General features: G+C 64.7%; 68 protein-coding genes and 3 tRNA genes (1 of these 71 running past the window's edge). 34 read left to right on the top strand and 37 right to left on the bottom strand.

Annotated features, from left to right (window positions below):
* Positions 1-36 precede the first annotated feature (36 nt).
* The 8 genes from GBA63_RS14600 (at position 37) to GBA63_RS14635 (ending at position 6,912) form a co-directional block, all read left to right on the top strand.
* A complete protein-coding gene (locus GBA63_RS14600; protein ID WP_166177194.1) occupies positions 37-1,137 on the top strand; it encodes a tyrosine-type recombinase/integrase in 1,101 nt (366 codons plus the stop codon).
* A gap of 617 nt (positions 1,138-1,754) precedes the next feature.
* The gene (locus tag GBA63_RS14605; protein WP_166177196.1) at positions 1,755-1,967 is read left to right on the top strand and encodes a MerR family transcriptional regulator; all 213 of its coding nucleotides are present in this window, start codon (positions 1,755-1,757) and stop codon (positions 1,965-1,967) included.
* Positions 1,968-1,989: 22 nt separating this feature from the next.
* Positions 1,990-3,636, top strand: a complete 1,647-nt coding sequence (locus tag GBA63_RS14610) for a YfjI family protein (protein WP_166177198.1) — start codon at positions 1,990-1,992, stop codon at positions 3,634-3,636.
* Positions 3,637-3,931: 295 nt separating this feature from the next.
* The gene (locus tag GBA63_RS14615; RefSeq protein WP_166177200.1) at positions 3,932-4,129 is read left to right on the top strand and encodes a hypothetical protein; all 198 of its coding nucleotides are present in this window, start codon (positions 3,932-3,934) and stop codon (positions 4,127-4,129) included.
* A gap of 5 nt (positions 4,130-4,134) precedes the next feature.
* Positions 4,135-4,959, top strand: a complete 825-nt coding sequence (locus GBA63_RS14620) for a hypothetical protein (protein ID WP_166177202.1) — start codon at positions 4,135-4,137, stop codon at positions 4,957-4,959.
* A 139-nt stretch (positions 4,960-5,098) separates the two neighbouring features.
* On the top strand, positions 5,099-5,674 hold the full coding sequence (locus GBA63_RS14625) for a hypothetical protein (RefSeq protein ID WP_166177204.1): 576 nt from the start codon (positions 5,099-5,101) through the stop codon (positions 5,672-5,674).
* A gap of 103 nt (positions 5,675-5,777) precedes the next feature.
* Positions 5,778-6,011 carry a hypothetical protein gene (locus tag GBA63_RS14630; protein WP_166177206.1) on the top strand — a complete coding sequence of 78 codons (234 nt, stop codon included), beginning with the start codon at positions 5,778-5,780 and terminating at the stop codon, positions 6,009-6,011.
* 712 nt (positions 6,012-6,723) lie between these two features.
* Complete coding sequence (locus GBA63_RS14635) at positions 6,724-6,912, top strand: hypothetical protein (RefSeq protein WP_166177208.1); 189 nt, start codon at positions 6,724-6,726, stop codon at positions 6,910-6,912.
* Between the two features lie 18 nt (positions 6,913-6,930).
* Here GBA63_RS14635 and GBA63_RS24445 read toward each other — a convergent pair whose 3' ends face one another.
* The gene (locus GBA63_RS24445; RefSeq protein ID WP_166177210.1) at positions 6,931-7,173 is read right to left on the bottom strand and encodes an SWIM zinc finger family protein; all 243 of its coding nucleotides are present in this window, start codon (positions 7,171-7,173) and stop codon (positions 6,931-6,933) included.
* A 477-nt stretch (positions 7,174-7,650) separates the two neighbouring features.
* Positions 7,651-7,724: transfer RNA gene (locus tag GBA63_RS14645), tRNA-Met, on the bottom strand.
* A 39-nt stretch (positions 7,725-7,763) separates the two neighbouring features.
* Here GBA63_RS14645 and GBA63_RS14650 point away from each other — a divergent pair.
* Together GBA63_RS14650 and GBA63_RS14655 are read left to right on the top strand one after the other, a co-directional pair.
* The gene (locus tag GBA63_RS14650) at positions 7,764-8,186 is read left to right on the top strand and encodes a hypothetical protein (RefSeq protein ID WP_166177211.1); all 423 of its coding nucleotides are present in this window, start codon (positions 7,764-7,766) and stop codon (positions 8,184-8,186) included.
* A complete protein-coding gene (locus GBA63_RS14655) occupies positions 8,183-8,362 on the top strand; it encodes a hypothetical protein (protein ID WP_166172274.1) in 180 nt (59 codons plus the stop codon). Before GBA63_RS14650 ends, GBA63_RS14655 begins: the two co-directional genes overlap by 4 nt.
* Before the next feature lie 94 nt (positions 8,363-8,456).
* Here GBA63_RS14655 and GBA63_RS14660 read toward each other — a convergent pair whose 3' ends face one another.
* A complete protein-coding gene (locus GBA63_RS14660; RefSeq protein ID WP_166177213.1) occupies positions 8,457-8,906 on the bottom strand; it encodes an NUDIX hydrolase in 450 nt (149 codons plus the stop codon).
* 108 nt (positions 8,907-9,014) lie between these two features.
* Here GBA63_RS14660 and GBA63_RS14665 point away from each other — a divergent pair, with 108 nt between their 5' ends.
* Positions 9,015-9,650 carry a class I SAM-dependent methyltransferase gene (locus GBA63_RS14665; protein ID WP_166177215.1) on the top strand — a complete coding sequence of 212 codons (636 nt, stop codon included), beginning with the start codon at positions 9,015-9,017 and terminating at the stop codon, positions 9,648-9,650.
* A 12-nt stretch (positions 9,651-9,662) separates the two neighbouring features.
* On the opposite strand, the gene betT is transcribed toward GBA63_RS14665, so the two are convergent.
* The gene (betT, locus tag GBA63_RS14670) at positions 9,663-11,705 is read right to left on the bottom strand and encodes a choline BCCT transporter BetT (RefSeq protein ID WP_166177217.1); all 2,043 of its coding nucleotides are present in this window, start codon (positions 11,703-11,705) and stop codon (positions 9,663-9,665) included.
* 181 nt (positions 11,706-11,886) lie between these two features.
* Here betT and GBA63_RS14675 point away from each other — a divergent pair, with 181 nt between their 5' ends.
* The 5 genes from GBA63_RS14675 to GBA63_RS14695 all read left to right on the top strand — a co-directional run bounded on the left by GBA63_RS14675 (position 11,887) and on the right by GBA63_RS14695 (position 15,414).
* Complete coding sequence (locus GBA63_RS14675; RefSeq protein ID WP_166177219.1) at positions 11,887-12,057, top strand: hypothetical protein; 171 nt, start codon at positions 11,887-11,889, stop codon at positions 12,055-12,057.
* A 121-nt stretch (positions 12,058-12,178) separates the two neighbouring features.
* Positions 12,179-12,742, top strand: a complete 564-nt coding sequence (locus GBA63_RS14680) for a hypothetical protein (protein WP_166177221.1) — start codon at positions 12,179-12,181, stop codon at positions 12,740-12,742.
* Positions 12,743-12,827: 85 nt separating this feature from the next.
* Complete coding sequence (locus tag GBA63_RS14685; RefSeq protein WP_166177223.1) at positions 12,828-13,832, top strand: YihY/virulence factor BrkB family protein; 1,005 nt, start codon at positions 12,828-12,830, stop codon at positions 13,830-13,832.
* A 25-nt stretch (positions 13,833-13,857) separates the two neighbouring features.
* Positions 13,858-14,685 carry a DUF429 domain-containing protein gene (locus GBA63_RS14690; protein WP_166177225.1) on the top strand — a complete coding sequence of 276 codons (828 nt, stop codon included), beginning with the start codon at positions 13,858-13,860 and terminating at the stop codon, positions 14,683-14,685.
* Positions 14,686-14,832: 147 nt separating this feature from the next.
* A complete protein-coding gene (locus GBA63_RS14695; RefSeq protein WP_166177227.1) occupies positions 14,833-15,414 on the top strand; it encodes an HD domain-containing protein in 582 nt (193 codons plus the stop codon).
* A 139-nt stretch (positions 15,415-15,553) separates the two neighbouring features.
* On the opposite strand, the gene GBA63_RS14700 is transcribed toward GBA63_RS14695, so the two are convergent.
* The 6 genes from GBA63_RS14700 to ychF form a co-directional block, all read right to left on the bottom strand.
* Positions 15,554-16,927 (bottom strand): mercuric reductase, encoded by a 1,374-nt coding sequence (locus tag GBA63_RS14700; protein WP_166177229.1) that lies wholly within the window; start codon positions 16,925-16,927, stop codon positions 15,554-15,556.
* A 39-nt stretch (positions 16,928-16,966) separates the two neighbouring features.
* Positions 16,967-17,419 carry a calcium-binding protein gene (locus GBA63_RS14705; RefSeq protein WP_207956811.1) on the bottom strand — a complete coding sequence of 151 codons (453 nt, stop codon included), beginning with the start codon at positions 17,417-17,419 and terminating at the stop codon, positions 16,967-16,969.
* 8 nt (positions 17,420-17,427) lie between these two features.
* Positions 17,428-18,120: a DUF6391 domain-containing protein gene (locus tag GBA63_RS23305; protein WP_207956812.1), complete on the bottom strand. Its 693-nt coding sequence runs from the start codon at positions 18,118-18,120 to the stop codon at positions 17,428-17,430.
* 171 nt (positions 18,121-18,291) lie between these two features.
* A complete protein-coding gene (locus GBA63_RS14710; RefSeq protein WP_166177233.1) occupies positions 18,292-18,444 on the bottom strand; it encodes a hypothetical protein in 153 nt (50 codons plus the stop codon).
* A 102-nt stretch (positions 18,445-18,546) separates the two neighbouring features.
* Positions 18,547-18,942 carry a glycine/sarcosine/betaine reductase selenoprotein B family protein gene (locus GBA63_RS14715; RefSeq protein ID WP_166177235.1) on the bottom strand — a complete coding sequence of 132 codons (396 nt, stop codon included), beginning with the start codon at positions 18,940-18,942 and terminating at the stop codon, positions 18,547-18,549.
* Positions 18,942-20,024, bottom strand: a complete 1,083-nt coding sequence (gene ychF, locus GBA63_RS14720; protein WP_166177237.1) for a redox-regulated ATPase YchF — start codon at positions 20,022-20,024, stop codon at positions 18,942-18,944. Before ychF ends, GBA63_RS14715 begins: the two co-directional genes overlap by 1 nt.
* Before the next feature lie 103 nt (positions 20,025-20,127).
* Here ychF and GBA63_RS14725 point away from each other — a divergent pair, with 103 nt between their 5' ends.
* Entirely contained in the window at positions 20,128-20,604 is a 477-nt protein-coding gene (locus GBA63_RS14725) for an iron-sulfur cluster assembly scaffold protein (protein ID WP_166177239.1), read from the top strand.
* 202 nt (positions 20,605-20,806) lie between these two features.
* On the opposite strand, the gene GBA63_RS14730 is transcribed toward GBA63_RS14725, so the two are convergent.
* The 9 genes from GBA63_RS14730 to GBA63_RS14770 all read right to left on the bottom strand — a co-directional run bounded on the left by GBA63_RS14730 (position 20,807) and on the right by GBA63_RS14770 (position 28,381).
* A complete protein-coding gene (locus GBA63_RS14730; RefSeq protein ID WP_166177241.1) occupies positions 20,807-21,244 on the bottom strand; it encodes a hypothetical protein in 438 nt (145 codons plus the stop codon).
* 37 nt (positions 21,245-21,281) lie between these two features.
* Positions 21,282-21,515 carry a hypothetical protein gene (locus GBA63_RS14735; protein ID WP_166177243.1) on the bottom strand — a complete coding sequence of 78 codons (234 nt, stop codon included), beginning with the start codon at positions 21,513-21,515 and terminating at the stop codon, positions 21,282-21,284.
* Positions 21,516-21,637: 122 nt separating this feature from the next.
* Positions 21,638-22,186 (bottom strand): hypothetical protein, encoded by a 549-nt coding sequence (locus tag GBA63_RS14740; RefSeq protein ID WP_166177245.1) that lies wholly within the window; start codon positions 22,184-22,186, stop codon positions 21,638-21,640.
* Positions 22,183-22,791, bottom strand: a complete 609-nt coding sequence (locus GBA63_RS14745; protein WP_166177247.1) for a PulJ/GspJ family protein — start codon at positions 22,789-22,791, stop codon at positions 22,183-22,185. Before GBA63_RS14745 ends, GBA63_RS14740 begins: the two co-directional genes overlap by 4 nt.
* The gene (locus GBA63_RS14750) at positions 22,788-23,225 is read right to left on the bottom strand and encodes a type IV pilus modification PilV family protein (RefSeq protein WP_166177249.1); all 438 of its coding nucleotides are present in this window, start codon (positions 23,223-23,225) and stop codon (positions 22,788-22,790) included. The genes GBA63_RS14745 and GBA63_RS14750 overlap by 4 nt, the downstream gene beginning before the upstream one ends.
* On the bottom strand, positions 23,206-23,820 hold the full coding sequence (locus tag GBA63_RS14755) for a pilus assembly FimT family protein (RefSeq protein WP_166177251.1): 615 nt from the start codon (positions 23,818-23,820) through the stop codon (positions 23,206-23,208). Before GBA63_RS14755 ends, GBA63_RS14750 begins: the two co-directional genes overlap by 20 nt.
* 418 nt (positions 23,821-24,238) lie before the next feature.
* A complete protein-coding gene (locus GBA63_RS14760; RefSeq protein WP_207956813.1) occupies positions 24,239-24,619 on the bottom strand; it encodes a VOC family protein in 381 nt (126 codons plus the stop codon).
* A 39-nt stretch (positions 24,620-24,658) separates the two neighbouring features.
* On the bottom strand, positions 24,659-26,419 hold the full coding sequence (locus GBA63_RS14765; RefSeq protein ID WP_166177253.1) for a DUF6077 domain-containing protein: 1,761 nt from the start codon (positions 26,417-26,419) through the stop codon (positions 24,659-24,661).
* A 438-nt stretch (positions 26,420-26,857) separates the two neighbouring features.
* Positions 26,858-28,381 carry an arylsulfotransferase family protein gene (locus tag GBA63_RS14770; RefSeq protein WP_166177255.1) on the bottom strand — a complete coding sequence of 508 codons (1,524 nt, stop codon included), beginning with the start codon at positions 28,379-28,381 and terminating at the stop codon, positions 26,858-26,860.
* 186 nt (positions 28,382-28,567) lie between these two features.
* Between GBA63_RS14770 and GBA63_RS14775 the strand changes: the two genes are divergently transcribed.
* Positions 28,568-30,139 (top strand): AarF/UbiB family protein, encoded by a 1,572-nt coding sequence (locus tag GBA63_RS14775; protein WP_166177257.1) that lies wholly within the window; start codon positions 28,568-28,570, stop codon positions 30,137-30,139.
* A gap of 45 nt (positions 30,140-30,184) precedes the next feature.
* Here the strand turns inward: GBA63_RS14775 and GBA63_RS14780 are convergent, their stop codons facing one another.
* Positions 30,185-31,420: a hypothetical protein gene (locus GBA63_RS14780; protein ID WP_166177259.1), complete on the bottom strand. Its 1,236-nt coding sequence runs from the start codon at positions 31,418-31,420 to the stop codon at positions 30,185-30,187.
* A gap of 401 nt (positions 31,421-31,821) precedes the next feature.
* Between GBA63_RS14780 and GBA63_RS14785 the strand changes: the two genes are divergently transcribed.
* Both GBA63_RS14785 and GBA63_RS24195 read left to right on the top strand, forming a co-directional pair.
* The gene (locus GBA63_RS14785) at positions 31,822-32,298 is read left to right on the top strand and encodes a flavin reductase family protein (RefSeq protein WP_166177261.1); all 477 of its coding nucleotides are present in this window, start codon (positions 31,822-31,824) and stop codon (positions 32,296-32,298) included.
* Between the two features lie 74 nt (positions 32,299-32,372).
* Entirely contained in the window at positions 32,373-32,771 is a 399-nt protein-coding gene (locus GBA63_RS24195; RefSeq protein WP_166177263.1) for a type IV pilin protein, read from the top strand.
* A 273-nt stretch (positions 32,772-33,044) separates the two neighbouring features.
* Here GBA63_RS24195 and GBA63_RS14795 read toward each other — a convergent pair whose 3' ends face one another.
* The 3 genes from GBA63_RS14795 to GBA63_RS14805 form a co-directional block, all read right to left on the bottom strand.
* A complete protein-coding gene (locus GBA63_RS14795) occupies positions 33,045-33,245 on the bottom strand; it encodes a hypothetical protein (RefSeq protein WP_166177265.1) in 201 nt (66 codons plus the stop codon).
* 258 nt (positions 33,246-33,503) lie between these two features.
* Positions 33,504-33,722, bottom strand: coding sequence for a hypothetical protein (locus tag GBA63_RS14800; protein WP_166177267.1), 219 nt, complete (start codon positions 33,720-33,722; stop codon positions 33,504-33,506).
* 164 nt (positions 33,723-33,886) lie between these two features.
* Positions 33,887-34,636 (bottom strand): carotenoid biosynthesis protein, encoded by a 750-nt coding sequence (locus GBA63_RS14805; RefSeq protein ID WP_166177269.1) that lies wholly within the window; start codon positions 34,634-34,636, stop codon positions 33,887-33,889.
* A 21-nt stretch (positions 34,637-34,657) separates the two neighbouring features.
* On the opposite strand from GBA63_RS14805, the gene GBA63_RS14810 reads away from it, so the two are divergent.
* From GBA63_RS14810 to GBA63_RS14820, 3 genes are read left to right on the top strand one after another with little or no spacing between them, the layout of a single operon-like run.
* Complete coding sequence (locus tag GBA63_RS14810; protein ID WP_228282129.1) at positions 34,658-35,527, top strand: UbiA family prenyltransferase; 870 nt, start codon at positions 34,658-34,660, stop codon at positions 35,525-35,527.
* On the top strand, positions 35,524-36,936 hold the full coding sequence (locus tag GBA63_RS14815) for a phytoene desaturase family protein (protein WP_166177270.1): 1,413 nt from the start codon (positions 35,524-35,526) through the stop codon (positions 36,934-36,936). Before GBA63_RS14810 ends, GBA63_RS14815 begins: the two co-directional genes overlap by 4 nt.
* A gap of 44 nt (positions 36,937-36,980) precedes the next feature.
* On the top strand, positions 36,981-38,117 hold the full coding sequence (locus GBA63_RS14820) for an aminotransferase class V-fold PLP-dependent enzyme (protein ID WP_166177272.1): 1,137 nt from the start codon (positions 36,981-36,983) through the stop codon (positions 38,115-38,117).
* Between the two features lie 215 nt (positions 38,118-38,332).
* On the opposite strand, the gene GBA63_RS14825 is transcribed toward GBA63_RS14820, so the two are convergent.
* A complete protein-coding gene (locus GBA63_RS14825) occupies positions 38,333-39,796 on the bottom strand; it encodes a sulfatase family protein (protein WP_166177274.1) in 1,464 nt (487 codons plus the stop codon).
* A 237-nt stretch (positions 39,797-40,033) separates the two neighbouring features.
* Between GBA63_RS14825 and GBA63_RS14830 the strand changes: the two genes are divergently transcribed.
* Complete coding sequence (locus GBA63_RS14830; protein ID WP_166177276.1) at positions 40,034-40,528, top strand: calcium-binding protein; 495 nt, start codon at positions 40,034-40,036, stop codon at positions 40,526-40,528.
* A gap of 94 nt (positions 40,529-40,622) precedes the next feature.
* Here GBA63_RS14830 and GBA63_RS14835 read toward each other — a convergent pair whose 3' ends face one another.
* The 4 genes from GBA63_RS14835 to GBA63_RS14850 form a co-directional block, all read right to left on the bottom strand.
* Entirely contained in the window at positions 40,623-41,282 is a 660-nt protein-coding gene (locus GBA63_RS14835) for a hypothetical protein (protein WP_166177278.1), read from the bottom strand.
* Entirely contained in the window at positions 41,275-42,795 is a 1,521-nt protein-coding gene (locus GBA63_RS14840) for an MDR family MFS transporter (protein WP_166177280.1), read from the bottom strand. Before GBA63_RS14840 ends, GBA63_RS14835 begins: the two co-directional genes overlap by 8 nt.
* A gap of 68 nt (positions 42,796-42,863) precedes the next feature.
* Positions 42,864-44,003 carry an FAD-dependent monooxygenase gene (locus GBA63_RS14845; protein WP_207956814.1) on the bottom strand — a complete coding sequence of 380 codons (1,140 nt, stop codon included), beginning with the start codon at positions 44,001-44,003 and terminating at the stop codon, positions 42,864-42,866.
* 109 nt (positions 44,004-44,112) lie between these two features.
* On the bottom strand, positions 44,113-44,508 hold the full coding sequence (locus tag GBA63_RS14850) for a response regulator (RefSeq protein WP_166177284.1): 396 nt from the start codon (positions 44,506-44,508) through the stop codon (positions 44,113-44,115).
* A gap of 224 nt (positions 44,509-44,732) precedes the next feature.
* On the opposite strand from GBA63_RS14850, the gene GBA63_RS14855 reads away from it, so the two are divergent.
* Positions 44,733-45,965, top strand: coding sequence for a 4-hydroxy-3-methylbut-2-enyl diphosphate reductase (locus GBA63_RS14855; protein ID WP_166177286.1), 1,233 nt, complete (start codon positions 44,733-44,735; stop codon positions 45,963-45,965).
* Positions 45,966-46,151: 186 nt separating this feature from the next.
* Here the strand turns inward: GBA63_RS14855 and GBA63_RS14860 are convergent, their stop codons facing one another.
* Positions 46,152-46,361, bottom strand: a complete 210-nt coding sequence (locus GBA63_RS14860; RefSeq protein WP_166177288.1) for a hypothetical protein — start codon at positions 46,359-46,361, stop codon at positions 46,152-46,154.
* On the bottom strand, positions 46,358-46,756 hold the full coding sequence (locus tag GBA63_RS14865) for a roadblock/LC7 domain-containing protein (RefSeq protein ID WP_166177290.1): 399 nt from the start codon (positions 46,754-46,756) through the stop codon (positions 46,358-46,360). Before GBA63_RS14865 ends, GBA63_RS14860 begins: the two co-directional genes overlap by 4 nt.
* A 113-nt stretch (positions 46,757-46,869) precedes the next feature.
* Between GBA63_RS14865 and GBA63_RS14870 the strand changes: the two genes are divergently transcribed.
* Positions 46,870-46,941: transfer RNA gene (locus tag GBA63_RS14870), tRNA-Val, on the top strand.
* A gap of 191 nt (positions 46,942-47,132) precedes the next feature.
* Positions 47,133-47,666, top strand: a complete 534-nt coding sequence (locus GBA63_RS14875) for a hypothetical protein (RefSeq protein ID WP_166177292.1) — start codon at positions 47,133-47,135, stop codon at positions 47,664-47,666.
* Here GBA63_RS14875 and GBA63_RS14880 read toward each other — a convergent pair.
* Entirely contained in the window at positions 47,663-48,118 is a 456-nt protein-coding gene (locus GBA63_RS14880) for a site-specific integrase (RefSeq protein ID WP_166177294.1), read from the bottom strand. The genes GBA63_RS14875 and GBA63_RS14880 overlap by 4 nt on opposite strands.
* On the opposite strand from GBA63_RS14880, the gene GBA63_RS14885 reads away from it, so the two are divergent.
* Both GBA63_RS14885 and GBA63_RS14890 read left to right on the top strand, forming a co-directional pair.
* On the top strand, positions 48,036-48,251 hold the full coding sequence (locus GBA63_RS14885; protein WP_166172276.1) for a hypothetical protein: 216 nt from the start codon (positions 48,036-48,038) through the stop codon (positions 48,249-48,251). The genes GBA63_RS14880 and GBA63_RS14885 overlap by 83 nt on opposite strands.
* A gap of 163 nt (positions 48,252-48,414) precedes the next feature.
* Positions 48,415-48,891 carry a calcium-binding protein gene (locus GBA63_RS14890; RefSeq protein ID WP_166177296.1) on the top strand — a complete coding sequence of 159 codons (477 nt, stop codon included), beginning with the start codon at positions 48,415-48,417 and terminating at the stop codon, positions 48,889-48,891.
* 42 nt (positions 48,892-48,933) lie between these two features.
* Here GBA63_RS14890 and GBA63_RS14895 read toward each other — a convergent pair whose 3' ends face one another.
* Genes GBA63_RS14895 through GBA63_RS14905 form a run of 3 tightly spaced genes read right to left on the bottom strand, consistent with a single transcriptional unit; the run spans position 48,934 to position 49,635 of the window.
* Entirely contained in the window at positions 48,934-49,275 is a 342-nt protein-coding gene (locus GBA63_RS14895) for a helix-turn-helix domain-containing protein (RefSeq protein WP_166177298.1), read from the bottom strand.
* Positions 49,268-49,441: a hypothetical protein gene (locus tag GBA63_RS14900; protein ID WP_166177300.1), complete on the bottom strand. Its 174-nt coding sequence runs from the start codon at positions 49,439-49,441 to the stop codon at positions 49,268-49,270. Before GBA63_RS14900 ends, GBA63_RS14895 begins: the two co-directional genes overlap by 8 nt.
* Positions 49,442-49,476: 35 nt before the next feature.
* Positions 49,477-49,635, bottom strand: a complete 159-nt coding sequence (locus GBA63_RS14905) for a hypothetical protein (RefSeq protein ID WP_166177302.1) — start codon at positions 49,633-49,635, stop codon at positions 49,477-49,479.
* A gap of 315 nt (positions 49,636-49,950) precedes the next feature.
* Here GBA63_RS14905 and GBA63_RS14910 point away from each other — a divergent pair, with 315 nt between their 5' ends.
* The 3 genes from GBA63_RS14910 (at position 49,951) to GBA63_RS14920 (ending at position 52,334) form a co-directional block, all read left to right on the top strand.
* Positions 49,951-50,484, top strand: coding sequence for a hypothetical protein (locus GBA63_RS14910; RefSeq protein WP_166177304.1), 534 nt, complete (start codon positions 49,951-49,953; stop codon positions 50,482-50,484).
* A gap of 155 nt (positions 50,485-50,639) precedes the next feature.
* On the top strand, positions 50,640-51,155 hold the full coding sequence (locus GBA63_RS14915; protein ID WP_166177306.1) for a hypothetical protein: 516 nt from the start codon (positions 50,640-50,642) through the stop codon (positions 51,153-51,155).
* A 54-nt stretch (positions 51,156-51,209) separates the two neighbouring features.
* Positions 51,210-52,334: a hypothetical protein gene (locus tag GBA63_RS14920; RefSeq protein ID WP_166177308.1), complete on the top strand. Its 1,125-nt coding sequence runs from the start codon at positions 51,210-51,212 to the stop codon at positions 52,332-52,334.
* A gap of 270 nt (positions 52,335-52,604) precedes the next feature.
* Here the strand turns inward: GBA63_RS14920 and GBA63_RS14925 are convergent, their stop codons facing one another.
* On the bottom strand, positions 52,605-53,066 hold the full coding sequence (locus tag GBA63_RS14925; protein WP_166177310.1) for a hypothetical protein: 462 nt from the start codon (positions 53,064-53,066) through the stop codon (positions 52,605-52,607).
* Between the two features lie 340 nt (positions 53,067-53,406).
* Positions 53,407-54,282, bottom strand: a complete 876-nt coding sequence (locus tag GBA63_RS14930) for an SDR family NAD(P)-dependent oxidoreductase (protein ID WP_166177312.1) — start codon at positions 54,280-54,282, stop codon at positions 53,407-53,409.
* A gap of 240 nt (positions 54,283-54,522) precedes the next feature.
* Here GBA63_RS14930 and GBA63_RS14935 point away from each other — a divergent pair.
* Positions 54,523-54,595: transfer RNA gene (locus tag GBA63_RS14935), tRNA-Ala, on the top strand.
* Positions 54,596-54,671: 76 nt separating this feature from the next.
* Positions 54,672-54,884: a hypothetical protein gene (locus GBA63_RS14940; protein WP_207956815.1), complete on the top strand. Its 213-nt coding sequence runs from the start codon at positions 54,672-54,674 to the stop codon at positions 54,882-54,884.
* 141 nt (positions 54,885-55,025) lie between these two features.
* Here the strand turns inward: GBA63_RS14940 and GBA63_RS14945 are convergent, their stop codons facing one another.
* Positions 55,026-55,309 carry the 3' end of a hypothetical protein gene (locus GBA63_RS14945; RefSeq protein ID WP_166177316.1) on the bottom strand. Its footprint extends 292 nt past the window's final position, so only the last 284 of its 576 coding nucleotides appear in the window; its start codon lies off the right edge, out of view; the stop codon is at positions 55,026-55,028.

Raw genomic sequence — 55,309 nt, forward strand, 5'->3', positions numbered from 1 at the left:
GCTGATACGGACCCCCGACACCGAAAGCGGGGGCAGATGGGTAAGGGCATCAAGCGCCGTAAGGATGGGCGCTACGAGGCGAAATACAGCGTAGAGACGGACACCGGGACCAAACGCCGGAGCATCTACGGGAAGAGCCGCGAAGAGGTAGCGGTTAAGCTGGCGAAGGCGATTGAGGACGCGAAGGACCAAACGCCGAAGGTCAAGCCAACGGAACTCACCATCAAGGAATTCTTGGAAGGATTGCACGACCAGACGGTAAGGCACGCGGTCAAGCGTAGAACATACGAAAGCTACCGCTGCATCGTCGGTCGTCATATCGTGCCAGCTATCGGCAACGTCAAGCTACGCGAACTCAGCACTAGGAACGTGCAAGACTTCTACGGCGCATTGCTCAATAGAGGTCTATCCGCAAAGACGGTTACGAACGTACACACACTGTTGAGGCGTGCTTTGAAGCAAGCGATAGATTGGGAACTGATTACCCGTAACGCTTGCGAGGGTGTTAGCTTGCCGCGTCGGGAGTCGCCGGAAGTGAACCCGCTTAACCGTCAACAGGCTAAGGCTTTACTAGAAGCGTCCAAGTCGGATAGGCTCCACGCCCTCTACGTGTTGGCGATAAGTACCGGGATGCGTCAAGGGGAATTGCTAGGGCTTTACTGGTCCGACATAGACCTAGATAACCGGATGGTTAGGGTTAGGCGTGCTTTGGTTACGGGGTACGGTCAAACCTACGAGTCCACCAAGACCAAGCGGAGCCGTAGAAGCATCGCCTTGACCACGATAGCAACCGAAGCCTTGATAGCTCACAAGGACCGTATGAGCGATGAGGGACACTCTGTAGAAGGCGATTCACCCGTATTCGTGAACAAGGTTGGTCGCCACCTTCACCCTAAGAACTTCATGGACAGGAGTTTCAAACCCAACCTGCGTAAAGCCCGCATACCCGACACCACTTTTCATGCCGCTACTCGTCATACGGCAGCTAGTCTCATGCTCACCAAAGGCGTGCATCCGAAGGTCGTACAAGAGATGCTAGGTCATGCCACAATCACCATAACGCTAGACACTTACTCTCACCTGCTAGATGGTATGGGCGGAACCGGAGCTACGGCGATGGACGATGCTCTAAGTTAGCCTCAGACGAGCCACAATGCCACGTAAGCTATTGCGAGGGCTATCCGGTATGGATGGCCCTCTTTCTCTATCAGACACCACCACGACACAGATTTAACGCTGAATCGGCGTATATTCTCCGATGTTACTAGCTCGAACAAGAAGAATTGTATTGACTTCGGCATTGTCCATCTGTATACTGATTATGTAAGGTATTGCACTTCCAGACCATCGGCACGCGGATTAGTACGTCTGATGCTCGGTTTATCAATAATCGCAATCGTTACAAAACCGTTACATGATTGTTACAAGGACGCAATGAATAACCCCTGCCATTCCGTTTCTAAGATATTGAGAGAGCAAACAGAAAGTCAATCCACAGAAAGGCGGTGAAAGCGAATGGGCTACGTGAACATGCCCGAAGCGATGTATAGCGTGAAGCAATGCGCGGCCATACTGAAAATCAGTCGTCAGGCTTTGTACCAAGGCATCAAGGCGGGTCGGGTGAACGCAAGTGTTGACGAGGTTAACCAACTGCGAATCTCAGTACCGGAGACGTACCGATTGCTAATGAATGGCTTTGGACAGAAGGACTGAACGCTAAGCACATACAGCACACACGATAGGAGAGATTAGATATGACGAAGATGATGAACCTCATAGACGTAAGGAACATGCTCGGGCTAGGCACCAATCAGGTCATACGTCTGGTGCAAAGCGGCGAACTTCGCTGCTATAGGTACTCGGGAACCGGAGTCCTCAACAAGAACGAAGTTACGGTAGATACACACGGACTCAGGTTCAGGGAATCCGATGTTGAAGAACTGCTAGAAGCAAGCCTTATCCGCTAACACACGACAGGAGACACAGAACATGAATACAATGCTAGACCCACGTATTGACGTGCCACAAGACGAAGATAAGCAAGACCTCAGAGAGTTTCCGACAGAAGTATTCCCGACGACTGTAGCTAGATTCATAAGCGAAGCCGCAGCATCAACGGTAGTGCCGCCAGAGATGGTAGGCGTACCGCTCTTGGTAGGTTTTGCGAGTGCCATAGGAGCGAGCAGGGTTATTGAGGTACACGAAGATTGGCACGAACCATCAACGCTCTATGCCGCCGTGATAGGCGACCCAGGAGTTAAGAAGTCTCCCGCAACCAATAAGGCTTTCCGGTTCGTTGAGGACCAGCAGAAGGAACTACGGAAGGCGTACCGATACGAACGTAAGAAGTACGAGAGCGACACCAGCGACACCAGCGACGCCAATTCTAAAGAGGAACCGAAGCTAGAGAGGGTATTGGTTGACGATACCACCGTAGAAGGTCTGGCTATGGTTCTGGACGAGAACAGGCGTGGCGTGCTCGTACATCGTGATGAACTTAGCGCGTGGATTAGGAGCATGGACCAGTACAAGACAGGTAAAGGCTCAGACCGCCAATTCTGGCTATCTGCATGGACCAACAAATACCATTCCGTTGATAGGAAGGGTCAGAAGGAACCTATCATGTTGGATAGGCCATGCGTATCTGTATACGGTGGCATCCAACCAGAGGTACTACACGAAGTCAGGAACGGTAGAGAGGATGGTTTGCTAGATAGGTTCATCTTCACGTATCCCGAGAAGATGCGCAGCAGGTGGACGGAAGAGAGGATTTCGGACCAGTCAAAAGAAGCTGTTAGGGAAGTATACGATACTCTACGAGGTCTGGAACTGAACGAGGATGGTCAGATACCAGTCAAGTTTGATGCCGATGCCAAGCACCTTTACGTACAACTCTACGACCAGCATCAAGAAGAGATGGAAGTACCCGGATTTCCTACTCGTCTCGTTGGTCCGTGGTCAAAGCTAGAAGGCTACCTAGCACGTCTAACACTGGTGCTTAGTTTGGTCCGTTCTTCCCACGATGGTACGCCGGAGAGAATAGAGATTGGCGATGTACTGAAAGCTAATGTGCTACTGGATTACTTCAAGGACCAGACCCGTAAGGTTTATGGTGAGATGTTTGAGCAAGACCCGATGGACCAGCTTGCTATAGACGTGGTGAAATTCGTTGATGCTGTTGGTGGTCGCATCAAGGAAGAACCCACGTTCATATTCCAAGTGCTAAAGAGCGACTATAAACCAGAACGCTCAGATGAACTCACCAAGAAATTGAAGAAGATAGCCAAGCGCGTACCCGACCTTGAGGTAGACCACGGAACCACGGCCAATACTGGTGGTAGGCGTTGGCTTTCCATAACTCTGAAAAATGGCGTCGCTGCCGTCGCTGCCGTCGCTGGTGAGCCTCTGACGAGGGCAGAAGCCAGCAAGGGGGCAGATTTGACACAAGGCACGAAGCTAGCCATTCCAGACGGCAGCCAGTCAAAGGAATACGTGGTGGAACTCGGTACGCGGCTGATTCTCTATGCGCTCGACAGACAGACGCACGATTGGCAGTGTCATACCGAGGCCGTGAAGATTATGGAAAGACGTTACGACGAAGCAGAGAAGCAACGAAACGGCGAAGTGCCATTCTAGGTTAGACAACTTCATATAGAGTCGTTTGGCGCTGCTGCTGGCGCTGGTCTTAGCTTTGGTGTAAGTACCGCCGTTAAACGGCGGGGCATACATGAGAGTGGTACGGCTCATTCCGGCTCTACTCTGTTAGCGGGTTGGCAGAGTACGAGGGTTGACGCGGTTTTTGCGGTCTTGATAGGTCGCCGCAATATTCATCTCCTTCTTCCGCTATGGAACCTTTCCGAAGCCGCAACCCGCTTATTCAGATGTATACGCAGGATTCAGCGTTAAATCACGATTGATTGGAGACTTTGAAATGACCGAGAAACTACACGGCAGTTACGAGAAAGCTATAGCCGAATTGAAAGACGTGGCAGATGGTGGAGCGAGGAAGAGAGCGGAAGAGAAGAATGCGATTAACCACCTCTTGAGCTTGAATGGCACTAAGCCAAGGGCCGAACCCGAGACTACCAACCCGCTAGTAAACATGGTGCTACGTCAGGTTAGGAGATAGACGATATGGAACAACAGAAACAGTTGTCATTGCGAGACTTCTACGACTCGTACCAGTACAACAAAACCACGTTGGATAAGGCTTTGACGAAGCTCGAAGAAGAAGCGGCAGACATCAACGCTCAGCTAGAGCAGCGGATGGCCGCACAGAGCCGTATAGCGACCGCTCAGAGAGAAATTTCTAGTTTGAAAGGCGAGAAATCAGACCTCTTCCTTGAGTGGCAACAGGCGGAGTTTGACGACTCGCAGGAAGTAAAGAAGGAGCTCAAGAACAAACGCCGGCAGATTGATGAACGCATCTCGGAACTGGAAGAGAATATACGTGAAGAACGTTCCTCAATGCCAGCCGTTGACAAGACCCACGCTGCTAACTTGGCGGTACGGAAGGATATGCTCAAGCCTCTTAACGTGGGGGCTTTCATGGAGAAGTTGAAAGCGATGTTGGACACCGATGCTAACGATTTGAACGCGAGAATCCGAGCCATCAGTGTTCCATCCTCTGCGTATAAATCCGACGAGTACGAGGCTATCCGAGCAGGCAAGGATATGAGCTACGCGATGCAGCTATCGCAGCATAAGCGTCTAGCGGCCAAAGAAGCCGAGAAGCGTAAGAAGATGCGGCCAGTATCAAGCACAGATGAAATGCACAACATTATGAGCGGCAGACGCAAGCCTAACGATGACCGCATGAGCGTAACCAGCAAGGGCGAGAAGGTGAAAGGCTATTCGGAACGTCGGGTAAGCAACGACGAAGGCGACCGCAGCCATGTTCTTAGCGGTGATGAAGTTAGAGCGGCATTGGCAGAGAAGCAGGCGAAAAAAGCTAGTTGAAGTAGGAAACCAAGCATGGGATAGGAAACCGCACTTATCCGCATTCCCATGCGTGGTTTCCCGGTTTTGGTTTCCACCGTATTTATTAGTTTTGGTTTCCAACAGGCGAGTTTTGGACGCCACAAAGAAGGGATTAAAAATGGGCGAGATTGACAAAAGAAAGAGAACGGAAGAGGAGAGATTGGAACTAGCTAACCAAGTGTTGGCGTTGAAAGAGGCGGGTTGGACTAGACGAGAGATTACCAAGGAACTGAAAATCTCTTCCAAGAGCATCCAACCGCTCTACGATTTGGCTATCGCCAACATACCCATTCCCGACAAGGAGACGGTACAGAGGGAGAACATCGTACAGATTCGCGCCAAGATGGACGAGGTTAACAGGCGTCTTGCTGACCCCGACCTACCCATCACGGCCACCAACGTACCGAACCTCATACATCAGTGGACGAAACTAAGAACCGAACTCAACAAGGTTCTGGAAGTGGGAGTAAAGACGAAGGTTGACATCGGCATTGACGGTACGTTGTTCGACATCATCAAGAACAATCCGGCCTACTACGAGGGCGTTACCGACGAGATACACGCGGAGAACGACCAGCGAAAGAGGACGGCGCAAGAACTCGACGTAGAAGAGGACGTACTAGAGTTTGACGAGTCGGATGGCGTTTACAAACTGCCCTCAGAAATCGAGGATGACGCTAAGGGCGAGTCCTAGCAAATTTTCTGGCATCGCGTTCATCACCCCCCATACAAGGTTAGGAGTCCCTTGGGCTTTTTGAAAGGGTGGGTGGGTCATGCGAGGGGAGAGGATGGATAACATGCAAGATTGGATTGGCGATACCGTGGCGGTGATGGTGGATACAGACCCGAAGCCTTGGAACGCGGAGTTGCAGGGCTACGACCGTTACGGAATAGTGGTCCGTGTAAGCAACAAGACCAAGGCGAGAGTGGAAGAGTTTAAGGGTTTGGAAGAAGCGTCCGACATACGGATGTGGATACCTTTTACCCGACTAAGGCTATTGGTTAATAAGCGGTTCAAAGGGATAAGCTGATTATACACAGACCTATACTGTTCTAAGTATATATCTGATACCCACGACACTAGCGAAAGGATAGAGATGATGGACGAATACGTTAAGCAGATGATTAGCGATTGTGAATGCACGATAGGTCGAGATGGTGTGATGCTCACATACGATACTCACACCATCACTATCCCTTGGTCAAGGATAGAAGTGAGCAAAGAAGATGTGATGAGAGCAGCCGCATAGATTATACGTGGACGTATACCATGCTGCGTATACATCCTATGTATAGTCCATACCCTGCATAGCCCCACTCGCATAGCCTATGGTCCTCACCTACCAGTAGATGTTACTCGTACATAGATACAGTAGCGTACATCTACCCGTACTTCTCTACTGATTAGGACTGGATGAGACTGGCCTTTTGTTTTCAGCTACCTACACCGTTCGGACCAATTTACCCGCAGCACGTTTAACGTCCTCAGTCGTAACGGTATGGTCCATGATGTGAAGGCCCATACGCACACCGCGACCTGTACCCACACGCCCACGCTGGTAATAGTCCAGCATACTGACCACGGTTGCAGGATACGGTGCCTGATGTGTGGCACCGTAGGCCCAGAGCGAGATAACGCAGGCGAGGCGTTCACGGCCTTGAAACAACAACGTCTCACGCAACCGACCCGATAACGTACACATTTTGATGTACCACGCTACACACTTCGGCTAGAATGCGTGCGTGGATTGGGAGAAGATACAGGAGCAACGGGAGATAGACTACCTGCACCGGGAAGCCGTGCGTAAGACGTATACCTTGATTGACGAGGCAACGGAGCGCGTGCAATCTTCCGAAGCGATGGACAACGAAGCCAGATGGTTAGTTGAGCGCAACCGCTACAACGGAAAAAGACCACCAACCCGAATCTAGGCTGATGGTCTTTATGGTCTAGCTTTTGGCGTTGAATATCACGGCACTAAAGATGTGCTTACAAGTGTCTCGCCTGCGCCGCCAATCCTTACAAGTGCAAGTGTCGCGGTCTAAATCCACCACGTACACCGTCTTACCCTTACTGGACTCTACCAAGTAGAGCGGTCCATCCCGGAGAACTTTTCCGAGGTTATGGAGTATCCAACCCCTTTCGACCCTTTGGACCAATCCACGCTCTACGGTATCCTTTTCCTTGAGCACGCTGGTATCTCCTTCCGTGCTCCACGGCTCCCGGAGTGTTAGCGCACTCGCGGGAGTCTCTTTCCTTCTACGTCCTAATTGTCAAAGTCCATCCGGCTTGCTCTCGCTGCCGTACAGGTATTTTACCAAACAATCCTTGGTAGTGTCAAGGATTCTGTGGTAAGATTCTCCGCATGGAACGGATACCGGACAAATTCAGGGTCTTGGGCATTCAGGAACTAGCAGACGAACTCGGTTATAAGCGCACCACGGTATACGCGCATCTCACTAGGGAACTGTGGCACAAGATACCCCAACCGAGTCTCAGGATTAGTTGCGGTCCAGTCTGGTATTCGGGCGATATTGACGAGTGGAAGGAGAAAATACGGAAGAGTTGACGACAGCTTTGACGACAAACCTAGCGGATTGACGACAGGCACAAGGAAACCACGGTAAGAGGATGGTAAGGGAATACGGGTCCGACAGCGCCAAAGGTAGTAGCGGGGGTAGGATTTGAACCTACGACCTTCGGGTTATGAGCCCGACGAGCTACCAGACTGCTCCACCCCGCGTCGTGGAGAAAAGTGTACCACTGCCGGGAGGTTTGTAAAGTGGCTTTCGGGCGTGGTACGGTGGCCGTCATGACCTACCTCTTGCTCTTCGTTTTTATTGGGATCGGGGCCGTCGTCGCCCTCGTCGCGGCGCTTGCGGCGCTCGGGGCTTACCTGAGGTTTCGGCGGGCCAGGATCGAACTGCAGGACCGCCTCGCTACGGAGGTGGAGAGCCTCTCCCGGCGTACGGGCGAACTGGAGCGGGGCCTGGCGGCGTTGCAGGAACGTTCTGCCCGGCTCCCGATCAGCATCTCCGGCTTGCAGCAGAACCTCTCGACCCTGCAGGTCCTTACCGGCGCCCTCGCCGCCTCGCTGCGCCAGGCGCAGGCGGTCCTCTCCTACAGCGCGCTCAAGACCCTCAGCGGGAGCCACCTCGGCAAGCTACTCCGGGTTCCCCCAAAAACCGGCGGGCGCCCCTCGTGAAGCGGCCTGAGGCGGAAGCCCGGCAGGCAGGTATGGGCGCCGGGCGAAATCCGACGGCCGAAGAACGCAAGGTTCTCGTGGAGCGGTGCGAGGCGTGCGGGACGGAGATGTACGGGCTGCACTGCAAGCTCGTGTGCCCCAACTGCGGCTACAAGCGAGACTGTTCGGACCCGTAGAGCTTTCAGCCGTCGGCTTTCAGCGGTCAGCTCTTGTCGTCACCGACGGCCGAAGGGACGGGGCGACCGCGCCGCGAACGACAACGGCAGCGCCTTAGCCGGCTGCGGACATCAGCGCCCTTTCGCACCAGCCGCGGACCTCGGCGTTGACGGGCATCGCGTCCCAGTCTTCGGGTGCGTACCAGCCGACCTTGTCGGCCAGGAACTCTTCGCGGATGTCCGTGGGGCCGGTCGGGCGTGCGAAGTAGATCAGGTCGATGTGCTGGTGCCCTGGCCCGATGTCCTCCAGCTGCACCCCGGCCGGACGGCGCAGCTGTACCGGGTCCTCGACGTCCTCCCGCCTGTCCCCCACGAGCTCAACCTCGACGCCGGTCTCTTCGCGCACCTCGCGCACGGCGGCCTCGTCGGGCAGCTCGTCCCGCTCGATGTGCCCGCCGGGCGGCAGCCACATGCCGAGCTTGCGGTGGTGGTGAAGCAAGACCTTGCCGTCTCGGACGACGAAGACCGCCACCGTGAAATGCCTGCCGCTGTTTTGCCACTCCATGCCCGCAATCTACACCAGCAGGACCGCCACGCCCGGTAGGCCCCATCACACGCAGCGGCAATCTTTTCGGTTAACGTTGAGAGAGATGTACGTCAGAGGAGGTCGAGGTTGCCTGAGTTGCCGGGGGGCGCTTTCCGGCGCACGGACGAGACGCCGGACGAAGAGTTCTACAGGACGCCCCGGCTCGTCACCCACATAGACGACCGGGCCATAGCCGCCGTCACGCAGCTCTACAGGGAGTACTTCCCGCCAGGCGGGGAGATACTCGACCTGATGAGCAGTTGGATCAGCCACCTGCCGCCGGAGGTCGAGTACGGGCGCGTGATCGGCCTCGGCATGAACGAGACGGAGTTGCGCCGCAACGAGCGCCTCGCCTCCTACGTCGTCCAGAACCTGAACGAGAACCCACGGCTTCCCTTCGGAGACGACGAGTTCGACGGGTGCGGCATCTGCGTCTCCGTCGACTACCTGACGCGTCCCGTCGAGGTGTTGCGCGAGGTCGGTAGGGTGCTGAAGCCGGGCTCTCCGTTGATCATAACGTTCTCGAACCGCTGTTTCCCGACGAAGGCGGTCGCCGTCTGGCACCAGCTCGACGACCGGGGTCACATGAGGCTTGTCGAGGACTACCTCCGCGAAGCGGGTAACTGGGATGGCATTCGGGGCCTGGACCGCAGCCCGCGCCGCCTGTTCTCGGACCCGCTCTACGCCGTGGTCGGCCGTAGCGCGGGTCCGTACGCGGGGTAACCGCGCCCCGCGTTACCGCACCGCTTCGGCGTTTAGGCGCAGGAACTCCGCGTGCTGCTCGTACTGGTCGAGGACGTCGTCTATGAGTTGGCTGTGGGTGTAGCCCATCACGTCGTAGCCCTGTCCACCCTCCCGCAGGTGGACGTCCAGCCGGTAGTAGACGTCGCCCTCGCGCAGGGAAGTGTCGCCATAGACCGGCATGAGCGTCTCGCGCGGCACGATCCGGTACAAAAACGGCTCCTCTTCGCCCAGGTCCGCCGCGAGCTCCACGTACGAGAGGCCGGTGCCTTGGTCGTCCTCGCGCACCTCCGCCTCGATGCCGTGTTCGCGAAGCTCCTCGCCCACTTCGGTCAGGGCGGGAAGCGCGACATCGGTGAGGAACTCGGCGGTGCGGGCGCGGTCGGGGAAGCTCATGCTGCGCTTCAGGCGCTGCTGCCACGTCAGCGCGACCGCCCGGTCGCCGCCCGGGCCGTTGTGGCGCCCGGACAACTGCGCCGGCAGGCTGTAGCGCTGGCTGTCCTCGCGGATGGCCTCCACGCGCAGCGCCTTGTACAGGCCAAAGACCAGCAGGACCATCACGAAAGCGAAGGGGAGGCCGAAAATGATAGTCGCGTTCTGGAGCGCCGTTATGCCGCCGACGATCAGCATCGCGAGGGTCAGCAGGCCTGTGGCGACCGCCCAGAAGATGCGCACCGGGTTCGAGGCGTCGTCACGCGGGGTCTTGCGGTACGAGGTGAGGTTGCCCATCACCAGGGCGCCGGAGTCCGCGGAGGTAATGTAGAAGAGAAGGCCTATGATCGTCGCCAGGGAGGCGATTACGGGGAAGGCCGGGTACTCCTGCAGCAGGGTGTAGAAGCCCTGCTGGGGCTGGTTCATCGCGACCTCACCGAAGCGCTCGTTGCCGCTCCGGATCAACCCGATGGCGCTGTTGCCGAAGACCGAGACCCACATCAAGACGTACAAAAACGGGATGATGAGCGTGCCCGCGACGAACTGCCGGATCGTGCGCCCGCGCGAGATCCTGGCCAAGAACAACCCCACGAAGGACGCCCACGCTATCCACCACGCCCAGAAAAACAGCGTCCACGCGTTGAGCCAGGCCGTCGGCTGCTCGAAGGCGAACGTCTGCATGGTGAGCCCCGCGAAGTTGCCCACGTAGTCGCCGACGTTGAGCACGAAAGCGTTCAAGAGGAACGCGGTGTCGCCGGTCACCAGGATAAAGCCGGCCAGCCCAAGCGCGAGCAGGACCGTGAGCTCGGACAACCGCCGGATGCCCTTGTCCACGCCGGTTACGGCCGAGATCGTCGCCACCGCGACGGCGACCACGACGAGCCCGATCTGCGCGGCCAGCCCCTCCGGGATGCCGAAGAGGAGCTTCAGCCCGAAGTTGAGTTGGACGACCCCGATCCCGAGCGAGGTCGCGATGCCGAAGATCGTGCCGAGCACGGCGGCGAGGTCGACGGCGTGGCCCAAAGGCCCGTAGACGCGCTTGCCGAAGATCGGATAGAGCGCAGACCGGATGCTGAGGGGCAGGTTCATCCTGAAGGCGAAGTACGCGAGCGCTATCCCCATCAGCGAGTACATCCCCCAGCCGGTGATGCCGTAGTGAAAGAGCGTCCACACGGTCGCGTCCCTGGCGGCGCCCACCGTCTCGCCCTGGCCGACCGGCGGGGCGAGGTACTGGGTGACGGGCTCGGCGACCGCGAAGAACATCAGGTCGGTGCCGATGCCGGCGGCGAACAGCATCGCCGCCCAGGAGAAGACGCTGAAATCCGGTTCGGAGTGCTCCGGTCCCAGCTTGATCTTCCCGTAGCGGGAGAGCGCGAGAAAGACCACGAACGCCAGGAAGAGGGTCGCGATCAGGATGTAGAACCAGCCGAACCACTCCGAGATCCAGCCGACCAGCACCCCGATCGTGGCGGCGGCGCCATCCGGGGAGATCATGGCCCACAACGCGATAGCGATGATGCACACCGAGGAGCCGTAAAAGACGACCGGGTTGATGCGGGAGCCCGGCTCCGACCTCTCCGGCTCGGGCTGTCTCGTCTCGGCCATCAGGTCCGTCCCCCTGTCGCGTCGTTGACCCCGGATAGCCCGGCACACGCCGGGCGTTCGTCGAAGTTCGGTAGTTAAGCACATCTGATAGGGAGGATCATTACCTTTTGCGCCGGGGGAACGTCGGGCCGTGCGGCGCAACCGGGGTAGACTCTGCGGAAACGCTACGACGGGAGCGAACATGAACATCAAACAGGCTAACGGGATCGGCCGCGTACACGTCGCCAAACCCGGTTTCAAGGAGACCTACTGCCGCAGGCCCATAAACGACGAGGACTGGGTCACCACCACCAAAGAGGCCAACTGTACCGGCTGCGCCCGGGCCGGGGCGCCGAGGCCCGAGGACAAATAGGGCCGGTACGGACGGCCTCGAGATCGTTCCGGCACACGTGAACCGTCAGACAGGCACCCTCCTTCTCGCGGGGCAAAATCCGGTTCAGAGAGCGTAGGCGAGCCCGTAGAGGAGACCGATCGTGGCGAAGCAGGATTACGAGGAGAAGTACACCCATCCGGATCTCAGGGAGAAGATAAAAGAAGAGATCAAAGCCTCGGACAAGGGCGGCGAGGAGGGCCAGTGGAGCGCCCGCAAGTCCCAGCTCTTGACCCAGGAGTACGAGAAGCAGGGCGGCGGCTACAAGGGCGAGAAGGACCGGTCCCAGAAGAACCTCGAAAAGTGGACCGAGGAAGAGTGGCAGACCAAAGAGGGCGACGCCAACGCCCGCGAGGGCGGCGAGACGAAGCGCTACCTTCCGAAGAAGGCCTGGGAGAACATGAGCGAGGAAGAGAAGCGGCAGACCGACCAGAAGAAGCGCGAGGGCTCGAAGAAGGGCCGGCAGCACGTCTCCAACACGGACGAGGCCAGGCAGGCGCGCAAGGACGCCCGGGTGCCCCTCGAGGGCTACGACGATCTGAGCGTGGAAGAGGTGGAGAAGAAGATCCAGGGCCTCTCGAAAGACGAAACAAAGAAAGTCCGCGACTACGAGAAGAACAACAAGAACCGCAAGACCCTGCTGGAGGCGCTCGACGCCAAAGCGTAGCGAGCCTCGTTCCGCCGCCGGTTACCATCCCGTGGGCTCGGGGGTAAACTGGGGAGATTGACGTGCGCGGCGGGAGGATGGTGTCATGCAGATCCCAGGCAAGAAGATCGTCGAGAAGGCAGAAGAGAAGGGCAACGAGGTCGCGATCCCGAGAACGGAGCGGCTCGGGCTCGTCGACTTCTTCAAGCTGACCTTCAAGGAGGTCGGCGAAGACCACGTCATGGCCTTTGCGGGCAACCTGACGTACAAGGCCCTCTTCGCCCTCTTCCCGTTCTTCACGTTCCTGATCTCGCTGCTTGGCATCTTCAACGCCACGAACCTCGTCGACCAGATGATCGGCTACCTCGAAGGTGTCGCGCCGAGTACGGTAACGGAATTTATCGACAGCCAGCTCACGCCCATAGCCGAGAGCCAGGCCGAGAGCACCTTCACCTTCGCGGCGATCATCTCCATCGCGCTCGCCCTGTGGGGCGTCTCGGGGGCTTTTCGCTCCATCATGGAGGCCATGAACGTGATGTACGAGGTCGAGGAGGACCGCCCGGCCTGGAAGGTGTACGGGATCTCCATCTTTATCTCCCTCGCCGTCGTCGCGCTGATGCTCACCGCCTTCGGCATCGTCATCTTCGGTGGTTCGGTCGGCGGCGGGCTGGCGGAGTTCGTCGGGCTCGGCCCGACGTTTCAGGCGGTATGGAAGATCGCGCAGTGGCCCATCGTCGCGTGCGTCGTGCTCTTCACGTTCGCGATCATCTACTTTTTCGCCCCGGCCGCGAAGCAGCGGTTTAGCTGGATCAGCCCCGGCGCCGTCCTCGCGTTCGTCTTCTGGCTGCTCTTCTCGCTCGCGTTCTCCTTCTACGTCGGTTCGTCCGATTCTTTTAGCGCCACCTACGGATCGTTGGCCAGCATCATCATCCTGATGCTCTACATCTACTACTCGTCCGTCATCATGCTTATAGGCGCGGAGATGAACCAGGTGATCGAGTGGCACATCCCCGGCGGCAAGGACGAGGGGGACAAGGTCCCCGAGGAGGACCGCAAACCGGACGTGAAACGCCTGGCCCGCGCAAACGACCAGGAGGACGAAAACAGCTGAAGTCCGGAAACCTCCTCTCGTCCCGGTGAGGGTCTTCGGCCTCGACTTCACCAGCGCCCCGGGCCGCCGCAAACCCCTGATAGCCCTGCGCTGCGAACTGGTGGATAAAGTCCTGCGCGTCGAGGAAGACGAGACGTTGACGGACTTCGGGCAGTTCGAGGCGTGGCTCGAAACCCCCGGCCCGTGGGTCTGCGGGATGGACTTCCCTTTCGGGCAGCCGAAGGGCCTCGTCGAGGCGCTGGGCTGGCCCGAGGGCTGGAACGGGTACGTCGGGAAGGTCGCCCGGCTCGGCAAGGAGGGGTTCGAGGCTGCGATCAAAGCCGACATGGCCTCGCGGCCCTACGGGAAGAAGTGGCGCTACAGGCTGGCCGACCGGCGCAGCGGCTCCAGCAGCGCGATGATGCTCTTCCGGGTGCCGGTGGGCAAGATGTTCTTCCAGGGCGCCCCCCGCCTGCTCCGCTCCGGCGTGAGCGTCGAACCCTGCCGCCCGAACGGGGGTTCCCGCGTCGCCGTCGAAGCCTACCCCGCCGTCGTCGCCCGCCGCTTCCTGGGCCGCGAACCGTACAAGCGCGACGCCGTGCCGGACACTCCGGAGAGACGGGCGGCGCGGGAGCGGCTCGTCTCCGGCCTCGGGTCGCAGACCCTACGCCGGGCCTACGGCTTCACCGTCGCGGTGGACGAAGTCTGGAGACGGAGGTTCGTAGAAGAACCGGGCGCCGACGCCCTCGACTCGCTCCTGTGCGCCGTCCAGGCCGCGTGGGCCTACACGAGGAGGCACGAGGGCTGGGGCGTGCCCCCCGAGTGCGACCGGAACGAGGGTTGGATCCTGGACCCCGCCCTGCTCGGCTTTTAGGTATCAGGCTTCAGGTATGGCCGACGTGTGCAGGCGGTTCGAGCCGTTGCGCTCCTGGTCATCGACTACACCAGACGCCGCGGCGGCTGACATCTCAAAACCTGTAACCTGATGCCTGCAGCCTGAAACCCCATACTGGGAGACCCATTGCCCTACACGGAGAGACTCGACGACGCACTCGTCTACGCCGCCGGCCTGCACAGGGACCAGACCCGCAAGGGAAGCGGCATCCCCTACGTCACGCACCTGCTCGCCGTGGCGGCCATAGTAGGCGAAAACGGCGGCACGGAGGACGAAGTGATAGCCGCCCTCCTCCACGACGCCCCCGAAGACGCGGGCGGCAAGGCCAGGCTCGAAGATATCAGGATGAGATTCGGGGATTTGGTGGCCGGCATCGTCGCCGGCTGCACCGACACCTACGAGGACCCGAAACCGCCCTGGCGCCGGCGCAAGGAGGAGTACCTGGCCCACCTGGCCGAAGCCCCGGCTCCCGTTCGCCTGGTCTCCGCCGCGGACAAGCTCCACAACGCCCGCTCCGTTCTCGCGGACTATCGGGCCGTTGGGGAGGACCTCTGGGACCGCTTCAACGGCGGCAGGGAAGGAACGCTCTGGTACTACCGCGCCGTGGCGGACACGCTCTCGGGGGCGGGCGGCGGCCCAGTCGTGGACGAGCTGGAACGCGTGGTTGCGGAGATGGAGCGCGCCACGAGGGACCACGGGGTTTCGTAGCGGGGTCCGCCCGGGCCTACGCGGCGATCCGCAAGGCGCGGATGTCCGTCGTGGCCCCCGGACCGTCGGTGGCAGTGGTGCGTATGCGGCGTGGGCGGGTTCGAAACCCGCCCTTACGCTTTGGGCCGGCGGCCGTCTCTCAGATGGCGCTCTGGATGTCTTCCGCGAGCGTCGGGTGGATGTAGACGGCCTCGCGCACGACGGAGAGGGGCTGGTCGGCGTTCATCAGGTCCTCGTAGATGTGGACGAGCTCGCCGCCTTCTGCGGTCAGGACGGCGGCGCCGAGGACGCGGTCGTTCGAGGCGTCGGCGACCACCTTTATGAAACCCTTGTTCTCGCCGAGTTCGAAGGCCTTGCCCTTCTCCCCCTCCATGTCGAAACGGTGGACCTCGACCTCGTGGCCGGCCTCGCGGGCCGCGCGCTCGGTCATGCCAACGCGTCCGAGTTCGGGGTCGGTGAAGACGGCGTACGGCACGACGCGGTCGGTGGTGCGCGAGCCGTCGCCGGCCATCTGGGAGAGGAGCACCCTGTGGTCGTCGTAGGAGGTGTGGGTGAACATCGGACCGCCCCTTATGTCCCCGGCCGCCCAGATGCCTTCTGCGCCCGTCGCCAGCCGCTCGTCGGTCTCGATGAAGCCCCTGCGGTCCGTCTCCACCCCGACGTTCTCCAGGCCGAGGTCGTCGGTGTTCGGGCGGCGTCCGGTCGCGAGGAAGAGGTGCGTGGCCCTGACCTCCGCCGGGTCGCCCCCGTCGAGCGTCAGGGTGAGGCCATCCCCGTCGGTGGCGACGCCCTGGGCGCGCTCGCAGAAGACGAACCGGATACCCTCCTCGGCCAGCAGGCCGCGCATGGCCTCGGAGACGTCCTCGTCCTCGACCGGGGCGACGTGGTCCGAGGAGCCCACGACCACGGTAACGTCGCTCCCCATCCGGCGGTAGAACTGTGCCATCTCCAGGCCGATGTAGCTGCCGCCGACCAGAACGAGGTGCCCCGGCAAGTCCTCCCTGTCCATCCAGTTGCCCGCGTCGATGTAGTCGACGGCATCCAGGCCGTCTATCGGGGGGATCAGGGTGCGGGTCCCGGTGTTCAGGACCACCTGGCCGACGAGGAGGGAGCGGTCCCCGACGCTCACGCGGAAGCCGCCCTGTTCCTTGCCTTCGATCCTGGCGTGGCCCCGGATCAGGGCGGGGTTCTCAGATCCTTGCAGGCCCTTGTCGAGGCCGGCGCGCTTCGTCTCGGCCACACCCCTCGCCCGCCGGAGTACCGCCGGGAAGTCGATGCGAACCTCGGGGATCTCGACCCCGTACTCGGACGCCCGCCTCGCCTGGAACGCCACCTTCGCGGACGCGATGGCGGCCTTCGTCGGGCTGCAGCCGAAGTTTACGCACGACCCGCCGAGGTCCTTTCGCTCCGCGAGCGCGACGGTGCGGTCCTCGCCCGCCAGCTTGTAGGCGAGCGGGATGCCCGCCTGCCCGCCGCCGATGATCAGGACGTCGTAATCCGTTCCGTTCTGCAAGGATTTGCTCCTTCTAGGTTGCGTCGGGTATTGGACGACTCAGGAGATACCCACGCCGGCCATCTCGCAACCGCGCGGCTCCTCATCGTCGTCGGCGTTCATTAGGACCTCGTCGCGGCCGGGGCCGCAGGAGACCTCGTCCCTCCCCGCCTCTCCCACGGATTTCCGGTCCTGCGCGTCAACCAGGTCGTCGCCGGGGCCGCCGTAGAGCTTATCCTTGCCCTCTCCGCCGTAGATCTCGTCGTCCCCCCCCATGCCCCGCACCACATCGTCGCCGCCCCCGGCCCTGATGACGTCGTCGCCCGCCGTGCCGATGAGGATATCGTCGCCGCCGGTCCCCTCCGGCGTCGTTCGTGAGGCGGCCCCGGAGGACGTGGTCTCGCCGTTCGCTTCGCCAGCGCCGTTAGGGCTACCCGCCTGGCCGCAGGCGGACGAGAGGATTAGGCAACCGAAGACGACGCACAGCGCGGGCAGGGAACCTGTACGGGCCAAGGGGGCTCCTACCGGACGACCGCGCCGTCGTCGCGCAGGATCTCCACGGCGTCGGGGTCGGTGTGGAAGACCCGCACCTGCACCGTGGAGGCCGCGAGCAGCAACCCGAGGATGCCGCCCCCGCGCAGGTCCTGCGGGTTGGCCGGCTCGACCCATCCGACCTCCGCGTTCGAGAGGTCGGCGTCCGTGGTGACGAACCGCTGGAGCAGAAGGCTCAACGGCACCCGCAAGAGCAGGGCGGCCACGACGGACCCCACGACCATCAGGTACAGCGGCCAGCCCATGTAGATCCCAACCCCCAAAGAAGCGAAGAAGAGAATGGCCGTCAGCAGGTTAGCCGCCACGATGGTGGTGCCGCAGTTGCGGTGGATCGCCAGCCGCTTCTGCCCGCGCCTGAGCCTCCGCAATGCCTCCCTGGCCGCACTATCCACCTCTTCGAGCGAACGCACACCCTGCACGAAGAAGCCATCGTCGGTCGAAAAGCCGTTCAGCTTGCGGCCCGGCTCCCGCTCCATCATCACCACTATCGTCGCGTGCTCCAGCGCGTGGTTGCGGCGTAAGATCCTGTTCCCGACCACCGCCTTGAGCTGCCTCGGGTAGACGAACAGACTCCCCACCGCCTGCAACGAGAACAAAATAGGCAGCAGAAAGATGAAGAGGACCACGAAAAACGCCACGAGCAGAACCAGTACAAGGGCCACGTACAGCTACTTTCCTCGGTTGGGATACGTCCTGTCAGGGATTATATCTTAGCCGGTCAGCACGCTGCGCCCTACGGGCTCCGCTCTCAGCACGCTTCGCGCCTCTCAGCACGCTTCGGCCTGCTACGCAGCCCTCGCTCTCAGCCCGTCAGCAAGTAGCTGAAGTGCTGACTAGCTGAAGTGCTGACCAGTTGCAATGCTGACCTCCGCGGGACCGTCCAACTCGTGCAGTAGGGCGAGTGCTGCGAGGGCGACGCGTCTGTGGCCCTCCTTGTCCCCCGGCTCGCCCATCGGGAGGTTGTACGGGAACGGGACGTGGGCCACGCGGGGGGCCTTTACGCCGTGTTCCATGGCGAGGGTTACGGTCGGTATGCCCCTGGCCTCTATGGCTTCGCTTACCAGGCCGACGGCCCGGTGGCAGAGTGGTCAGGAGGGGGTTAGCAGGACGGCGTCGGCGCCGTCTTCGACGAGCCTGGCGGCGACCTCGGGGGCCGTTCTTTCGGACAGAGGTTGCGTGTCGTGGATCGCGCCCATAAAGGAGAAGTGGCGGGGGTTGAGGCCGCCTATCAAGCCCTCAGACGCCAGTTCGCGCAGGGTCCACAGGGGGAAGACGGAGTCCAGGTCGGAGCCTTCGTCGGGGCGGTGGTAGGCGTGGGTCCAGGTGAGCTCCCGCGCGCTGGTCGGGATCTCGCGGTAAGAGCAGTCACCCGCGGGGTCGTCTATGTCGAAACGCGGCTGCCCCGGCGGGTGCACGCCGCCGGTCGTCACGAGCGCCAGCCGGCTCTCGCCGAGGGACTTTGTCGAGCAGGCGAACGGGATCACTAGACGTTGAAGCGGATGAGCACGGTGTCGCCGTCTTTGACGACGTAGGCGCGGCCTTCGAGGCGGATGTCGGCCGACTCCTTGGCCTTCGACCAGGAGCCCGCCGCGACGATCCTCTCCCAGTCCCCCACCTCGGCGGCGATGAAGCCCCGCTCCATGTCCGTGTGGATGCGGCCCGCGGCGGTCCGGATCGTGGAGCCCTCCCGCACGGTCCAGGCCCGGCTCTCTTTCTCCCCGGCCGTGAAGAACGTGACGAGCCCGAGCAAACGGTAGGCGGCCCGCACGAACTCCTGAAAGCCCGTGGTCTCCAGCCCTAGCATCTCCAGGTACTCCCGCGCCTCTTCCTCCCCGAGGTCGACCACTTCGGCCTCGAGCTTCGCGGAGAGCCGCACGGTCTCGGCCCCCTCGCGCGCCGCCAGCTTCTCGACCCTCGCGCTGTACGTGTTGCCCTCGGCCACAGACTCCTCGTCCACGTTCGCCACGTAGAGGGTCGGCTTGGCCGTGATGAGCGTGCCCATCGCCTCCTGAAGCGCTTCGGTCTTTGGGTATGAGCGGGCCGGGTTGCCGTCGGAGAGGTGGCCGAGCAGCTTCTCCAACTCGGCGGCCTCGGCCTTGAGCTTGGCGTCGCCCCCCTTCGCGGACCTGCCGACCCGGTCGAGCCTCCGCTCCACGGTGGCGAGGTCGGCGAGCAAAAGCTCCGTGTTTATGGTCTCCGCGTCGCCCTCGGGGTCCACCTTCCCCTCGACGTGGACCACGTCCTCGTCTTCGAAGCACCGGACGACGTGCGCAACGGCGTCGCACTCGCGGATGTGGCCCAGAAACTGGTTGCCCAGGCCCTCGCCCCCGCTAGCACCGCGCACGAGGCCGGCGATGTCCACGAAGTCCACCGTCGCGGGCACCACGCGCCGGCTCCTCATGGTCTCGGCCAGGGCGTCGAGGCGCCCGTCCGGGACCACGGCGACGCCGAGGTTCGGGTCGATGGTCGTGAAAGGGTAGTTCTGCGCCTCGGCACCGGCCTTCGTCAGGCTGTTGAATACGGTGGACTTGCCTACGTTCGGTAGGCCTACGATTCCGACTCTCATGGGGCTAGTGTAACAAACTGTAGCAAGTTCACGGGGCGGTCCCGCGGGTACGGTAAAATCCGGCCCAGAAGATCTATCCGGTTACAAAGTGGAAGGGCTTGCGTTGGACAGGCAGCTGCAGATACAGATCCTCCTGGATCACTACGAGAGGCCGCGCCACCGCGGCGCGCTCCGGGACGCGGACGTCGAGATGCCGGGGGGCAACCCCGGTTGCGGGGACGTGGTCACCGTCTACCTCAAGGGGGAAGAGGACCACGAGCACATCCACGACGTCACCTACGAGGGCGAAGGGTGCACCATCAGCATGGCCGCCTCCAGCATGATCCTGGAGGAGATCCACGACGGCAGCCTCACCATGGACCAGGTACTCGACCTCGACTACAACGAGATGATCGAGAAGCTCGGCCGCCAGATCGTCGCCTCCCGACCAAAGTGCGCAACTTTGGGCCTCGGCACCGTCAAGGCCGCCATCCGCAAGTACCAGAAAGACCGCCGCCTGGAAAAAGCCGGCGTCACGCGACCGGAGGACGAGGGCCTCGTCTTCGGCGACACCGCCGCAGAAGCGGCGAAAGGGAGCTAGTCAGGGCAGCTAGTCAGCACGCCGCTTCGCGGCTCTCAGCCCGTCAGCAAGTCGTCTCTGTTCGACGCACCATCCGTCACCCGAAACGCTGCGTCATGCGCGGCCCGGTCGGGCTCTGCGAGACTGAAAGCTGACTGGCTGAAAGCGAGGGCCGCAAGGCCCGAAGCGTGCTGAGAGCGGAGGCGAAGCCGGAGCGGGCTGACTAGCTCCTCTTCGCCAATGCGCCGGCGACCGTGGCCGCTGCGACGAAGAGGGCGGCCTGGATGACGGCCGAGAGGACGATGCTGAGGAGGAAGAGCGTCCAGGCTTCGTCGGGGGAGATGGAGGTCCCGAGTACTTCGGATAGGGTGGCGGCCATGCGGGGGGAGCCTATGCCGCGGGCCGCTACGAGCGCCCCGGCCGAGGCGCCGACCACGTAGACGGGGGCCGCGACCGCGCCTCCGATGAGGCCGGAGAGGGCGCCCGGACGGTCGGTTTCTGCCCCGGCGGCCCGCCTGCCGCAGGAGTAGCCGACGAAGATCCCGGCGATGATGCCGGCAAGGGAACCCAGCAGCGAGGCGAAGAAGCCGAGCAACCCGCCGATCCCGCCCCAGACCATACCGACGCGTAACGCGCCGCCGCGCTCTTCTTTCTGCTCCATGGCCGCATTCTAGCGGCCCGCGCCGCTCCCGCCCGGCTCAGAGGCTGCGCAAGAGCCCCATCGCGCGGTAGCGACCCACGTGGTTCCACCCGCTGTCGGCCTCACGGTCACGTTCGGGGGCCGGGCCTATGTCCTCGATCAGGCTCCCGCCACAGAAGCACGCCCTGGAGGTCCCGTCGTGGAGCAAAGACGCCACGCTCTCGGCGTCGTATACCGCCGGACATCCGGAACAACGCCACAGAAAAGTAACCGTCTCTTCGTGAGAGATCATAACCACCCCGCCGTTTCCCGCCCGTCGGCTGCAGACTACACCCGATCCCGGGCCACCTGAAGGGAGAAACGTTAAGGACGGGTTAAGAACCTCGCGGCGCCTGGCGCCCGGTCATCGACTTCCTACTCGTGGGCCTCCCGCCAGCTCCACTGCTCGACCTCGCCCGGGCCGGCAACGTAAAGGATCACCTCGACCTTGCGCCTCGTCTCGCCGGAGACGCCTTCGGAGACCACCAGAAAGTAGTCCCGCTCCGGGTAGTCGGAGAGGCCATCCGGCACGGGCTCCGGCGCGTGGTCCCCTTCTCGCTGTTGCCCCTGTTCCGTTGCGGGGATCAGGTACCGGACGGTCACGGTCGCGGAGCCGTGATCGAGGGTTAGCTTCTTGCCGGGCGGGTCGCCGCCCGGTGAGACGTAGGCCCACTCCGCGTTCTCAGAGGCGTCGGCGTCGTAGTGTTCCGGGCTTGCGTCGGAGCGCAGGCGCGCGGCGGCGGCCCGGGCGCCTGCGTCGGCGAGGTCGAACGCCCTCTGGCCGTGGTTGGCGGAGATCGTCGAGAGAAGGTCGCTCCGAACGACGGCCAGGAAACCGGCGGCCAGAACGCCGATGAGGACCACCAGGATCACGGCCAGGCCCAACGCCACCCCCGACTCGTCCGGCCGCGGGCGCCGGATCACACCCCACCCCGATTCCTCAAGGCAACTACCGTCGTGAGCGTCTGTTCTAAAGGCTCCCCTCCGGCCGCCCTTCCGGCGGAGATCTCCAACTCGATGCGCACCAGGGCGACGTCGCTCTCGCTTCCGCTTACTACCGGCCCCCCGTTCGCGTCGAGGTACTCGAAGGTGAGCGCCCTGCCGTCTCCGTCCGCGTCCCTCGCGCCCTCGACCAGCCGGCCGCCGTTTCTGAGGGGATTACCGTCCCCGTCCAGCGTGTAGGAGATCTTCTCGCCCCCTTCCATGGCCCCGGTGGCCGGGTTCAGCGTCCGGCGGTTGCCGTTCAGGTCGTTGCCGAAGGTCAGGCGTTCTGCCGTGAATTCTAGGAGCAGGGTCTCGTTCCCGTTCGGCTTGTCCCGGGGGTACGCCGCGCGGATCTCACGCTCCATCCTCGCCAGCCCGAGACGGGCGGCCTGCGCCGCCTCGGCCCTGTCGCGCCCGGCCCCGAAGATCCTGACGCCCGCGTCGAACATCGCGTAGAGCGCGAAGAGAACGGCGGCCATCATCACCATCGCGACCAGTGCCTCCGCCAGCGTAAACCCTTCCTCCCGCAGGAACCTCCGGCTCACGGCGGCCTCCCGGAGACGAACCCCGTGGTCGAGTATGAGCGGTCGCCCTCCCACTCGACCAGCACGTCCATCCGCATCTGGCCCGTGGGAGAACCCGCCGTCCCGGAGAGTTCCCCGCTCACGAACGCCGTCCGCACCGAGAGGGCGAAGCCATCAACGGTGACGCCCGGCGGCCCCGGCGGGGCGTACCGCTCGACGGCGCTGTCCGCGGCGCCGCCCGGCCTGTGGTACGGGAGCGCCCGCGCCTCTTCCAGCTCAGAGCCCGCGAGGGCGCGGGCGGCGTCGTACTCGCCGGAGGAGGTCGCGGCCCGGTGGCCCGCCTCGAGCACCCCGACCACCGGGACCATGGCGAGGGTGAGCACGACCATCGCCACCGTCACCTCGACGAGCGAGGAGCCGGCCTCGTCCTTCCGCTCAACCGTAGACGATCTCACCGATCCTGATCCTGGCCGTGGGGGCCTGGAAGACCACGCCGCACGACGGACTCCCGTCTTCGGAACTCACCCTCACCGTGCCGCTCTGCCCCGGGCGCAGGGTCCGCACGGTCCCGTTGGAGTTGAACTCCAGGGTCCGCGTCCCTTCTGGCCCGCACCTGCTCGGCGCCACGACGGCGTCGGGGTCGCCGCCCGAGCAGTCCGGATCGAAGGAGAATTCCCCGATCTTCGTGCCCCGGGGCAACCCTTTGGGCGACGGGGGCGTATCGGGGGCCAGGGCCGGCGAGGCGTCGTCTGCGCTGTAGGCGGCCTTGAGCTCGATCAGGCAGTAGTCCGCCCCGGAACAGCCCGCGAGCGGTATCCCATCGGACGCCATCACCAGGCGCCAGTCCGTCAACCCTTGCGTGGCGTTGGAGTGGGCGAGACGCATGTCCGAGGCAAGCTGGTCCGCGGCCGCCTCGACCCGCCAGCGTTCCAGCAGGGCCAGAAAGATAATGACGGCAATCGCCGCCAGAATGCCCGAGATGGCAACGGCCGTCAGGATCTCGGGCAGCGTATAGCCCCGTTCATCACGCCGGAATATTTCGGATCTCACCCCAAGCACGACACCATATTCGGCGCGGGACGGAGAGAGCTTTAGAGCAGATTGCAGGGAGGTTGGACCTCCCTGCAATCGCTGTCAGCTTTCAGCGATCAGCTCCCTTTTCTTTGGCCGATGGCTGACGGCCGATAGCCGACAGCGCGGGTTGCGGTGATTCAATACCACCGCAACCCGCTTTAGTTTTCATAGCGGTTTGCGTTAGGACCGACCCTCGTCGTATCCGTAAGGCTTCGAGGCACCGAGGTTATCAGGGGCGCGCCACGATGCCGCGGGCGATCCCCGACCCTACACCCCCGAAAGCCTCCAGAACCTGAAAGCCTATGCCCAATGGGCTCGATACTCCCGCAAGCCGCTCTCGACCATCAGCTGACCGCTGAAAGCGAAAGCCAAAGGCTTGAGCGAGCTGGAAGCCCTACGCACGCTCTATGAACTCTATGCGATAGCCGTCGGGGTCGCGGACGAAGAAGATGCGGGTGCCGCTGCCCATGGCGTGCGGTTTGCTCTCGAACTCTACGCCACCGGCCTCTTCGAGCCTGTCGGCGAGGGCGTCGAGGTCTTCGACGGCGAAGGCTACGTGGCTGTAGCCGGTACCGAGCTCGTACGGCTCGGTCTGGTCGTGGTTGAGGGTGAGCTCCAACCGGGGCTCGGGGTCGCCGGGGACGGCGAAAAAGGCGTTGGTGGCGTCGTCCCCGATGGGGGTCTTGCGGGCCAACTCCAGGCCGAGCTTGTTGGTGTAGAAGTCGATGCTCTTGTCCAGGTCGAGGACCCTGTAGCAGGTGTGGACGTATCGCACGGGCGCTCCCTTCGGTCGCTGGCTGTCAGCCGTCAGCTTTCAGCCGTCGGCTTTTTGTGGCGGGGTCATTGTAGCCACTGGCGTGGTTCCGATCTTCTGGAGGTCCACTTTGTAGAGGTCGTATCTGTTGCTCGGTTCTTTTGTTGGGGTGAAGCCGTTTAGCCTGTTTAGTGCGGCGTCGAGGGGGGTGTCTTCGTTGACCATCACGTAGTCGACCCGGTGGCGGCGGAGGATCTCGACGCCGGTTCGGATGTCGGTACCGGCGAAGAACTTTCTTACGTCTACGGCACCCTGGGGAACTTCGATCTGGCCCGGCACCCGCTTTTCGAGCCTGGGGAGGGCGTTCAGGACCAGGCCGCCCCTACGGCTCACCACGTTCGCCTCGGGGGAGTAGGCCGGGATTCGGGCGCCCAGGAGGTCGGAGGCGAGGACCACGGTCGGGGTCTTGATCTCGTCCCGGAACCAGGGGTAGATCGGGTCGACGGGATAGAAACCGGAAGCCCGGGAGTCCTCCTTGTGCTCCAGGATGGGCTCAAGGCCCTCGGACGCCGCGGGCACCGCCGCGAGCGCCAGAACGACCACCAGCAGGGGCGGCAGCGCTTGGGCCAGGAGAGGCTGAAACCGCGTATTCTCGGATCGGGCCGCTATCCACCGGATCGCCTCCCAGAGAAGCCAGCCGAAGGCCAGCAGGGTCGCGAGCGGGATCGGCCAGGCGAGGCGCCAGATCTGGCCCGGAAGGACCACGTTGTCGCCGAGAAAGGTCGCCACGGGGGGCGCGTAGACCGCCACGGTCGTGAGTATCATGGTCCCGAGCAACAGTTGCGCCGCGACGCTCTTCTGTACGCGCCAGAGCAGGAACGGGACGCTCGTCAGGAAGGCGACGGCTATAACCGGGTCGAGCAGGAGCGAGGGGTGCATCATGTACGAGCCGTCGGCGAACTCGAAGATGCGGGCCCGCTCGGGGCTCACGAAGATCATGTTCCGGAGCACGTCCGGGTCGCCCGAGTTTATGTCCGAGTCAGCCAGGACGTCGGTGAGCGGCTGGCCGGTCAGGATCGGGACGAGCGCCGCCGGAACGGCCACGACCAGGAGCCCCGCGAGGCCCATGGCCGAGACCCTCGACCAGGCAACCCGGCTGCGCGGGTTGGAGGCCAGGTGCAGCACGCCGAAGCCCGCCATCGAGAGCCCGATGGTTGCGAAGCCTATCGGGTGGACGGCGACCACGGCGCAACAGACGAACGCGAAGCAGGCGAAGTACCGCCACTTCCCCCCCTCCAGAAAGGCCGCCGCGAAGGCGAGCGCTATCGGCAGGAACAGGAACTTCGTCGCGAGCTTGTCCTCTGGCAGGCGCTGCAGGAACTCGCCCCCGAAGGTGAAGCGGGTCTGGCCGAGGTGGACCAGAAAGAAGAGCGAGTAGAGGCAGCCGCAGAAGAGCGCGGCCCTCTCGCTCTTCAGGAGCAGGCGGGCCAGAGCGTAGAACGCGAGCAGCGCCACGACTACCAAGAACGGGTTCAGGTAGGAGAAGACGAGGTCGACCAGATCGATCCCGGAGATTCTCGTCAGGGCCGCCTGCTCGACCAGCCAGCCGTTGATCCTGGCCCGCGAGAGCCCCACTTCGCCGCCGAAGAACGGCTCGGCCGACGCGAGCCCTCCCCCTCCCAGGTACTCCCTGACCCAGGCCAGGTACACCCAGATGTCCCCGTAGGAGCTCGGGGCCGTGATCCTGGCGACGTAGGCCAACACCCCGACCAACGCGAGGAACGGGACCCACATGATCCCACCCGCTCCGGGGCGCTCCACTCCGCCCCGCCCTCTTCCGCCCGCCGGCCAAACCCCCACCCCGTCAGCGCCCCGAAGGCTGCGACGAGCAACGAGACGGCGACCACCGAACCCGTGGCCCACAAATAGGCTCCCAGGCTGGCCTGGACGATAAGCATCGGCACCGCGAGGAGCGCGAAGGCCCCAATGCTGAGGACGAGACCGGCGGGCGCCAGGGCGACGCCCGAGAAGGAATCGTTCAGGAACCAGCGCGCCAGCAAGACGCCCGGCGCCAGGAACAGGATCAACGCGCCGGCCACCATCAGGCCGGGGAACGCGGCGAGGACGTCCCGCAGAAACAGCACCACGACGAAGGCCGCGCCGCCCAAGAGCGCGACGGCGGCCTCGAAGAGACGCAGGCGGAACGAGGCCTTGCCCATTATCCTTCCAGGCCGTCCCGTGGGTCGTTATCCGGGACGATCAAGAGTTCCCCGCCCGACGCCTGTCCACCCCGACCGCGACCGGAGAGCCGATCCCCCGTCCAGAGCCGTCCTCGGCCTGCACGCCGACGTAGGCTTCTGCGGTGCGCGTCCGGATAACGGTCTCGAACCCGTGACGGGGTACGGTGTCCAGGACTTCCAACTCGTCGGGGCTGGGACCCGCGAACACCCGCCAGGAGGTCATCTCCGTGGCACCGTTCCAGCTCGCGTAGAGCATGACTTCGCCCTCGCGCCCGGCCTCCACCGCCACGGAGGGGGCGTCGTCCGGCCGGCCGCTCCACGGCAGCCGGAATGCCCGGTACGACTCGCCCCAGGGCTCGAACCTGGCGTTGAAGATGAGGTCGCCTTCCCCGTCGAACTCAGACAGGTACGGTTCGCTGCCCCAGCCGACGAAGACGTTGCCGTCGGGCAGCGTCTGCATGTTGCCCTGGGTGTCGGCTATGTGGTCGCCGCCCCCGGGGTACTCGCGCACCAGGGTCGCCTTCATGGCCTCCTCGTCGAGTTCCAAGACCATCCCGCGGGAAAGGTCCCCCTCGTCCTTCGGGCCGTAGTTGTCGAAGAGGGTGATCGTGCCGTCGGGCTGGCGTCGGGCGTCGTGCTGGTAGACGAACTCCGTGCCCTCCCCCATCTCGAAGTCGCTCTTCTCGCCGCCCAGGCGCCAGATCACCTCGCCGCTTTTGCGGTCGATCTTGTAGACCGTCGAGGTCCTGCGGGCCGAGATCAGCCAGTTCTCGTCCCGATCGACGTCTATGGAGTTTATGTGGAAGTAGTCGAAGCGGTTGGTCGGGTCGTTTATCGGCTCGTAGAAGGACTCGCCCACGTCGACGTGCTCCAGGCTGTGCCACTCGAAGAGGACCTCGCCGGTCTCTATGTCTATCTCCTGGGCTACGCCGTCCATGACGAGACCGTCCTTCGGTCCGCCGTAAGGGGACAGGTCGTAGGGGGTCTCGGCGTAGATCGTGATGAGGGCCGTGTCCCGCGTGGTGATGAGGAACTCGTGGTGGTCGCCGGGGTAGCCGTTGCCGGCCTTGAAGCGCTTCACTTCCCGGTAGGAGTCGTCGAAGATGACGTACTCGCCGTCCCCGAAGCCCCCGTGAACGCCCCCCCACCAGGTCAGGACGGGCCTGCCCTTGTAGGTCTGGGCCCGGAAATTCATGACGTCCGGCTTACCGGGCGGGGCGGGGCGGAACCACACGGGGTGGCCTTCGTTGTCGAGGATCATGGGCCCGTCCTGGCCCGGCCCCTCTTCGTCCGGGTCCTTTTTCGGGGCGAGAAAGATGTACCCGGGCGAGATCCCACGCCCGCTCTTGAGGACTTCGACAGCGGGCGGATGCAGGTCGGGCCGCGAGCGGAAGGTCCACGCTCCCCCGGGCCTGGGCACGGACGATGCGGTCGCCTGCGGGCCCCCGGTCAATTGGCAGCCCGCCACCCCGGCGAACGCTATGCACGCCAGGCCCGCCGCCGCGGTCCCTAGAAACTGCCGCCTCGTGCTCCTCTCACCCAATAAACCGTTCCTCTCCTGATCTTCCGTACACGCCTTCGGGCGCCGGCGCCGCGCAACTATACGTCAACCTCCGGCGAAACGGGCGCCGGGAGAGTTTACGCTGCCGCGGCGGAGCCTGCGAGCCCCGGTGGGCATATTACCCGTCCTCGCCGGGATTTGGCCCCCGCGGGCTGATAAGCTTGCAAGATGGAGAAGGTCACGGGCGGCCCACCCGAGAGCCCAACCCGCAGGGCGGCCAGGATCGCACGGGTCGGGGCCCGCTACGGCTTCGGCTTCGTGTTCGGCAGCCGCCTCTCCCGCCGAAAGGCCGACACGGGCCGCATCGGCCCCCGGCTCCGCCTCTCCCTGGAGGAACTCGGCCCCACGTTCGCCGAGTTCGGCCGCTTCCTCTCCGCCCGCGGAGACCTGATCCCACCCGACGTCGCGGCCGAGCTGGGCCGCGCCTCCGTCAGGGTGAACCCGATTCCCTTCCCGGAGGTGCGCGCCCTCCTGGAAAGGGAGCTCGAGAACACGCTGGAGCGCCTCTTCTTGCGGTTTGATGAGGTTCCGGCGCGCGTCGGGCCCTTCACCCAGGCTCACCGGGCGATGCTGCCGGGGGAGAGGCCGGCGCTCGTGGTGCTCGACAGGCCCGGCATCCGGCGGGACCTGCTGGCGATGCGCCCGGTGGCGGACGTGACGCGGCGCCGGATCGGCGACAGCCTCCCCCTCGACCCGGCCCTCTCCGTGGCCGAGTTCATAGTCCACGTCAACCACCGCAGGGACATGTACTTCGCCGCCAGAACCTCCCACCGCCTCCGCGAAATGGGCGGCTTCGCCCTCCACGTACCGCAACCCTACAGGGGCTACTCCACGGGCCGCTGCATAACCTTCGAGGCACCGGCCGAGCCGGCGGACCCGGACGAAGCCCAATACGGCGAGGTCGCGGAAGCGCTCGTCCGCCTGGCGCTCTCGGAGGGCATCTTTCTGGCCGACGTCTCGCCGGGCCGCTTCGCCGTGGACGGCCCCACGAACAAGGTCTGGCTCTCGGACCCGACGGAGGTCTTCTCCCTCGACCCCGAGAGGCTGCGCGGGGTGGCCGAGGTGTTCGCGGCCGTCGGGCGCGGGGACGTGGACGGGGTAACGCGCGCCCTGCCGCTCGCCGGGGGGTCGGTCCCCGGCGACGACACCGACCTGCGCCGCGAGTTGCGGGAGACGCTCGGTTCCCTGGGCGGGCCGCTGTGGGAGGAGCATTCGCTCGCCCAGATCCGGGCCCGCGGCCTGGAGGCCCTCCGCCGCGGCGGCGCCAAATTGCACGTAGAGGCGGCGGGGATGGCCCACTCGGTGGCGGCGGCGGAGGGGTTGTCCGGCAAACAGACGCGGGCCGCGGCGGAGGCTGTCGGGGGGCTCGTCTCGCGCTACAGGGACCCGGCCTACGTCATCGCCAGGACGGCGCGCAGGCTGGCCCAGCCCGACGCCTTCGCGGACTACCCGCGCCAGGTCCACGCCCTCCTGAACGAGCTCAAGGATGGTGAGGTCGAGGTGCGCTTCCGCCACGCGGGGCTGGACGACCTGATCGGACGCGTGGACATCCTCGCCAACCGCCTGGTCTTCGCCCTCCTGATAGCCGCCCTTATCATCGGCTCTTCGATGCTAGGCATCTTTGTCGAGGGCGGCCTGCAACTGCTCGGCGTTAGCGTCTTCGGCCTCGTCGGTTTCGTCTTCGCCGCCGTCCTCGGCCTGCTGCTCCTCGTCGGCATTATCCGCTCGGGCAGGCTGTAGTCGGCCAGCACGCTGCTTCGCAGCTTTCAGCATTTCAGCCCGGGGCTACCTGGACGAGAACTTCCAGGTCTGGACGCCGAGGTTCCCGGCGGCGTCGGTGGCCGAGATCTTGACGGCCTTTCCGGCGGAGAGGTTTAGGGCCTTGTAGGTAAAGATGTTGCCCCTGAAGGAATACTTCGTGGCCGGCACCTGCTTCCCGCCGACGGTGAGGCGCAGGTTCTTCTTCGTCAGCACCGAGTTGTCCCTGACCGACGCCTCGATGGTCCTGGCGCTGTTTGCGACCTTCGCCTCGTTCTTTATGGAGAGGGTCCTGACGGTCGGCCTGACGGCGTCGACTTTCCAGCGGTGGATCGCCGGGGTGGCATCGACGTTGCCCGCCCCGTCGACCGCCCGGACGCGCAGGGCGTGGGACCGGCTGCGCAGGTCGATGAGGCTGTCGTCGGCGTCGCAGGACTTGAAGGCCGCCCCGTCCAGGCTGCACTGGAAGGTGGAGCCCGCCTCGCTAGATGAGAACCGGAAGGCCGCGGACGTGCGGTTCACGAGCTTTTTCGGCCCGGAGAGTATGGACGTCTCGGGCGGCGTGGCGTCCGTGATCTCGACGCTCTTGCGGTACTCGGCGGAGCCGCCGTCCTTATCCGTCACCCTGGCGAGGACCTCCCTCTGTCCGGGCTCGGAACCGGAGTCGCAGGTAACTCCGGCGGCGCTCCCCGGCGCCCCGTAACCGGTGCCGTCACCGCAGTCGAAGGCGTAGAGGAGCGCACCCGCATCCTCCCGGCTCGGGTCCGAAGCGTCTTTCAGGGAGACGTCGAAGGTACCGTCCTCTTTGGCGGAGTCGGGGGCGTCCAGGACGGCGGTCGGGGCCACGTTCGAGACTGCGAGGTCGAAGGTCGCGCTCTCCGGATCTTTCCCGCCGGCGATGCGGTCGGCGGTTATGGTAACGGTCTTCTCTGCGGGGCCGTCACCGGGCTCGTAAGACCACGACCAGGTGCCCGCGTCGCCCTCCTCTTGCACGACGGTCCCGACGTCGGCCGAGATCTCCGTGGCGTAGCCGGCGTCGGCGAAGGTCCCGCCGTTGGTGGCGGTTCCACCCTCCTCGACGGCCACCACGGCCTTGTTCAGAGACAGAACCGGGTCCGCCGCCCCCGCCGGCCCCACGAGCGCGCCATACTGGAGAACAAGCGAGGCAACGAAAGCGGCGGCCACCGCGGCAGCGATCCTGGCCAACCCCCGGTTTCGCCCGCCGGCCCCGCCACCACCATACCCAAAGATCCCCACAGACATCGCGTTCCCACCCTCCTACAGACAAAGATCCCACAAAGAGACACGACCGCCGCGCCCCCACGAAACGAAGGTTAGCCTCGGGCGAGCGCGAACAAATCGCGAATAGTAGTTAACTTTGCATACCCCAAAAAGGCTAGATGGCAGCGAGTGGCAGCCAGTCAGCCCGCTCCGGCTATCGCCTCCGCTTGTCAGCACGCTCCCTGCGGTCGCTTTCAGCCCGTCAGCCAAGTCGTCCGGTCTCGTCACGCCTGGTAGCATCCGAACGGGGTCGCGAACGGCGCGGCCCGGTCACGCCGCAGCGGCAAAAAGCTGACGGGCTGAAAGCGAGGACCGCGAAGCAGTCCGACGCGTGCTGAAAGCCGCGAAGCGGCGGGCTGACAAGCGACGAAGGAGCGAGCTTTATGGAACAGACGCGGAGCGAGATCCTGAAGACGATCCCTTACGGTTTCTACATCACGGGCGTCGTCGGGGCTGACGGCGAGGTCAACGGCTTCACGACCTGCTGGGTCTCGCAGGTCTCGTTCGAGCCGCAGCAGGTGATGGTCGCGGTCCGCAAGGACCAGCACAGCCACGAGTTGATGGAGCAGGGCGGGGTCTTCTCCTTGAACTTCCTGGACACGGAGCAGGAAGACCTGGCCCGTCGGTTCACCCGCCCGCTAGAGTCCGAGAACGGCGCGGTCGGCGGCTCCCCTTACAAGACCGGCGAGACAGGCGCCCCCCTCTTCGAAGAGGCCTTCGCCCACCTCGAATGCCGCGTGGTCGGCAAGCTGGAGGCGGGCGACCACACCGTCTACCTCGGCGAGGTCGCCGCCGCGACCCTCGACCGGCCCGCCGACATCCTGACCGACCTCGATACCCCGATGGAGTACGGGGGATAACCGCCCGCTAAAACCCGCGCCCTCCCCCTCCGATAAACGGACGGAGACAACGTGCCAGGAGAGGCGGGGCGGAAGTGGACGGACATCCGGTCGAAAGAAGATCCATCCGGGAGGCCATCGAGGACGAGCGCGGCTTCACGCTCATCGAGCTACTGGTGGTGGTGATCATCATAGGCGTTCTCGCCGCCATCGCCATACCCGCCTACGTCGGCCAGCAAGACAGGGCCAGAGACACGGCCGCCCAGGCTCAACTGCGGACGGCCGCCACCGCCCAACAACTCTTCTACGCGGAAGAAGACGCCTACGCCGCCACCGCCGCGGGCCTAGCCGGTTACGGTTTCAGGCAGGGAGACCAGGTAGTAACCGTCCGGTCCGGGAACGCCTCTTCTTACTGCATGGACGCGCCAGGAGGCGGCGCAAACGTCTTCAAGATTACCGGCGACACCGGAAAGCCCGAACCGGGCGCCTGTTAGAGCTCCTGAACCGACCGTAAGCGACGCCCCGAAGCCGTCGCGTAGCGGGGAGGGACGACTTTGTTACCATAACCGCGGGCCGGCGACGAACTTGGAGGGGGAGCCGCCGGCCCTCTTTTTCGGTTACGCGCAACTATCTCCGAGATTGCGGACTACGACCCCGAGAGGCGAAGCGTGGGCAAGAAACGCCGCACATTACCGCCGCCTCCAGAGACTGCAGGTGAAGCCCGAAGCTGAAAGCTGACCGCTGAAAGCTGACGGCTAACAGCTAATTCACGCCTGCGCCGCGGGCGGCGGGGCTTCCTCCTGGGTTACCGCCGCCGCCTCCTGCAGCGCCACGTCCGCCGCCAGGCGCAACACCCTGGCGCGGACCGCCGTGGCGTCGTTGCCCACGGCGCCGGCCACCTCTTCGAGATCCTCCGCCGCGGACTCCAGGCGTTCGGCCACCCTATCCGCGAACTCTTCGTGCAACACTGGTGAGGTCCCCCTCGAACGCGGCCTTCACCGGCCGCCTCGTCGCTTGCTGGTCTGGCGTCCGACGCCGGCCCCGGCGACGGCCGGCCCTCACCTTAACCGTCCCGGACGAGGTTTCAAGAGCCCGGAAGCACGAAAACGCCGGCCACCGAGGCGGCCGGCGTGGGCGGAGATGCCCTTCCGTCAAGCGGGTCTATCGGTGCGGCAGGCTAGCAGCGCGCCGCGGGAAACGGCTGGTCGAAAGCCCGGCCCCCGATTCTAGGCGGAGTCCCTGTCCGCCAGCATCTCGCGGACCCGCCGCCCGTCGCGGTGGCCCCGGTAGTACGCCAGCCTCTCCCTGTGTCCTCCCCACTCGGCGAGGTTCGAGTTCGAGAGAAACAACTGCGTGGGCCCGAAACGCCCATCTTCCCAGCCGTTCCTGTATGCCGGATCGTCGCTCCTGATGGCGGCGTCCCTGACCACCTGCTCCTGAATCATCTCCGCTCCTTACGCGCGCCTGCCTTACGCCTGCCCTACGAGCAGCATGTAATCACAACGGATTCACAAATGAAAGACCAGATTTAACGAAATTAAATAATTGTTACGTAACCGCCATATGTAGGATCAATCAAAAATGCGCCTCGCTTCTATTGTGCATTTTGCTACTTCCGACGGGAGCGGAGGTACGAGCGGCGGTGCAGGAAGAAGGCGAAGAGGAGTACGCCGAGCAGGACGGGGAAGATGAGACCGGAGAAGAGGGCGGTGCCGGTCCAGAACGCGGTGGCGAGGATGAGGCTGTCGAGGGAGCCTGGGGGTGGCGGGGTTCGAGGGCGTCCGACGGAGAGGAGCAGGGCGGCGGAGACGGCGCCGGAGACGAGCCAGCCGGCGAAGTTGCTGAGTGGGACGCCGTAGTAGGGGCCGCCTTCGGGCCAGATCCAGAACCCGAGCGCGGTGGCGCCGGGGTCGAGTACGGCGTCGATGCCGACGAGGAGGAGGGCGGAGAAGAGGACGCGCGGGGCGATGCGTCCGGGGGACCACGCGGCGGCAACGGCCCCGATCACGAGCGGGACGTACGTGACGGGCAGGAGGTAGGGCACCAGCCCGAAGAGCTTCGGGCCGAGGGCGTCGCCGTAGAAAAAAGTGCCGTATGGAAACCCCGTCGCAACGCCGATGGACTCGATCGCGTAGGCGAAGGCCGAGACCGTGAGGATCGACAGCAACGCCCTTCGAGGGCCGAGGTGGACGAAGAGGGCCACGAAAGACGGGAAGGCTATAAGGGCCGTGGAGACATAGGAGCCGACGCTAGCGCCCGGCACGTCCGGAAAACGGGTGGCGAAGAAGGCGGCGAAGAAGGCGAGGGCCGAGGCGAGGAGCAGCGGTCGCGGGGTCGGGCGGAAGAGGTGTGAAAGCACGCGCTTATCTTAGAGGGTTCGGTGGGTTTGCGCTGGTATATTTGGGCCGTGATCCGGCGTCTAACTCACATCTCGCGGCCCGTGCTCTGGATCAATACTGTGGGACCGGCGACGGTCGGGATGTGGCTGACCGGCAGCCTCTGGAGTTGGGAGGCGCTGCCGGTTCTGATCTGGCTCACTTTGCCCTTCAACCTCCTGATCTACGGCGTCAACGACGTCTTCGACCAGGAGACGGACGCAAAAAATCCCCGGAAGGGCACCCTGGAGGGCGCCCGCATCGTCCCCGAGGAGGCCTCCCTCATAGCCCGCGGCGTCGTCCTGCTGAACGGCCCGTTCTTGTTGTACTTCCTCTTGATACTGCCCGTCGGGGCGACGCTGTGGATGGCGCTCTACGCCCTGATCTTCGTCGGCTACTCCGTCCCGCCGGCCCGGTTCAAGGCGCGGCCCTTCCTCGATTCCGGGAGCAACGCGGCCTACGCCTTCCCGCTGGTCTTCGTGCCGCTGGCTTTCGGGGCGTCTCCCCTCTGGCCCGCGGCCGTCGGCCTGATGGCGTGGAGCGCGGCCAAGCACACCTTCGACGCCGTCCAGGACGTCGACGAGGACCGCGCGGCGGGCATCGATACGACCGCCGTCCGGCTCGGCCCCTCGGGGGTCGTCCTCTGGAGCGGTTCGCTCTGGGCGGCCGCGACCCTGTGCTTCGCGCTCGTGAACCTCCCCGTGGCCCTCGTCAACGCCGCGATCTCCGGGTACCTGCTCTACGGCCTATACAGGAACCCCACGCCGCGGACGGGACACAGGCTCTACCCCATGTCCATAGCCTTTCCCTACCTGGCCGGGACCGTGGCAGGCGTGCAACTCGTGGGCGCTCTGTCTCTGGGGGCCTACCCGTGAGCCGGGTCGTCGTCGTGGGCGGCGGCCTCGGGGGTCTCGCCGCGGCGGCCCTGCTGGGCCGCGCCGGCCACGCCGTCACGCTTCTCGAAGCGACAGACCGGCTCGGGGGCAAGAGCCGGCGCGTAGAGCTCGACGGACGCCGGGTGGACACGGGCCCGTCCCTGGTCACCTTCCCCGGCGTCTGGGAAGAGCTGCTGCGCCGCTGGGACGCACCGGACGGTCCCGGCGAGGCCGCCGAGGTCGCTTCATTAAAGCTGCGACGGATGCCCGAGGTAGGTCGCTACCACTTCCGGGGCGAGTCGGTCTCGCTGCCGGTAGAGGAGGGCCACCCGTGGCGGGCGGCGTGGGAGCGGTTCGCCCGCACCCACGGCGGCCTCGGTCCCCAGGTAACGAAGCTCCTCACGGCCGACCCCACCGACCGCCGGACACTCCCTGCGCTCGGCGGGCTCCTGCGGGCCTACGGGGCCAGGCTCACGACCCGCTCCTACCTCGACGGGCTCCGGTGGATGCCGGACGGTCTGCGCGAGGTCATAGCCATCCACACCCTCAACGCCGGGGTCTCCCCGGAAAGGACCCCGGCCCTCTACGCGAGCATGCCGGCCGTGATGGCCCACGACGGCGTCTTCGCGCCCGAGGGCGGCGTCTACGAGATCGTCCTCGCCCTGGAGCGTCTCGCCCGCCGGGCCGGGGTCGAGGTGCGAACCGGCGAGCCCGCGCTCTCCATCTCTGCCGGCAAAGTCCTCACCGCCGAGGAAACATATCCGGCGGACGCCGTCGTGGGTGCCCTGGATGCAGGCCGGCTGGAAGGACTGCTCGGGTCCGGCAAGGCTTCCCGGCGCAGGCTCTCGTGCTCGGGGGTGGCGGTGTACGCGGCGCTCAAGGAAGAGTTGCCGGGGTCCGTTCCCCCGCACAGCGTCGTGCTACCCTCCGACCCTGCGGCGCTCCACGCTAGCCTGGAGGCGGGAGGAGAGCCCGGGGAGACTATGGCTTTCGTCAACCATTACGGGGCGGGCGAGGTATATCCGAACGGTGGGGATACGCTCGCGCTTCTGCTCACCGCGCCGGCCAACGGCAGGGAGTACGGGCTGGAAGATCCGTTCGTCGAGAAGGAGATCGGGCGCATCTCGGAGGCCGTCGGGCTGCCGGGCCCGGCCACGGAGTACTTCGGGGAGCACCTCGTTTTGCATCCCAGGTACTTCGGAGGGTGGGGAAGCGTCGGCGGGGCCCTTTACGGGGAGGCGCGGCCTTTCTGGATGAGCGGCCCGTTACACCGGCCGCGGTACAACGAGCGGCGGCGTCCGTGGCTCTGGAGGGTCGGGGCGAGCGTGCATCCGGGGGGCGGGATACCGGCCGTGCTCGGGGGGGCCATGATCTCGACGGGCAGGCTGCTCCGGTTTCTGGCTAAATAGGCCGTGCAAGGCCACCTGTCGCGACGCCGAAGGGACCGGTCGATATGAACCTCGGAGATCAACGCGGCCTGTTCGAGGTGCCGGGGGAGATCTCCTACCTCAACTGCGCCTACATGGGACCCCTTCTGCGCGAGGCGCGCGAGATCGGGGAACGCTCCGTGGGCCGCAAGTCGCGCCCGTGGGAGGTAACGCCGGACGATTTCTTCGAGGATGCCGAAGAGGCCCGCGCGCTCTTCGCCCGGCTCGTCGGCGGCGCCGCCGACGGCGTAGCAATCGTCCCCTCCGTAAGCTACGGGATGGCCGTCGCCACGGCCAACGTCCCGGTAGAGCGGGGAGAGAACGTCCTGATCCTGGAAGACCAGTTCCCCTCCAACGTCTACCCGTGGCGCGAACTGGTCCGCAGGAAGGAGGCGAACCTCGTCGTCGTCCCGCGCCCCGGCGACCACGACTGGACGCGCGCGGTGCTCGAACGGCTGGACGGGCGGACCGCGGTCGTGGCCGTGCCGAACTGCCACTGGACGGACGGGTCGTTGCTCGACCTCGCGGAGATCGGGCGCCGGGCGCGGGAGGTCGGGGCGGCGCTCGTGGTCGATGGCATCCAGTCGGTCGGGGCGCATCCTTTCGACGTCGGGGGGGTGAGGCCGGACTTTCTCGTCGCGTCCTCGTACAAGTGGATGCTCGGGCCGTACGGGGTCGGGTTCATGTACGTGGGCGAGGAGTATCGGGAGGGCGAGCCGGTTGAGCACAACTGGATTAACCGCCGCGGCAGCGAGCAGTTCTCGCGCCTCGTCGAGTACAGGGACGACTTCCAGCCCGGCGCCCGGCGTTACGACGTCGGCGAGCGGAGCAACTTCGTCCTGCTGCCGATGGCTATAACCGCCCTGCGGCAGATACTCCGGTGGGGCGTCGGGAACGTCTCGGAGACCATCGGCGGGCTGACCGACCTCATCGGGGAAGAGGCACGCGGGCTCGGCGTCGGGACGGTCCCGAAGGAGAGGCGGGCGCGGCACATGGTCGGGCTGCAGCTCGGCCCCGACGCCCCCGAAGACCTCGCCGCCCGGCTGGCCGCCGAAAACGTCTTCGTCAGCGTGCGCGGCGACAGCGTCCGCGTCTCTCCGCACCTGTACAACACGGAAAGAGACGTGGAACGCCTCTTCGCGGCGCTCGCGAAGGCCCTGTGATCCCGCATTGCGAAGTATCCAGGTAGGGACGTTTGTCCGGGTCTAAGACGGTTTGCAAAGAGGGTGAACCTGCTTGCGAAGCTATCAGCGGTCGGCTCTCAGCTTTCAGCCAAGAACAAAAAGCAGATAGCTGAGAGCGGAGGCGGAGCCGGAGCGGGCTGATTGCTGATGGCGCGGTTTCAAGAAGCAATCAGCTCCTTGAAACCGCTCTAGTGTTACGGGTTTTCGGCCTCTGTGCAGGTTTGTCCGGCGCAGTTTTCGAGGGCTTTCAGGTCTTGCTTGATCCCTGGCGGCGCGGCGTCGGGGCGGTTCTGAAGCTGGTATGGGTCATGGGCGAGGTCGTAGTATTCTTCTTCGCCGGTTGCGTACCTGACGTAGACGTCGTCTTCGCGGCGCACGCCGGAGTAACCGGGCCTTTTCTGACGCTGGTGGTTGGCGCCCTCGATGAGCAGCGACGAGCGCCAGTCTTCGGGGGCCGTGCCGTCGAGAAACGGGGTGAAACTGCGGCCGTCCATCCACTCGGGCGGGGAGAGCCCGGCCAGATCTAGGACCGTGGGGGCGATGTCCGTGTTCGCCACCAGGCCGTCGAAGGTCTTGTTTTCGGAGACCCCGGGGCCCCTCACCACGAACGGGACCTCGTGCGCCTCGGTGTACGGGGTCCATTTCTCGCCCCTTATGCGGTGAAGGCCCATGTGGTAGCCGTTGTCCGAGGTGAAGATCAGGTACGTATCGTTCAGCCGGCCGGCGCGGGAGAGGGCCGCGACGACGTCGCGGCTCAGGTCTTCGAGCGTGAGCGCCCCCCGCATCCGCGCGCCGTGGTGCCGGTCGAACCGGGCCACCTCGCGTTCTTTCAACGGGGCCTTTTCGCGGATCCAGGCCGGTTTGTCCGAGACGTCGGCCTCGTCGAAGGAGGGCGGCCTCGGCGCCCGCGCCCGCGGGTACGCGTCCTCGTGGCGCTCCGGCGCGACGAGCGGCGTGTGGGTATCCCAGGGGGATATGTGCATGAAGAAGGGTTTCGAAGAACCCCGCTGGTCTCCTATGAACTCCGTGGCCTTGCCGGAGAGCCAGTCCGTACGGTGGCCCTCCATGTCGTTGACCACCCCGTCCTGGAACGCTATGTCCGGGCTCAGGTAGGCCTGCCAGTGGTCCCAGCCGGGCGGCACGTACCCGAGCCACCCGCCGTCCTCCTCGAAACCGTTGAGGTACTTGCCGCCGAACCAGGTCTCGTACCCGTCGTCTCGCAGGACCGTGGCGAGGGTTTCGTCCTCCAGACCGCTCTCCCTGAAAAACTTCGCTCCTCCGCCCGGTTCGTCGTTGCCGTTGTTGATCAGGCCGGTGTTGTGCGAGTACTGGCCGCGGAAGATCGAAGCCCTGGAGGGGCAGCACAGCGAGGTGGTCGCCAGGGCGTTCGTGAAGCTGGTCCCCTCGGGCGTCCAGGCCGAGTCGAGCGTCGAGCGGTGGAAGGCGGCCCGGTCGAGGTCGTCGGCGAGGATTACCACGACGCTCGGCCTTCCGGCCGGTGCCGCGCCCACAGGGTCAGCGGGGTCGGGCTCCGCGGCCCGCCCGGCCTTCGTCTCTTCCCCGCAAGCAACGGGCAGGACGAAGAGCAAGGCCAATACGAAGGCCGCCGCCAACCCACGCGCCGGCCCGCAGCCGTCAATGCATAGAACCTGCTTCAAGACAAGCAAAGCCTACCACGGGGCGCGCAAGGGCCGGGGCTACCCTCCGGCGCCCGCGCATTCGATGCCGGGCCGGGGGAGGAGCCCGTGGCCCGTCGCGGGGCGGCGAACCATCCAAAAGGACGATCCGAATCATCCGTTGGGGGGAGACGGGAAGGGACCGCGTAAAGTAACATGCGTTATCGGACGAGATCCTGGCCGCGCCACAGTGCCCGGCAGACGAGGGAGGAGTTGGGAATGAAGAGGACGACACTGCTGGCGGCCACGATGCTGACGGCGCTCTTGATGGCGGCCGGGACGGCGCTCGCGGCGGAGATGATAGGGTCGCCGGCGAACAACAGAATCGGGGGCACGGAGAACGGGGACGTCATCTCGGCCCGCGGCGGGGACGACACCGTCTTCGGTCGGGGGGGCAACGACGAGGTCTACGGCCAGCCCGGGATGGACGACCTCTCCGGCAACGCGGGCAACGACGACCTGTACGGCGGCAGCGGCAACGACATCCTCCGCGGCGGCGACGGGCAGGACGACGTCTACGGCGGCGACGGCACCGACAGGCTCACCGGCGGCGAAGGCACCGACGAGCTCTCCGGCGGGAACAACAACGACATCATTAACGCCGACGGCGGCGGACTCGACCTCGTCAACTGCGGCCTGGGAACCGACGACCGGGTGCTCGCCGACCCCAACGACGGCGTGAACGGCGACTGCGAGAGGATAAGCAGGAGGTAGCAGGTCTAGAGCTATCAGCTTTCAGCAAGGGCAAGAAGCTGGTGGCTGGTGGAGCAGGGTGTAGAGAGCCGGGGCCTAATGTGGCCCCGGCTCTCTATGTTGCTGGGCCTATGAGCTCTTCCAGCGGCACGGCGTCCGTGAGGCCCGTCCCGGGGTCGACGACGGCGTATTCGGCACCGGCCTCGCGGGCGACGAGGGCGTGCCGGCGGAGGCCTTCGGGGTCTTCGATGGTACCGAGGCTGCCTGGTAGGCCGAGGTGGGAGGCGGCCTCTCTGAAGGCGCGGGCGCCTTCGGGGGATCCGAAGAGGGCGGCCACCAGGATCTCGCCCCCCTCCACCTCGACGGAGATGAGCGGCGCCTCCCCCCCCTCGTCGGAGAAGACGTAGAGGGGGAACGGGATCTCCCTGGCCCTCTCGGCGGCCTTGCGGGCCACGTCTTCGGCGTAGAAGAGCCCGACCCCATCCCCGCTGACGAGCAGCAAGAAGTCCATCCCGGAGAGCGCGAACGCCTCGACTTCCCCCCAGCCCGAGAGCTTCCCGGGCTCCGAACCGGCCAGGCTCTCCATACCGTGCGACGCGGCCCCGGCGGAGAACTCTCCCGCGAGCTCCCTGTCCGAGAACAGGGCGGCGACCCGCGCCTCCTCCCCGCCGACCTCCGTCTGCTGGGCGACGTCTTTGCCGTCCGGGCCGACCAGCTTGAAGAGCGGCGGGCTCGGGAGTTTGTCGAGGGTAAGCTCCCGGCCGGGATCAGCCACCCCTGGCACCTCCTCGTACGAGGTCCCCCGCTGCGCCCCGGGGGAAGAACATCGCAGCCCCCAGGCTGGCGAGGCCGAAGACGAGCAGCACCCAGAACGCCGGCGAGAGCGCGGCCGCCAGGGCCCCCGAGAGCTCCGCGTAGGCCGCTTCGGGGACGCGGGAGCGCACGGCGGGCTGCAGCAGGGCGTTCGGGTCCGAAAGCAACCTTCCGAGGGCGGCGTCGCCGTCCGTGACCCGCCCGACGGCGGCGTCGTAGCGTTCGCCCAGGGAGGCGTTGAGCAGCGCGCCCATCACGGCGACGCCCAGGGACCCTCCGACCGTCCTGAAGAAGACGACCGAGGAGGTCGCGACGCCGCGCCGCCGCCAGGGCACGGCGTTCTGCACGCTCACCAGGTAGCTGGTGCTAGAGAATCCGAGCCCGAGCCCTATGGTAACGACCGCGGTGACGACGTAGGCGAGCGAGGTGCCCCTGTCCATCGGGACGCACAGGGCGGAGCCTGCGGCGATCAGGGCGGACCCGAGCAGGAGCGTCGTGCGGTAGCCGGTCCTGAGCAGCATCCGTCCGCCGACGAACGACCCGACGGGCCAGCCTATGGACAGAGAGGCAACCACGGCCCCGGCCGTTAGGGCCGTGCCGCCGAGCGAGCCCTGCACGAAGAGCGGCACGTAGACGGAGACGCCGAGCAGGACCCCGCCCATCGCCAGGTTCCCGGCCGCCGAAACGGAGAGGATCCTGTCCCGAAAAAGATCCAACGGGACAACGGGGTCGTCGGCCCGCCCCTCGACGAACACGAAGAGGACGAGCGTCGCGGCGCCACCGACGAAAAGTGCCATGGAACCGGCCGAAAGCCCCGTACCGCCGCCACCGAGCAGGGCGAGCAGGACCGCGACGAGCCCGCCGGTCAGCAGCGCGGTGCCGAGGTAGTCCACCTTGCGTGGGCGGCGCTCGAACGACTCGGTAAGGGCGAGGGCGAGGAGGACGGCCGCCACGAGGCCGAAGGGGATGTTTATGTAGAACACCCAGCGCCAGGAGACGAGGTCGGTCAAGAGGCCGCCGACGGCCGGGCCGAGGATCGCGGAGATCCCCCACACAGCCCCGAACAACCCTTGAATGCGCGCCCGCGCCTCGAGCTCGAAGATGTCGCCCACGATGGTGATCGCCACGGGCTGCACGGCGCCCGCCCCGAGCCCCTGCAAAGTCCTGAACGCTATGAGCGCCGCCATGCTCTGCGAGGTTCCCGCGAGCACGCTGCCAAGCAAAAACAGGAAGATCCCGGCCAGGTAAACGGGCTTTCTGCCGTAGGTGTCCGAGAGCTTGCCGAAGACGGGTCCCGTCACGGTCGCGGCCAGCAGGTACGAGGCGAAGGCCCACGGGTAGAGCGAGAGCCCGCCGAGCTCGCCGATGATCGTCGGCATCGCGGTCCCAACAACCGTCGCGTCCAGGGCCGCCAGGAACGTCCCGATAAGCGTGGCGAGCACCACGAGCGTCTTGCGCCGCCTGCTGAACCCCAAGGCTAAGAGTTTTGTTCGGGCGTGATCACGAAAGAGAGATCATAGCATCGGACGCCGGGGGTACAGTGTCATACCTCGTACCCCACCACGGGTTCGAGTTGGCGGAGCTGGGCGCGCGCGAGCAGGTGCTTGAACGCCGCGTCGCGCAGCCGGCACGCCAGGGAGTTCTCCAGTTGGAAGAACCACCGCCCTGCGAGCCGGGAGCTGCGCTGTATCCGGGCGGTCCGCGCCGCGCGCCGACGCTCGTAGAGTCTCAGGGCGTCTTCGGCGGGACCTTGTGCCAGGCACCGGGCGAGCACCACCGCGTCCTCCACGGCCTGGCACGCGCCCTGGCCGAGGTTCGGCGTCATCGGGTGGGCCGCGTCGCCCAGCAGCGTTACCCTACCCTCGCCCCACACCTCCCCGAGGGGCTCCCTGTCGTAGATGTCGGTACGCAGGATCTCTGCCTCCTCCGTGGCCCCGACCGCCTCCGGCGCGGGCCCGTACCAGCCCCGCAGGCGCTCCAGAACGTCCCTCTTGCGCCCCGCTGGGCCGTCCCCCTCGCCCTCGGGCGCGTTCTTGGTCAGGTACCAGTAGAACCGGCCGCGCCCGATGTTCGCGAGCCCGAACTCCGACCCCCGCCCCCAGAGGCCCAGGTCAGCCCCTTCGGGCACGAGCTCGCGGCCCGGCTCGACGACGCCGCGCCAAGCGGTGAACCCGGCGTAGCGGGGCCGGGCTTCGCCGTGCAACTGCGACCGGACGGCGGAGAAGAGGCCGTCGGCCCCCACGAGGAGGTCGCCCCGCTCCTCCCGGCCGTCGGCGAAGTGGGCGATCACCTCCCCGGCGCCGTGCTCGAAGCGGACGAGCCTCGCCCCGGTCCGGACCGTCCCGGCCGGAAGCGCGGAGAGGAGGGCCGCCTGGAGATCCGCCCGGTGAAGAGCGAGGCTCGCGTCGCCGAACCGGCGCATCTCCTCCGCGGAGAACGAAGAGAGCGGAAGCCCGCGCCAGGAGCGGACCTCGCCCCCGATCTCCGCCCCCAGGCCCCGAACGGCCTCGCCGAGGCCGATGCGGTCCAGGGCCTTCACCGCGTTTGCCCAGAGCGAGATACCGGCCCCCACCTCCCCAAGCTCACCCGCGCGCTCGAAGACCCGAACGTCCGACCCCGCGCGGCGGAGGGCGATGGCCGCCGTCAGCCCGCCAATACCACCGCCCACCACGACCGCCCTCAAACCCGCAAGCCTCCTCGATTCGTGCGGAATAAGCATAGGTCAGCGGCAGGAACGCCGCCGTGAACCGTTTACTCAGTAGACCGCGGAGGGTGTCCGGGCCGGGACGCTGTTACCTGATGAGCGAGCGCGGCTTGACGAGCTCGCGAACGGTGGAGACGAGCTCCTCGCCAGAGAAAGGCTTGCGCAGGACGCGCACGCACCCGTGCGTCCGTTCCGCGAGGGCCCTGCCGGCCGGGTCCTTCTTCGCGGCCATAAGGACGACCGGGATCTTGGACGTCTTCGGCATCGCTTTGAGGCAGTGGCAGGCCTCGACGCCGCCGACCTGCGGCATGGAGACGTCCATAACGATGAGGTCGACCCTGCGGCCCAGCGCCTCCTGAAGCGCCCTCTGCCCGTCCGTGGCCACGACCACCCGGAAACCCTCATCGGTAAGGGCCTCCGTGGCGAAATCCAGCACGACGGGGTCGTCGTCGGCGAGCATAATAGTCTGTTTTCCTCTGTCCACGGCGCGTTATTTTACACCCAAAAGGGAGTAGCGGTCAGCCATCAGCCATCGGCTTTCAGCCAGTACTTCTCCGGCCTCATCCCGCCCGTGAGAGAGGCACAGTGCGCGGCGCGTGGCCTTGTGACAACTTTCCTGGAATCGGGGCCCCGCCTGTTAAAATAGGAAGCGAAAACTCCAACCGGAAGCTGACGGCTGACCGCTGAAAGCTGAAAGCTACTAACGAGGTGTTCGTGACGGAGCAGAGATACTTTCGCAAGGGTTTCAAAATGCGCGACGAGGTGCAGCACCTTCTCGACCGCGACTACCGCTCCGAGGCCGTTGACCGGGTGCGCGAGAACGGCAACGTGCTCTCCGTGGACGGGCTCACGATACGCCTGGCCGACGAGTTCGGGTTCTGCTACGGGGTGGACCGGGCGGTCGACTACGCCTTCCAGACCCGCGAGAAGTTCCCGGACAGGCGCATCTTCATAACGGGGGACATGATCCACAACGCCTCCATGAACGACCGCCTGCGCGAGATGGGCATAGAGTTCCTCTCCACCGGCTTCGACGGCCCCACCGAGGAAGCCTTCGACCGCCTCTCCCCCGAGGACGTGGTCCTGCTGCCGGCCTTCGGCGCCCCCATAGACTGGGTCGAGAAGCTCCGCGAGAAAGAGTGCGTCGTGGTCGACACCACCTGCGGCTCGGTCCTCTCCGTCTGGAAGCGCGTCACGCGCTACGCCAAAAAAGAGTTCACGAGCATCATCCACGGCAAGTACTACCACGAGGAGACCAAGGCCACGGCCTCCCAGACCCTCAAGGACGGCGGCAACGGCCGCTACCTCATAGTGCGCAACCTGAAGGAGACCGCCTACGTAACGGAGTTCATCCTGGGCCGGATGACGGCCGCCGAGCTCACGGAGAAGCTCGCCCACGGCATGAGCCCAGGCTTCGACCCCGAGAGGGACTTGCAGCGCGTCGGCGTCGCCAACCAGACGACTATGCTGATGAGCGAGACGCTCGCGGTCGGTGAGGAGCTCAGAAAGGCGATGGCCGAGCGCTACGGCGAGGAGAACATCTCCGAGCACTTCGAGCTCTTCGACACGATCTGCTCCGCCACCCAGGACCGCCAGGACGCGCTCTTCGAGCTTCTGGAGCAGCCGCTCGACGTGATGGTCGTCATCGGGGGGTACAACTCCTCCAACACGAACAACCTCGCGATCATCGCAGACGAGCGGGTACCTAAGAGCTACCACATAGCGAGCGGCGACTGCATCGAGGGCGGCACCATCCGCCACAAACCGGCCCACACCCCCCTCGACGCCCGCGAAGAGGTGGCGGAGACGGGCTGGCTCCCCGAAGGCCCCGTCCGCATCGGCCTCACCGCCGGCGCCTCGACGCCGAACTCCCAGATAGGCCTCGCCATAGGACGCCTCCTCGAAGCGCGCGGCCTCCCGCCCGAAGCAGCGCTTCGCTAGTCAGCACGCGTCGGGCCTTCGGCCCTCGCTCTCAGCCTGTCAGCTTTTCGCCGTGCGAAGCACGACCGGGCCACGCACCGCGCGACGGTTCGGGTGTCGCGAATCGCGACGCCCACAGACGACTGGCTGACGGGCTGAGAGTCCCCGACAGGGGGCATGCTGACGAGGCGCGAAGCGCACGTGCTGCTACACTCCCGTTTCGACCAGTTTGCGGGCTATGTCCGCCAGTTCTTCGCCTTGCGGGGTGTCGGAGGCGAAGGAGTGCATGGAGCCGTCGTCGAAGGTGATCTGGGCGACGTCCGAGGCGGCGGCGCTCTTGCGTGCGTAGCCCCGCAGGGCGACGACGCCGCCCGCCAGGGCGCCGAGGATCAAGAGCCTCCCGAAGAGTTTCTTCACGACCGACCTCCCCCCTGCATAGCCTTCTCGACGTCCCCTTTGGCGTTCCGCATATCGTAGAGTACGAGGCCGACCCGCGCGTCGGGGCCGGTGGTGGCGGCGAGCGCGCCGCCGTCGAGCCGGACGAGGAGGAGGTGCCCATCCTCGGTGTCGACCCTCACCTGCGCGGCGTGATCCTTGCCGTTCCCCTTCGCCGCCCTATCGGCCAGGTTCGACACCGCCGCCAGCATGGCCGCGACCCGTTCCCGGTCCACGCCGGGGGCGTGGGAAGAAGAGAGCAGGGCGCCGTCCTTCGCGAGCACCGCGCACGAGGACATATCCCCCGAGAGAGCCCGAAGGTCCGCCAGGACGCGGTCCAGATCCCCCCCGGAACCGACCTTTTCGCTTTCCGTCACAAGACCTCCATTACCAGCCTACCCGTCGGAGCGCGCATTATAACGGATGCGGGAGAAGGGCCCGCCCCGTCGCTTCACAGCCGTCTCAGAGGATGGTATATTCGTCCTTCCACGGGCGATTAGCTCAGCGGGAGAGCGCTGCCTTCACACGGCAGAGGTCGCTGGTTCGAAACCAGCATCGCCCACTCTCTAAGGCCGATACCTAAGCCAAAAACGCAAACTCCTCGTCAAAGGCGGAGCACCTTGTGCAGCAACCGTGCAGCAACGCGGGCCAGGACAGTCCATCTATGCCCTGAGTTCACCCGTGTCTGGGCCTGACGACCCGCGGCTCTGGGATCCAATATCGGACGTTACGAGGAAGGAACGCACCTACCTCTTGGGCGTGAGCACGGCGGGCATAGTGGTCGTGCGCACGGGCCTGATACCGTCGGAGATCACCACGCTTGGCATCAGGTTTGCGCAGGCTGATCGAGCATCACTGCTGACCGTGCTCGCGCTGGTGGTCCTCTACTTCCTCGCGGCCTTCGGCGTCTACGCGTTCTCCGATTTCCTGGCCTGGCGCAGCGCCTTCGCCGAAGACCTGCGGAGGAAAAACAGAGAGCGGCTACAAGCCAGACGCGACAAGATGGAAGAGGATCTACGTCGCATAGACGCCGACTTGCCCCCGATCTACTTCGACCCTCAGGAGGGACCGGCGATTAAGCGCGGCGACGGCACCCTGAAGGGGGATCTGGAGGCGCAGCTGGAGTACATGCTCCGTTTCTCGGAAGAAGATCTCGAAAGGATGCTCGCGATCAAGTATAGGGTCGCGTTCGCCATGGTCGGCCCCGCCTCAGTCGTCAGGGCCGCCTTCGAGTTCCTGCTGCCCGCACTTGTGGCGCTGTACGCGTTCTCAGTGCTGTGGTTCTAGAGTGACGACAGCGCCTCCTCTAGGGCCTTGGCTGCCTTCTCCTGCATGTCTGGCATGAGGTGCGAGTAGACGTCCAGGGTGATGCTCACCGAGGCGTGCCCGAGCATCTCCGAGACGATCTTCGGGTTGACGTTCTTGGAGAGCAGGAGCGTTGCGCAGGTATGGCGGAGGTCGTGGAAGCGGACCGGTCTGAGCCCCGCCTTCTTCAGGAGCGGCTTCAGCGAACGGTTGCGGAGGTTCGAGGGGTTGATGATGGTCCCGGCCTCCGTGGCAAAGACGAGGCCCCCCGGCCGGTAGAGGGACCCCATCCGCTCCATCTCCTCGAGCTGGCGAGCGAGGTGGCCCCGTAGCGCCTCAACCGCGGCGCCCGTGAGCCTGATGACCCGGCGGCTGTTCTTGGTCTTCGGCTCCCCGGTGGCGTATAGCGGCGTCGTCCTCCTCGAGCTGCACAACCCCGACGCCGACCCGCCCGACGCCGTGGAGGTGGAATACCTGGACGCCGAAGGCGGGCCCGGCCCGTGCGTGGTCTACTCGCCCGACCTCTCGCGGGTCATTTCGCACCACCCCGGCTACAACGCCCCGTGACGCCCCTACATTGGTGTCGCCTCGCGCGTGCGTGCGCGTTTTGGGTCGCATCGGGGCGTGGTGGAGCACCTTTCCGGCGCTGCCTGTAGGATACGTCGGTTGTGTGCCGGGGTGGGCGATATGAGTCTTTCCTTCCTCCGCCCCCTAAAGAGAGGTGTTGAGCATGAGAAGACCGCTGTTCCTGATGCTATCGACGGCCTTGGTGGCGCTGCTCGCGTCTGGTGTGGCGCTGGCGGCCGCGGTCTCGGGAAGTGACGACCGCGACCGCATACTCGGTACCAACCGCCCCGACGCCATCGCGGCCGAAGGTGGTGCCGATCGTGTGAACGGCAAGGGCGGTGACGACACGATCTCTGGCGGCAGCGGCGACGACCAGCTCAACGGCGGCTACGGTGACGACCTTATAGCGGGCGGGAACGGTGACGACACAATATCCAGCGATGCGGGGGTTCTCGGAAATTCCGGCCGTGGCACCTTCGGCAGGGACAGACTGTACGGAGGGGACGGCAACGACGTCATCTCCGCTGGCGGAGATGGCAAGCGGGACCGTAGGATAAGCTGCGGACGGGGTCGTGACGAAGTGTTCGCCGATCGGCGTGATCCGGTCGCGGCCGACTGCGAGAAGGTGCGTATCCGGTAGCACGGAGATCCACTTGAGGGCTCTACGCGCCCCGCCGGGCGGTCAAATCAGCCTCTTCACCTTCTTGCGGGGCCCGCGCTTACCCGTTACGGCCTTGCTGTCCTCGTAGGCCCTCTGGATCTCGCGCTCCACGGTCCACGGCCCGTCCCGCCGCTCCTCGAGCCACGCGAGGAGGTCCGAGCGCGGGTAACGGTAGCCGCCCCGCTCGCGGAGCTTCACCCGCGGGAGCGAAGGGGCGAGGCTGCCGAAGGAACTCGGGGCCAGGCGGAGGAAGTCCGCCGCCTCCTTGGCGTTCATCACCTCCCGGTCCCCGGACTCGCGGACCAGGCGCAGCAGCTCCCGTGCCACGGCGGCGTCGCGCTCTTGCCGGACCTGCTCATCCATTCCCAAAACCTCCGCCGTGGCGCTCGATGGACCGGCGCACCATCTTGAGCATCTCGCGGGCTATGGCGACGTCGGCGGCTAGGACGTTCTTCCGGTCGCTCTCGCTCTCGATCTCAAAGCGGTCCACGACGCGCTCGGCCGTCTCGGCCTCCTCTATGGTGCTCACCCTCCTCCAGGCGCCGTAGACGGCCTCCCTGGTGGCTAGGCCTCCCTGGTGGCTACAGGCAGCCACCTCTCATAGTCCGGGTGCCCGGGCGATATCTCCACCGCCTCGTCCCCGACCGGGCCGGGCGCGCTGGGGTTCACTGGCACGAGCAGGTTCTTGTTCGGGAGCTCGTAGGCGATCACGTCCGCCGCCACCCCTCTTGCCGCTCCGACCCTTTGTCGTCCATGAGGGCAGCCTACACCAGTCGCCGGAGCGCTTCTACGCGAACGGTCTCGCCCGTTAAATCTAGAGGGGATATCGTACCCCTCGGAAAACGGGTCAACCATGCAACCGTCGGAGCGCTTGCGTGATGTTGTCTGGGTTGGGGCTCCCGAAGAATGCCCCGGCCCCTTCGCGCCGGTAAATACTGCATTTGGGGGATGTGTCCAAAGTATCAATACTTCTACGCTTAGCTTATCGGGTTGGAGCAAGGTTCGGTCTTTCGCGCCGGACGCGACAGGGAGGTTGGTATGAGCATTAGTTCCATGATGGATGTCGCTTACCAGCGGCGCCAAGACGTTGAGCCCCGCGGTCGTGGCATAAGTTCGCTCGGCGAAGCTACTGGCGAGAACCCCGAAACCAAAAGCCCGGTCACCACGGCGCTCGAGGCGATAGTCACATACATCCCGACCGAGATCGTGGCCACCTACGTGGCCGTCGTGGCGGTTATTCACCCCACGATCGCCGGCACGACGACCGAGGCGCCCGTTGCCGATTGGATAGTGTTTTTGGCTTTCCTGGTGCTTACCCCGATCACAGCATGGTTGGTCTACGCGGCGAAGTGCCTAAATGCCGGCAAACAGTTGCCCACGGGCGCCGCGTTGCCCCTGTGGGAGATGAGTGCCGCCACGGTGGCCTTCGTAGTGTGGGCGGCAACCCTACCCGAAACTCCTTTAGGCGGGTTCCCCTGGTACACGTCCGGCCTCGCCGCGATACTCCTGCTGATCGTTTCGATGGTTCTGGGGTTGATCGCGCCGCTATTCACACAACGGCCGCTCCCCTAAACGTCTCCAATTGGAAGCGCCGGGGCGGGAGTCTCCGAGGCTCCGCTCATTAGTGAAGTGGGTATGGAAGTTGCGCGAAATGTTCAAAGGCGGATAAGAATACTGGCAAAAAGCTGGGTCAGGCTCAAGTGTGCACCAGCAGCGCGGAGGGGCAAGTGGCGAATAGGGATAGAGGAGACAGGGAATCGCGGCGCGCATTCTCTTGGGCGGCTGTCTCGGCGATAGCTGCGATTATTGCTATAATGGCCGGCTTATACAGCTTCTGGCAGAACACCGAAGTACAAAATGAAGCTGCTGCAGTCAACGCGATGCAAAGTCACTTGGAGCTTTCCATCGACAACACTAAGTATACGGTGGCCCCGGAACTGCCCAATGATTCGTATAAGGATCTTTCGGCCGAACAGAAAGAATACACATGGTATGCGTCTCATGCCCTCCTTACCGCCGAAACTATCTACAATCTAAGGGGGAGAACCAATTGGTGGGGAGAGCAGGATGATTCGTGGACGACAGCGGCCACCGGATTCGTCAAACGGCACGAATCCTATATTCGTTGGGACGCGCGTATGCGCGGAAAGAAGTCGAGTGTATGCACGGAATACGATCCAGATTTTGTGACCTTTATGGAAGAGGAGGCCAACATGGGCGAGAATCTGTGTACCGAGCCTTAGGAGAGCCATCGGCTGGGCGACCAGCCAGCCGGGGGGCAGCTAGAGCTGTCCGTCATGCTCTCGGACGGGCCGCAGGCGGCGCGCTTCGAGTTCGAGGCCGAGGAAGTAAAGCAGGATCCCGAACCGAAGCCTGAGCCCGAGGCCGCGGAGAAGGAAGAGGATCCGGGACCCTCGGTCAGGCCCGGCTACAGCCTGGTGGGGGACCCGAGCGGCAGCCTCTCGGTCGAGGTCCCCTCGTCCTGGAGCTGCGAGACCGGCGAGGACTCCGAGGGCCCGGGGGGCGAAAACAGCTGGTCCTACTACGCCGGGGAGTACCTGTCTGCGTCAATCACGACCGCCAGAAGCCTCGACGCCTGGTACGGTCCGGCCAGCGACAGTAAAGGGTCCGGCGCGTACATGGTCGCGTCCGAGACGCTCGCCAACCAGTACACGGACGACGAGCTGATCTACTCGCTCCTGCACCAGAAAAAGCAGACCAACTGCACCGCAGGGCCCTCCCAGGAAATCGACCATCCCCCGTACTCCGGGAAGGTGCAAACCTGGTTCGACTGCAACGGCCTCGGCACCGACTACTACGTCTTCGCCGCCGCGCCGGAGGGACGGGCGTGCGTGGTCGTCGGGGGCGCCAGGGTCGTCGCGGGTGCCTCGGGGGCGGACCAGGACGCCGTGGAGCATATCGTCGACAGCTTCGAGGTTGACTGCGGGTCCCTGCCTCCCTCCGCGCCTCTCGAATCCGAGGCCACGAACTCGGCCTCAGCATCGGCTTCATCTACGCCTTCGGCGTCCCCCGAGCCGTCCGATCTGAGCTGCGAGGAAATACAAGCCATACTCAACAGCGAGGCCCCGGGCATCGAGGCCCTAACGCCGGAGGAACTCCTAGCCTGCGGCCTGAGCCCGGAGGCGATCGACCCGTGCGAGGGCAACCCGGACCCCAACTGCGGCGAGAACCTCCCAGAAGGTTCTTATCCGAGCATCAACGGGCCCGAGTCACCCGAGCCGTCCTCGCCCGAACCATCCTCGCCCGAACCATCCTCGCCCGAACCGTCGTCTCCCGACCCGTCGTCTCCACCCTCCGCGGGCGGCGACATTGACTGCGACGAAGTCGACGGACCGATCGAGACCCCGCCCGGTGATCCGGACAACCTGGACGGCGACGGGGACGGTTTAGCGTGCGAGTAGACCGGGAGTGAGAAGAACCGGAACACGTCTCGGAACGCTTCAGGCGCCTCCTCTCGCTTTACCGCAGGCCCGACGGCCGGGAGTGGGGCGGCCAGAACTCCCAAACCCAAAAGAGATAGAGGAGGTTTAGCAACGGGCGGCCGAAGCGGAAAAGGAGGCCCAGGAGGCAAGGGAGGCCCAGAAAAGGGCCGAGGAGGAGCGCGAGGCGGCAGAGGCGCGTGCCTAACAAGAGGCCGAAGAACAACAGGCCGAGGAGGAGCGTAGGGCGGGCTATTTTCGCCGTTTCGCCCGTTCCGCCAACGACCGCGCTTCATCCGGATGTCTCTCCACCCACTGCATGACTTTGTATTTCTTCGGGTCAGCCCCGGCTTCCCTGGCGTCTTCCTCCAGGCTTCTCAGTTCGTCCGTGCCCATAGATTTGAGGAAGTAGGGTTGCAACTCTTCCTCTGTGTATTCCGCTTTAGTATCTTCCATCCGCCGCTGCAGACTCTTGGTCATTTGCGCATGCCTGCGCCTCACGGAGGTCATGGACGGGCCCCGCAGCAGTTCCATCCACTGCTGGAAGGCGAACACGCCCCTGCCAAACACGGTGACATTGGTGTTGGCGAGCACGAACTCCAGTATGAACGCGCCCGCGAAGGCAGCTAGGTAGTAAACCGCGCCGGGCATCTTGCCCGTCAGCGTCGGATGCTGGGTCCTTTTAATCAAACTGGACACCTTTACCAGCGACACAAAGAAGCTTTTCAGAAGCTGGTGGAAGGAAACTAACAGGCAAATGATCGCTGCACCCGGCGTGCAGCAACCGTGCATCAACCCGGGTTGATAGCCTGAAAAGCCTGGAAAAGCGTTCCCGCCCGAATCGGCGTAGTTATCGGCATTATGTGAGGTTGGGAAAGCTCCTGAAATCTATCGGAGCGCCTTCACACGGCAGAGGTCGCTGGTTCGAAACCAGCATCGCCCACTCGAGAAGTTCCCGCAGATAGCGGGAAACAAAGGCACCCGACCAGAGAACCAGGTGCTTGTTACTGCAACCGTACTGTACCGGTTGGGGGATACGGTACTTGTTGTGCGTCTAGGGCTTCTTTACGTTCTGCATGTAGGTGGCGAAGGGCTCTTCGTGGTCGGGGTGCCAGCGGGAGAGGGCGGGGCGGTTTTTAATCAGGTCTTCCGCCGCCCATCTTATGCGGCGTTCGTCCATCTCGCGGCTGACGCTGTTGTCCGGACAGAGTATGTAGAAGTCTCCCCTGCTCATGCCCTCCAGCATGAACTCGGCTACTTGATCCGGGGTCCACGCGTCTTCCGGTTTCTCGGTCCTGCCGCGGGCGGTCAGAGAGGTGAAGGTGAAGCCGGGGACGAGCAGGTGCGCGCTCACCCGGCAACCGTCTATCTGCCGGAGTTCGTGGGCGAGTTGCTCGGTCAGCACTTTTACCCCGGCCTTCGACACCGAGTAGGCGGCGTTGCCTGGTGGGGTGGTGATCCCCTCTTTCGACCCCACGTTGACGATGGCGCCCGGCGCGTCCTGCGAGATCATGGCCTCCGTGAATGCCTGTACCCCGTGCACGACCCCCATGAGGTTGACGTCCAGTATACGGTCCCACGCCTCCGGCCCGTCCCACGGCTTCATGCCGCTACTCTCGATCCCGGCATTGTTCACGAGCAACGCGACCTCGCCAAACGCCCCGTAAGCCACGTCCTTCAGACGCCGTACCTCTTCCAGGCTCGACACGTCTACGACCTCCACCCGCAGGTCTTCGGGGCCTGCGACAAGCGGCGCGAGCGTCTCCCGCGCCATCTCCAGCGCCCCGGCGTCCGTGTCGGCCAGGCAGAGCTTCATACCGAGGCTCGCGAGGCGTGCCGCGATGGCGAGGCCGATGCCCTTGGCACCCCCGGTTATTACGGCCGCCCGGCCTTCGAGGTCGGTGATAGCAATAGATTCCTGTGTCGTCATGATCGGGTCCTTTCGTGACTTCTAGAGGCGCCATCTATCCGATGTGATCGTACCGGAGTCCCTGGCTACGTGCCTCGACCTCTGTACGAAACGCCCGTTTCGAGCACGACCTCGGCGCAGATCCCGGCGCCGGCGGTCCAGGTTTGTCCGGGAGAGGCTGGTGGTTCGAAACCGGCATCGCCCACCAACCCTGCTCCTTGCAATCGCATGGTCGGCTGCTAGGATTCTAGAGCCTTTTTTGGGCCCGTAGCTCAGTTGGGAGAGCGCCGCCCTCGCATGGCGGAGGCCACGAGTTCGAGTCTCGTCGGGTCCACTCCGATCTACCGCACCGTTCCGGGGAAGGACGCGGCGATGTGAGGTCGGCTGGCACCACCGGGAGCGAGGCGCGCTTGGGATCCGACCGGAGAAGACTCGACAGGGGGGACCTGGAAGCCCTGCGCCAGGAGTTCGCCCTCGGGGGCCGCGGCGACGACCTCGACGACGACCTCCACCAGGTCCGACGCGGCGCCAGGCTCGGCATCGACCTCGAAGACTGGGCGAACACCCGAAAGGTCCCACTCGTCTACGCGAGGGCGTTGCGCCGGTTTATCGAACAGGGCTAGAAAACAGGTTTCAGGCTTTAGGTTTCAGGGATGGTGGAGAACGCCGTCGCGACCCCGTCACCCCTCAACAAAGACGGCGCGCGACTTCGAACCCCGGGTCGCGCACCGCGTCCCTGATGCCTGCAGCCTGAAACCTCCCTTTCAACCCAGCATGCCGAAAGCAACCCACGTCCCCCCTCCCCCGACCAGCGCGCCGAGCGCAAGCTCCAGCAACGTGTGCCGTTCGAGCTCGAGCCGCGCCCAGAACACGGCGGGCAGGAGCAGGAAGGCCGGCAGGGCCCAGGGGCCGAAGACGAACGCCAGGCAGACCGCGGTTCCGGCCACGCCCGCCGCGTGGAGGGAGATGTTTATAAGCGGCGTCAGCAGGGTGAAGAGCGCGGTTGCTATCGCGTAGGAGAGAAGGGCCGCTGTTAGCGCCGCGGGTC

Origin of the sequence: Rubrobacter tropicus (assembly GCF_011492945.1) — a bacterium.
Taxonomy (GTDB): Bacteria; Actinomycetota; Rubrobacteria; order Rubrobacterales; family Rubrobacteraceae; genus Rubrobacter_D; species Rubrobacter_D tropicus.

Coding starts and splice junctions, on each gene's coding strand:
- GBA63_RS14600 (WP_166177194.1), top strand. CDS start 37: ATGGGTAAGGGCATCAAGCGCCGTAAGGATGGGCGCTACGAGGCGAAA.
- GBA63_RS14605 (WP_166177196.1), top strand. CDS start 1,755: ATGACGAAGATGATGAACCTCATAGACGTAAGGAACATGCTCGGGCTA.
- GBA63_RS14610 (WP_166177198.1), top strand. CDS start 1,990: ATGAATACAATGCTAGACCCACGTATTGACGTGCCACAAGACGAAGAT.
- GBA63_RS14615 (WP_166177200.1), top strand. CDS start 3,932: ATGACCGAGAAACTACACGGCAGTTACGAGAAAGCTATAGCCGAATTG.
- GBA63_RS14620 (WP_166177202.1), top strand. CDS start 4,135: ATGGAACAACAGAAACAGTTGTCATTGCGAGACTTCTACGACTCGTAC.
- GBA63_RS14625 (WP_166177204.1), top strand. CDS start 5,099: ATGGGCGAGATTGACAAAAGAAAGAGAACGGAAGAGGAGAGATTGGAA.
- GBA63_RS14630 (WP_166177206.1), top strand. CDS start 5,778: ATGCAAGATTGGATTGGCGATACCGTGGCGGTGATGGTGGATACAGAC.
- GBA63_RS14660 (WP_166177213.1), bottom strand. CDS start 8,906: ATGGAGTGGCAAAACAGCGGCAGGCATTTCACGGTGGCGGTCTTCGTC.
- betT (WP_166177217.1), bottom strand. CDS start 11,705: ATGGCCGAGACGAGACAGCCCGAGCCGGAGAGGTCGGAGCCGGGCTCC.
- GBA63_RS14675 (WP_166177219.1), top strand. CDS start 11,887: ATGAACATCAAACAGGCTAACGGGATCGGCCGCGTACACGTCGCCAAA.
- GBA63_RS14685 (WP_166177223.1), top strand. CDS start 12,828: ATGCAGATCCCAGGCAAGAAGATCGTCGAGAAGGCAGAAGAGAAGGGC.
- ychF (WP_166177237.1), bottom strand. CDS start 20,024: ATGAGAGTCGGAATCGTAGGCCTACCGAACGTAGGCAAGTCCACCGTA.
- GBA63_RS14730 (WP_166177241.1), bottom strand. CDS start 21,244: ATGGAGCAGAAAGAAGAGCGCGGCGGCGCGTTACGCGTCGGTATGGTC.
- GBA63_RS14735 (WP_166177243.1), bottom strand. CDS start 21,515: ATGATCTCTCACGAAGAGACGGTTACTTTTCTGTGGCGTTGTTCCGGA.
- GBA63_RS14775 (WP_166177257.1), top strand. CDS start 28,568: ATGGAGAAGGTCACGGGCGGCCCACCCGAGAGCCCAACCCGCAGGGCG.
- GBA63_RS14780 (WP_166177259.1), bottom strand. CDS start 31,420: ATGTCTGTGGGGATCTTTGGGTATGGTGGTGGCGGGGCCGGCGGGCGA.
- GBA63_RS14785 (WP_166177261.1), top strand. CDS start 31,822: ATGGAACAGACGCGGAGCGAGATCCTGAAGACGATCCCTTACGGTTTC.
- GBA63_RS14800 (WP_166177267.1), bottom strand. CDS start 33,722: ATGATTCAGGAGCAGGTGGTCAGGGACGCCGCCATCAGGAGCGACGAT.
- GBA63_RS14820 (WP_166177272.1), top strand. CDS start 36,981: ATGAACCTCGGAGATCAACGCGGCCTGTTCGAGGTGCCGGGGGAGATC.
- GBA63_RS14830 (WP_166177276.1), top strand. CDS start 40,034: ATGAAGAGGACGACACTGCTGGCGGCCACGATGCTGACGGCGCTCTTG.
- GBA63_RS14890 (WP_166177296.1), top strand. CDS start 48,415: ATGAGAAGACCGCTGTTCCTGATGCTATCGACGGCCTTGGTGGCGCTG.
- GBA63_RS14895 (WP_166177298.1), bottom strand. CDS start 49,275: ATGGATGAGCAGGTCCGGCAAGAGCGCGACGCCGCCGTGGCACGGGAG.
- GBA63_RS14910 (WP_166177304.1), top strand. CDS start 49,951: ATGAGCATTAGTTCCATGATGGATGTCGCTTACCAGCGGCGCCAAGAC.
- GBA63_RS14920 (WP_166177308.1), top strand. CDS start 51,210: ATGCTCTCGGACGGGCCGCAGGCGGCGCGCTTCGAGTTCGAGGCCGAG.
- GBA63_RS14930 (WP_166177312.1), bottom strand. CDS start 54,282: ATGACGACACAGGAATCTATTGCTATCACCGACCTCGAAGGCCGGGCG.